The sequence below is a fragment of the Aureimonas sp. AU40 genome (genome assembly GCF_001463785.1).
Lineage (GTDB): Bacteria > Pseudomonadota > Alphaproteobacteria > Rhizobiales > Rhizobiaceae > Aureimonas.
In genome coordinates, this window is sequence record NZ_BBWL01000036.1 from 1 (window position 1) to 40,783 (window position 40,783).

The 40,783-nt window shown below is 68.0% G+C and carries 35 protein-coding genes and 1 pseudogene; 25 read left to right on the forward strand and 11 right to left on the reverse strand.

Going from position 1 to position 40,783, the window contains the following annotated elements:
• The 5 genes from odhB to AUL32_RS12310 all read left to right on the forward strand — a co-directional run.
• On the forward strand, nt 1-1,033 hold a 1,033-nt coding region (gene odhB / locus AUL32_RS12290; protein ID WP_062115357.1), incomplete at its 5' end, for a 2-oxoglutarate dehydrogenase complex dihydrolipoyllysine-residue succinyltransferase.
• A 93-nt stretch (nt 1,034-1,126) separates the two neighbouring features.
• The gene (locus AUL32_RS12295; protein ID WP_062115360.1) at nt 1,127-1,687 is read left to right on the forward strand and encodes a hypothetical protein; all 561 of its coding nucleotides are present in this window, start codon (nt 1,127-1,129) and stop codon (nt 1,685-1,687) included.
• 148 nt (nt 1,688-1,835) lie between these two features.
• Complete coding sequence (locus tag AUL32_RS12300) at nt 1,836-2,237, forward strand: MAPEG family protein (RefSeq protein ID WP_062115362.1); 402 nt, start codon at nt 1,836-1,838, stop codon at nt 2,235-2,237.
• A gap of 20 nt (nt 2,238-2,257) precedes the next feature.
• Nucleotides 2,258-3,676, forward strand: coding sequence for a dihydrolipoyl dehydrogenase (gene lpdA / locus AUL32_RS12305; RefSeq protein WP_062115364.1), 1,419 nt, complete (start codon nt 2,258-2,260; stop codon nt 3,674-3,676).
• A 490-nt stretch (nt 3,677-4,166) separates the two neighbouring features.
• Entirely contained in the window at nt 4,167-5,522 is a 1,356-nt protein-coding gene (locus AUL32_RS12310; protein WP_192847459.1) for a GGDEF domain-containing protein, read from the forward strand.
• Nucleotides 5,523-5,817: 295 nt separating this feature from the next.
• Here AUL32_RS12310 and AUL32_RS12315 read toward each other — a convergent pair whose 3' ends face one another.
• The 3 genes from AUL32_RS12315 to AUL32_RS12325 form a co-directional block, all read right to left on the reverse strand.
• Nucleotides 5,818-6,081, reverse strand: coding sequence for a hypothetical protein (locus AUL32_RS12315; protein WP_062115370.1), 264 nt, complete (start codon nt 6,079-6,081; stop codon nt 5,818-5,820).
• Nucleotides 6,082-6,345: 264 nt separating this feature from the next.
• Nucleotides 6,346-7,395, reverse strand: coding sequence for a TraB/GumN family protein (locus tag AUL32_RS12320; RefSeq protein WP_062115373.1), 1,050 nt, complete (start codon nt 7,393-7,395; stop codon nt 6,346-6,348).
• A 571-nt stretch (nt 7,396-7,966) separates the two neighbouring features.
• On the reverse strand, nt 7,967-8,923 hold the full coding sequence (locus AUL32_RS12325; protein WP_062115376.1) for a tyrosine recombinase XerC: 957 nt from the start codon (nt 8,921-8,923) through the stop codon (nt 7,967-7,969).
• 318 nt (nt 8,924-9,241) lie between these two features.
• Between AUL32_RS12325 and AUL32_RS12330 the strand changes: the two genes are divergently transcribed.
• A complete protein-coding gene (locus AUL32_RS12330) occupies nt 9,242-9,679 on the forward strand; it encodes an OsmC family protein (RefSeq protein ID WP_061977598.1) in 438 nt (145 codons plus the stop codon).
• 231 nt (nt 9,680-9,910) lie between these two features.
• Here the strand turns inward: AUL32_RS12330 and AUL32_RS12335 are convergent, their stop codons facing one another.
• Nucleotides 9,911-10,336 carry a Fur family transcriptional regulator gene (locus AUL32_RS12335; protein WP_061973317.1) on the reverse strand — a complete coding sequence of 142 codons (426 nt, stop codon included), beginning with the start codon at nt 10,334-10,336 and terminating at the stop codon, nt 9,911-9,913.
• 241 nt (nt 10,337-10,577) lie between these two features.
• On the opposite strand from AUL32_RS12335, the gene AUL32_RS12340 reads away from it, so the two are divergent.
• Nucleotides 10,578-11,960: an Nramp family divalent metal transporter gene (locus tag AUL32_RS12340; protein ID WP_061973318.1), complete on the forward strand. Its 1,383-nt coding sequence runs from the start codon at nt 10,578-10,580 to the stop codon at nt 11,958-11,960.
• Nucleotides 11,961-12,040: 80 nt separating this feature from the next.
• Here AUL32_RS12340 and AUL32_RS12345 read toward each other — a convergent pair whose 3' ends face one another.
• A complete protein-coding gene (locus AUL32_RS12345) occupies nt 12,041-13,075 on the reverse strand; it encodes an aspartate-semialdehyde dehydrogenase (RefSeq protein ID WP_061973319.1) in 1,035 nt (344 codons plus the stop codon).
• Between the two features lie 230 nt (nt 13,076-13,305).
• Between AUL32_RS12345 and AUL32_RS12350 the strand changes: the two genes are divergently transcribed.
• Nucleotides 13,306-14,538, forward strand: coding sequence for a GTP-binding protein (locus AUL32_RS12350; RefSeq protein ID WP_062115417.1), 1,233 nt, complete (start codon nt 13,306-13,308; stop codon nt 14,536-14,538).
• Between the two features lie 137 nt (nt 14,539-14,675).
• Here AUL32_RS12350 and AUL32_RS26270 read toward each other — a convergent pair whose 3' ends face one another.
• Entirely contained in the window at nt 14,676-14,801 is a 126-nt protein-coding gene (locus tag AUL32_RS26270) for a hypothetical protein (RefSeq protein ID WP_280137581.1), read from the reverse strand.
• 241 nt (nt 14,802-15,042) lie between these two features.
• Between AUL32_RS26270 and AUL32_RS12355 the strand changes: the two genes are divergently transcribed.
• Entirely contained in the window at nt 15,043-16,698 is a 1,656-nt protein-coding gene (locus AUL32_RS12355) for an MFS transporter (RefSeq protein ID WP_061973321.1), read from the forward strand.
• A gap of 88 nt (nt 16,699-16,786) precedes the next feature.
• Here the strand turns inward: AUL32_RS12355 and leuB are convergent, their stop codons facing one another.
• Nucleotides 16,787-17,902, reverse strand: coding sequence for a 3-isopropylmalate dehydrogenase (gene leuB / locus AUL32_RS12360; protein WP_062115379.1), 1,116 nt, complete (start codon nt 17,900-17,902; stop codon nt 16,787-16,789).
• Nucleotides 17,903-18,359: 457 nt separating this feature from the next.
• Between leuB and AUL32_RS12365 the strand changes: the two genes are divergently transcribed.
• Complete coding sequence (locus tag AUL32_RS12365) at nt 18,360-20,630, forward strand: HAMP domain-containing methyl-accepting chemotaxis protein (protein WP_062115382.1); 2,271 nt, start codon at nt 18,360-18,362, stop codon at nt 20,628-20,630.
• Between the two features lie 375 nt (nt 20,631-21,005).
• Here AUL32_RS12365 and AUL32_RS12370 read toward each other — a convergent pair whose 3' ends face one another.
• Both AUL32_RS12370 and leuD read right to left on the reverse strand, forming a co-directional pair.
• The gene (locus AUL32_RS12370; protein ID WP_062115385.1) at nt 21,006-21,395 is read right to left on the reverse strand and encodes a RidA family protein; all 390 of its coding nucleotides are present in this window, start codon (nt 21,393-21,395) and stop codon (nt 21,006-21,008) included.
• Nucleotides 21,392-21,997, reverse strand: coding sequence for a 3-isopropylmalate dehydratase small subunit (leuD, locus tag AUL32_RS12375; RefSeq protein ID WP_061977604.1), 606 nt, complete (start codon nt 21,995-21,997; stop codon nt 21,392-21,394). Before leuD ends, AUL32_RS12370 begins: the two co-directional genes overlap by 4 nt.
• 198 nt (nt 21,998-22,195) lie before the next feature.
• Between leuD and AUL32_RS12380 the strand changes: the two genes are divergently transcribed.
• The 7 genes from AUL32_RS12380 (at nt 22,196) to AUL32_RS12410 (ending at nt 26,473) form a co-directional block, all read left to right on the forward strand.
• Nucleotides 22,196-22,660 carry a MarR family winged helix-turn-helix transcriptional regulator gene (locus tag AUL32_RS12380; RefSeq protein ID WP_061973325.1) on the forward strand — a complete coding sequence of 155 codons (465 nt, stop codon included), beginning with the start codon at nt 22,196-22,198 and terminating at the stop codon, nt 22,658-22,660.
• Nucleotides 22,661-22,829: 169 nt separating this feature from the next.
• Nucleotides 22,830-23,258: an organic hydroperoxide resistance protein gene (locus tag AUL32_RS12385; protein WP_061973327.1), complete on the forward strand. Its 429-nt coding sequence runs from the start codon at nt 22,830-22,832 to the stop codon at nt 23,256-23,258.
• A 124-nt stretch (nt 23,259-23,382) separates the two neighbouring features.
• Nucleotides 23,383-24,267, forward strand: a complete 885-nt coding sequence (locus AUL32_RS12390; RefSeq protein WP_062115420.1) for an HpcH/HpaI aldolase/citrate lyase family protein — start codon at nt 23,383-23,385, stop codon at nt 24,265-24,267.
• Nucleotides 24,264-24,470: a DUF1737 domain-containing protein gene (locus AUL32_RS12395; protein WP_061973330.1), complete on the forward strand. Its 207-nt coding sequence runs from the start codon at nt 24,264-24,266 to the stop codon at nt 24,468-24,470. The genes AUL32_RS12390 and AUL32_RS12395 overlap by 4 nt, the downstream gene beginning before the upstream one ends.
• Nucleotides 24,467-24,736: a hypothetical protein gene (locus tag AUL32_RS12400; RefSeq protein ID WP_062115388.1), complete on the forward strand. Its 270-nt coding sequence runs from the start codon at nt 24,467-24,469 to the stop codon at nt 24,734-24,736. The genes AUL32_RS12395 and AUL32_RS12400 overlap by 4 nt, the downstream gene beginning before the upstream one ends.
• The gene (locus AUL32_RS12405; RefSeq protein ID WP_082659614.1) at nt 24,733-25,428 is read left to right on the forward strand and encodes a TIGR02117 family protein; all 696 of its coding nucleotides are present in this window, start codon (nt 24,733-24,735) and stop codon (nt 25,426-25,428) included. The genes AUL32_RS12400 and AUL32_RS12405 overlap by 4 nt, the downstream gene beginning before the upstream one ends.
• Before the next feature lie 196 nt (nt 25,429-25,624).
• The gene (locus tag AUL32_RS12410; protein ID WP_062115391.1) at nt 25,625-26,473 is read left to right on the forward strand and encodes a flagellin; all 849 of its coding nucleotides are present in this window, start codon (nt 25,625-25,627) and stop codon (nt 26,471-26,473) included.
• Nucleotides 26,474-26,602: 129 nt separating this feature from the next.
• On the opposite strand, the gene AUL32_RS12415 is transcribed toward AUL32_RS12410, so the two are convergent.
• Complete coding sequence (locus AUL32_RS12415) at nt 26,603-27,025, reverse strand: metallopeptidase family protein (RefSeq protein WP_062115395.1); 423 nt, start codon at nt 27,023-27,025, stop codon at nt 26,603-26,605.
• A gap of 487 nt (nt 27,026-27,512) precedes the next feature.
• Between AUL32_RS12415 and AUL32_RS12420 the strand changes: the two genes are divergently transcribed.
• Genes AUL32_RS12420 through AUL32_RS12430 form a run of 3 tightly spaced genes read left to right on the forward strand, consistent with a single transcriptional unit; the run spans nt 27,513 to nt 33,584 of the window.
• Nucleotides 27,513-28,496, forward strand: a complete 984-nt coding sequence (locus AUL32_RS12420) for an ImuA family protein (protein WP_156421451.1) — start codon at nt 27,513-27,515, stop codon at nt 28,494-28,496.
• The gene (locus AUL32_RS12425) at nt 28,441-30,063 is read left to right on the forward strand and encodes a Y-family DNA polymerase (RefSeq protein ID WP_244497851.1); all 1,623 of its coding nucleotides are present in this window, start codon (nt 28,441-28,443) and stop codon (nt 30,061-30,063) included. Before AUL32_RS12420 ends, AUL32_RS12425 begins: the two co-directional genes overlap by 56 nt.
• Nucleotides 30,060-33,584, forward strand: a complete 3,525-nt coding sequence (locus AUL32_RS12430) for an error-prone DNA polymerase (RefSeq protein WP_062115399.1) — start codon at nt 30,060-30,062, stop codon at nt 33,582-33,584. The genes AUL32_RS12425 and AUL32_RS12430 overlap by 4 nt, the downstream gene beginning before the upstream one ends.
• Before the next feature lie 18 nt (nt 33,585-33,602).
• On the opposite strand, the gene hisC is transcribed toward AUL32_RS12430, so the two are convergent.
• Nucleotides 33,603-34,661 (reverse strand): histidinol-phosphate transaminase, encoded by a 1,059-nt coding sequence (gene hisC / locus AUL32_RS12435; protein ID WP_062115402.1) that lies wholly within the window; start codon nt 34,659-34,661, stop codon nt 33,603-33,605.
• Between the two features lie 137 nt (nt 34,662-34,798).
• On the opposite strand from hisC, the gene AUL32_RS12440 reads away from it, so the two are divergent.
• The 5 genes and pseudogenes from AUL32_RS12440 to AUL32_RS12460 all read left to right on the forward strand — a co-directional run.
• Nucleotides 34,799-35,302, forward strand: coding sequence for a DUF2269 family protein (locus AUL32_RS12440; RefSeq protein WP_062115405.1), 504 nt, complete (start codon nt 34,799-34,801; stop codon nt 35,300-35,302).
• A gap of 4 nt (nt 35,303-35,306) precedes the next feature.
• Entirely contained in the window at nt 35,307-36,620 is a 1,314-nt protein-coding gene (locus AUL32_RS12445; RefSeq protein WP_062115409.1) for an SDR family oxidoreductase, read from the forward strand.
• Between the two features lie 207 nt (nt 36,621-36,827).
• Nucleotides 36,828-37,817: a cytochrome c oxidase subunit II gene (locus AUL32_RS12450; RefSeq protein WP_062115412.1), complete on the forward strand. Its 990-nt coding sequence runs from the start codon at nt 36,828-36,830 to the stop codon at nt 37,815-37,817.
• The gene (gene ctaD, locus AUL32_RS12455; protein WP_062115414.1) at nt 37,814-40,381 is read left to right on the forward strand and encodes a cytochrome c oxidase subunit I; all 2,568 of its coding nucleotides are present in this window, start codon (nt 37,814-37,816) and stop codon (nt 40,379-40,381) included. The genes AUL32_RS12450 and ctaD overlap by 4 nt, the downstream gene beginning before the upstream one ends.
• A gap of 202 nt (nt 40,382-40,583) precedes the next feature.
• Nucleotides 40,584-40,783, forward strand: a pseudogene (locus AUL32_RS12460) (hypothetical protein); the annotation flags it as partial.

Below are 40,783 nucleotides of genomic sequence, written 5' to 3' on the forward strand. Positions count from 1 at the left end.
GGCCCCCGCCGCCAAGCCCGCTGCCGCCGCTTCGGCCTCCACGCCGGCGACGCCCACTGCGGACGCCAAGGAAGGCTACGGCAACGCCGCGCCCGCCCCGAGCGGCTCCGACACGACGCTGCCGAACCCCTCGTCCTCCTCCACCATGCCGGCGGCGCCGTCGGCGCAGAAGCTCATGGCCGAGAAGGGCCTCCAGGGCTCCGACGTCGAGGGTTCGGGCAAGCGCGGCCAAGTGCTGAAGGGCGACGTGCTCGACGCCATCGCCAAGGGCACGACGGCGCCTGCCGCCTCCGCCCCGGCCGCGCCGCGCCCGGCTTCCGCTGCGGACGACGCCTCGCGCGAAGAGCGCGTGCGCATGACCAAGCTGCGCCAGACCATCGCGCGCCGCCTGAAGGACGCGCAGAACACGGCCGCCATGCTCACCACCTTCAACGAGGTGGACATGACGGCTGTGATGGAACTGCGCGCCCGCTACAAGGACCTGTTCGAGAAGAAGCACGGCGTGAAGCTCGGCTTCATGGGCTTCTTCACCAAGGCGATCACGCACGCCCTGAAGGAGATCCCGGCGGTGAACGCCGAGATCGACGGCACCGACCTCATCTACAAGAACTACTGCCATGTCGGCATGGCGGTCGGCACCGACAAGGGCCTTGTCGTGCCCGTGGTGCGCAATGCCGACCAGCTCTCCATCGCCGGCATCGAGAAAGAGCTCGGCCGCCTCGCCAAGGCAGCCCGCGACGGCTCGCTGACGATGAGCGACATGCAGGGCGGCACGTTCACCATCACCAATGGCGGCGTCTACGGCTCGCTCATGTCGACGCCGATCCTGAACGCGCCGCAGTCCGGTATCCTGGGCATGCACAAGATCCAGGAGCGCCCGATGGTGGTCGGCGGCAAGATCGAGATCCGCCCGATGATGTATCTGGCGCTGTCCTACGATCACCGCATCGTGGACGGCAAGGAAGCCGTGACCTTCCTCGTGCGCGTCAAGGATTCGCTGGAAGATCCCGAGCGTCTGGTGCTCGACCTCTAAGACGAAAGCCAGAGGCGGACCGGCTCTAACGCCGGCCCGCCCTTCAGCCAAACCCGAGGGACGCGAAGACACGAAATGGGCCGGCCTCAACGCATGATCGGGACGCGCAAGGTCGCGGCCGGTGCCCCCGGCGCGCCGTTTTCGCGCGGTGTGGCGCGGGGCGCGCTCGCGCTTTGCGCGCTTCTCGCCCTCAGTCCCGCCGCCCCCGCCGGGACGCAGACCCTGCCGGACTATCGCGACGATCGCTCGACGCCCGAGGCGGTGATCGAGAGCCTCTACAACGCGATCAACCGGCACGAATTCCTGCGCGCCTGGAGCTATTTCCGCGACGAGCCGGACCGGCCGGAGTTCGAGAGCTTCGCCAAGGGCTATGCCGACACGAGCCGAGTGCGCCTGAAACTCGGCATGGCTGAGGCTGAGGGCGCGGCGGGCTCGACCTATTACCGCGTGCCGGCGGTGGTGGAGGCGACGCGCGGCGGCACGGCGGCGGTGTTCTCCGGCTGCTACGAGTTGCGCCTTCTCCAGCCCGGCGCCCAGGCCGAGCCGCCTTTCCAGCCCATGGGCATCGTTCGCGGCAATCTGCGCCAGTCCAAGGCGAGTTTCGAGGAAGGGCAGGGCGACTGCTCCGTCCCCAACGCGCCGGCCAAGCCGTGACGCGAGGAGCTGGCCGACCGGGCGGAGCCGTGCCGGCCATCGGCGATCGGCCCGCGCGGGCGCGCCGCGCCATGCCCTTGGGCGCCGAACGCCCTAGCTCAGGGGCAAAGCGGCGCATGATGCGTCTCGCTGCGGAGCTCGCCCTCTCATGAACACATCCTTGCCGCTCGAACTCGTACTCCTCGGCTGGTCGGTCGTCCTCCTCCTCGTCCATATCGGCCTGCAGGGGCAGCTTGCCACGCGCGAGCGCGGCACCGACTGGAACGCCGGCCCGCGCGACGGCGATGCCAAGCCTCTCGGCCTCCATGCCGGGCGGGCCGAGCGGGCGCTGCGCAATTTTCTCGAGACCTATCCCGCCTTCATCGCGCTGGCCCTGGCGCTCGCCGTCTCGGGCCGCACGGGTGGTATCGGCGCGGTGGGCGCCGCCCTGTGGTTCGCCGCCCGGCTCGCCTACATTCCGCTCTATCTCTTCGGGGTGCCCTATATCCGCAGCCTCGCCTGGCTCGTTTCGCTGCTCGGGCTCCTCCTCATGCTCATCCGCTTCCTCTGACACTTTGAAAAGACGGCCCCATGTCCGACACTTCTGACAGCTTCGATCTCATCGTCATCGGTTCCGGCCCCGGCGGCTATGTCTGCGCCGTGAAGGCCGCCCAGCTCGGACTGAAGGTCGCCGTGGTCGAAAAGCGCGCGACCTATGGCGGAACCTGCCTGAACATCGGCTGCATTCCCTCCAAGGCGCTGCTGCACGCCTCCGAGATGTTCGCCGAGGCTTCGCACTCCTTCGCCGATCTCGGCATCAAGGTGGCGCCCGAGCTCGATCTCGGCACGATGCTGGCGCACAAGGACAAGACCGTGCGCGCCAACACGGACGGCGTCGCCTTCCTGTTCAAGAAGAACAAGATCACGGGCGTCATCGGCACGGGCCGCATCGTCAGGGCCGGCGAGGTCGAGGTGACCGCCGAGGACGGCGCCAAGCGCACGCTGAAGACCAAGTCGATCTGCATCGCCACAGGTTCGGCGGTCGCCGGCATTCCGGGCCTCGACGTCGCCTTCGATCGCGACACGATCGTCTCGTCCGACGACGCGATCGCGCTCCAGAAGGTGCCGGCCACGATGGTGGTCGTCGGCGGCGGCGTGATCGGCCTGGAGCTCGGCTCCGTCTGGTCGCGCCTCGGCGCGCGGGTTACGGTGGTCGAATATCTCGACAAGATTCTGGGCCCGATGGACGCAGACGTGTCGAGCCAGTTCCAGAAGCTCCTGGTCAAGCAGGGCTTCCACTTCAAGCTCGGCGCCAAGGTGACGGCCGTGACCAAGAGCGCGTCCGGCGCCAGCGTCACCTTCGAGCCCGCCAAGGGCGGCGCGGCCGAGACCGTGGAAGCCGAGGTCGTCCTGATTGCCACCGGCCGCAAGCCCTTCACCGCAGGCCTCGGCCTGGAAGAGGCGGGTGTCGCGCTGGATAAGGCGGGCCGGGTCGAAATCGACGCGCATTACCGCACCAATGTCGAGGGCATCTACGCCATCGGCGACGTGGTGAAGGGGCCGATGCTGGCACACAAGGCCGAGGACGAGGGCATCGCGCTCGCAGAGATCCTGGCCGGCCAGCGCGGCCACGTGAACTACGCCGTCATCCCTTCCGTGGTCTACACCTCGCCGGAAGTGGCCTCGGTCGGCCAGACCGAGGAAGAGCTGAAGGCGAACGGCACGGCCTACAAGGTCGGCAAGTTCCCCTTTTCCGCCAATGGCCGCGCCCGCGCGATGCTGCACACCGACGGTTTCGTGAAGATCCTGACGGATGCTGCGACCGACCGGGTGCTCGGTGCCCATATCCTTGGCTTCGGCGCCGGCGACATGATCGCGGAAGCGGCGGTTCTGATGGAGTTCGGCGGCTCGGCGGAAGACCTCGCCCGCACCTGCCACGCCCATCCCACCCTTTCGGAAGCGGTGCGCGAAGCGGCCTTCGCCGCCTTCGCCAAGCCGATTCATATGTAACACCAATGGACGTCGCGCCTGGGTCAGGCGCGACGGTTCGACAAATCCGGAGGGGAGGGGCGGCTCGGCTGCCCTTCCCCTTTTTGTTTTGAGGGAAGGGCCTGCCCTCGCTCAGGCGAGTTCGTTGGGGAAGAGGCTATCTGGAAACGGTTCTAAGGGCGTGGCGCAACCAGAGGTGTAATCTTCTCAGGCGATTTGGCTCCCCTCGGTGAGGACGGACGACATTCACACATTTGCAGTATCGCGATTTGCCGGCATCGTCGGATGCATCCGACTAAAGCGCCAAAACCCCGGCCGTCCGGGCACTTGAACACTCAGCGCAGGGACTTCTGTCAGGCTGATCAAGCGCGTCTCAAAAAGGTTAAGATCGTCGTCACCATGTTTCACGTGAAACACGCAGGGCGCCAAACCTTTAGAACTCGGAAAGATTTCGCGGGTCAAAGTCCCAACACGAGGTTGCATGGATGCAAGCCTCGACCGGATCGTTTCCATGAGTCTTGCAGCCGTCTATCTCCTTGGTGCCCAGCGGGCGCCGGGCTCGCAGGGGCCGGAATGCGATCCGCGCGTCGATGAATCGACGCTGGGCGATCCGCTGGAAGCGGTTCAGCGCGAACTCGCGCACACCGAAGTCTCCGCTGCGCCGTTCCAAGGCGAATTGGAAGTCCTGTATCAATCCGAGCGCGAGGCGCGCCGGCCAGCCTTTCTCAAGCCGTGGCTAAAACTCTGGAGCCTCGGCCAGTCCGCCGTCGCGTCCGGCCTGCTGCTCGCCGTTCAGGGTTCCGATCTCCCGTTCGGCGCGGCACCGGCCGTCCTTTGCCTGAGCCTCGGCGTTCTGGCGCTGCCGCTGTCCTGGATGAGTCAGCCCTCTCTGCTGCTCGGCGGCACGATGGTTCTCGTCGCCGCCGCCACGCTCTTACAATTAGCGATGCTCTTCCTCGTGGCCTGGGCAGACCAGACCGCGCCGCTTGCGATGATCGTCGCCCCGCTCGTAACCTTGGCGCTGCTGTGTGGCAGCCCGCTGCCGACACGATGGAGCCGGATCGGCGCCAGCAGTCTCGCGCTCGCCACGATCCTGGCCGATTTCGCGGCGCTATCCGGCCGCGATGCGTTGGTCGCCTCTGCCGGGGCGCTGACCTTGCGCCTTGTGGTGGGCCATGTGAGCAGGCGCTTGTCGCAGCTCAACCGCGAATCCTTCCTGCTGCGCCGGCAGGCCGAGCTCCAGCTGGAGCAGGGCCAGATCGAGCGCGGGGCGATGGAGCGGCTGGCGAAGATGGACGCGCTGACCGGCATCAGCAATCGCCGCGCCTTTGACGGCTGCTTGATCGAGCATCTCACGCGCGCGCGCCCAAACAGCCCGGTCTGCGTCGCGCTTCTCGACATCGACTATTTCAAGGCCCTCAACGATTCCGCAGGCCATCTGTCGGGCGACGAATGCTTGCGACGGGTCGCGGTGGAGCTGCGAAAGGCGGCGGGACCGGCGTTTGTCGCGAGGTATGGCGGCGAGGAGTTCGCTATCCTGTTCGAGCTTGCCGAGGGGGACGACCCATTGGAGCGGCTGGAGCGTCTGCGCGAAGCCGTGCTCGGCCTCGACATCGCCCATCCCGGGCGGCCGGGCGAACTCGTGACGATCAGCATCGGCGGGACGATGGCGGTGGAGGCCGAGAACAGCCGCGTCGTGCTCGACCGCGCGGACACGGCGCTCTACCGGGCCAAGACGCAAGGGCGAAACCGCGTCGAGATGGAAACGAAGCTGCCGCGCGTCGCCGACACGGCCAGCCTCAAGCGCCTGCTCGACGTCGCAAACCACGGACGAAACATCGCGTGGACCCAACGCGACAGCGCTTGAATTTCGGCAAAGCCTGCTGGGTCGGCGTCGCGCCTTGGGCGCTCATCCGTATCGCTAAGACGGCTTGTGCTATGCCAAAAGCAACCCTTGCGTGCCCGTTCTACGTGACGACGAAAACGCGAGTGCATATCCATGCCGATCATTTCACATCCGTAATATTCTCGGATGTTATTAATATTCGTGGGCTGACGTCCGAACGGACGTCACGCCGACAAATTCTGGATGGGCTGAAGTTTGAGGGAAATCGCCCCGCCAGCTGGAGCGCCCTGCCTAGGGCGCTAGAGGGTCCTGCTGCTCAGTTCAAACGCCCGCTGCGGCAGCGTGCATAGGCGCGCCGACCGGAATCCTCGGCCTGTTGCCGGGTGAGAAGCCGGGCGCCGAGTGAATCTTCGCTGTCGATCTGGTTTTCGTAGGTGTTGCGTGCCGTCTGGTCCGCATAGTTTTCGCAGCCGGGGCGCACGGGCGGGCGATAGGAGGCCGGCGCGAGGCCGATCTCGGGCGCGGCGGACACGCAGCCGACCATTGGCAGCGCGAGAAGCAGCAAAAGCACTCGGCGCATGGAAGCCTCCCCATCTGCCACTGAATGAAAGCACAAGCAGGGTCGCCGCAAATGGTTCCGACAGAAGAGGGCGCTGGGAAAGCCCCGCTTCCTCACCGTCAGGTTTGGAGCACCTGACAAGAACTGTAAGGCGTTAGCTTATCGGGTGTTTCTTACTCTCTGCGCTGTGAAGGCTCGGCCTTTCGCCCTCCATCACTTTCGCTTCGCCTTCAGCCTCCAAAACCTTTCCAACCCTCCTCCGCGAGACAGGTCTGCCCGGCGCCTTTAATCGGCGCGCGTCACCTGCCAGCCGGCGCGGCGCAGGCTTTCCACGAGGCCGGTCTCGCCGGGCAGATGCAGCGCGCCCACCGCGACGAAGAGCCCGCCGCGTGCCAGCAGAGGCTGAAGCCGCTCGCTCATCACGGCATTGCGGCGATGCACCACCGCCTCGTCGAAGCGTTGCGTCACCTCCAACGAGCGCGCCTCGTCGGTGCCGGAGGGGGCGAGCGCCGTGGTCGCGGGCTCGATCAGGGCGATGCGATCCGAAAGATAAAGCTCGGTCATGGTCTCGAAGAGGTCGGGCAGCGTGTCGATGAGATCGAGCGTCGCCACGAGATTGTCGACCTGAAGATCGAGCGGCATGGTGGCCAGCGCCTCCAGCTGCTCGGTCGCGCTTTCCAGACCTTGGACGGGCTTGCCGCCCTCCTTGGCACGGCTCGCCAAGGCGATGTCCAGCACCTTCGCTCCGCCCTTCATCCGCTCCGCCTCGCAGGGCGCGACGAGAAGCTGCGTCGCCACGAACCATGGCTGCAACGTGCGGATGGCGGCGAGCGGCATGGCGCGCCGTTCGAACTGCGGCGCGAGGCGCGTCATCTCCTGCGCCGGCACGATCGTCTCCAGAGTCTTGCCCGCCGGAAGGGTCGTGAGGTCCGGGCGCGATAGGAGCGCCGTCGCCATGACAGCGGGGTCGAGCGCGTCCGTGGTCTCGATCACGAGGCCGGACGCCTTCGTGAAGGCGGCGTCGGCCTGGGGGGGAAGGGTCAGGACGCGCGGGTCCGAGAGATGCATCGTGCCGTAGACGAAGGAGGGCGCGACGCCCTCGCGCTCGATCCGAAACAGCCGCCCTTCGCCATTGGGAACGAGAGCCGCCTCGCGCTCGGCTTCCGCCAGCTTGCCGCTGGCGGCGAGCGCGGGAAGCGCGCTCGTGCCGGCCCGGCAGGCCGTCGGCGCGGGCGTTTCGGCCAGAGCCGGCGCGCCGAGCAGCGCCAGGGCGAGACTGGGGAGAAGCAGGCGCCGCGAGGCGCGGGCGAGGCGGGACGACAGGCGAACGGGCATGAGGGTCCAGGCAGATAGGAGGGTCGGAGGATCAGATGCGGTTGGAACGTCGGCGAAGCGAGGGGCAGGGCGAACGCGAGCAGGATGGGGCCGCAGTCTCATGGCCATTCGAAGGCGCGCCGGGTCGCGATGGAGAGGAGTGGGCCGGCGGCGCCGGCCTTTCCTTTCCCGGCGCCCCGCGCCTCAGAGCCCGTCCGAAGAGTCCGCTGTGTCGGCTCAACGGCTCTTTTCACCGCCGACTTCGTTACCAATCCTCGCCGATGCCGCTGGCATCGACTGCGTTTGGAGCCTCGTGGAACGACAAAAATCCCTCGTTGATCCTTCGCAGGGGACTTTCCGGACGGGCTCATTGGAGCGGCTGACGAAACCTCTGCGCCGGGCATGGTTAGAGGATTTCTGCTGCAGACGAGCCCCTCGACTCTCGGAATGCCGGGGGGCGGTGCCAGGCCTTCGCGCCGACATCCTCGCCCAAAAGAACCGGCCCGCCGACCTCGCGAGGGTCTCTCCGGCGCTCTCGGGTCTGCCGCTCGGGCGCTCCTTCTGTCGCCGCCCGCTCTCGTGCTGCGGCTCGTCACGCCGCGCCGCGCCGGGCGCGGGGATGGGCGTCGTCGTAGATCTGCAGGAGGCGGTTGCCTTCAATCGCGGTATAGACCTGCGTCGAGGAAAGCGAGGCGTGGCCCAGGAGATCCTGGATCGCCCGCAGGTCCCCGCCCTTGGCCAGGAGATGGGTGGCGAAGGAATGGCGCAGCGCATGGGGCGTCGCGGAATCCGGCAGTCCTAGAAGCCCGCGCAGCCGCTGCATCTCGCGCTGGATGATGCCTGGCCCGAGCGGCCCGCCCCGCGCGCCGCGAAACAGCGGCTTGTCCGCCGAGAGCGCATAGGGGCAAAGGCGGCGATAGGTGCTGGCGGCCTCCAGAACGGCGGGCAGGAGCGGCACGAGACGCTGTTTGTTGCCCTTGCCCGTGATGGTCATGGAGCGGGCCTTGGGGTCGGCCAGCGCGTCTCCCGGCAGGTTCAGCGCCTCGGAAATGCGCAGGCCGCAGCCATAGAGCAACACCATCACCGCGGTGTTGCGCGCCGCGATCCAGGGCTCGGCGGCCATGGCGCCGACCTCTTCCGTCACCGCCAGCGCGTCGGGCACGCTCAAGGGGCGCGGCAGGGATTTCGGCCGCTTGGGCGCGCGCATCGAGGCCGCGCCCGCCCCCGAGGCCAGACCCTCGCGCTCGAGATGCCGCACGAAGGAGCGCACGCCCGACAGATGTCGCCCGAGCGAGCGAGCGCACGCGCCCTCGCGCCGGCGATCGGCCAGAAAGGCGCGAAACTCCGCCGGCTTGAGATCGGCGAGGTCGGCGGGCGCGACCGGGCGCCCCTGGTAGCCGGCGAAGAATTGAAGAAACTGCCGGAGGTCCCGCTCATAGGCTTCCACCGTCTGCGGCGAGGCTCGGCGCTCCACCTCTAGCCGGCGCAACCATTCCGCCTTCAGGGCCAGAAGCGGGGAGGTCGCCGAAATCAGAAGCGGGGCGTTCATGACGAGCTTTCTCTTCCAAGTCGACGGCGAGCGGGCCGGGCGGGCCGTTTTATCGCCGGGCGGCGCGGGTCTTCGGCGGGGCGCGAGGCGGCGCCGCGCCGCATCCGGCCTGCCCTTTAGCGGTCCGACGCCATCCTCCACTCTCACAGGTCTTTCGTAAATGAAGCGTTGCGGCGCTGGAAACCGCGACGCCGCGCCCCAAAACCCTGCCGGGATGTCCTGCGCGCGACCCGACGGGACGCGGCGCGGGGCCGAACAGGGGCATGGACCCCCGGGACGGCGGGCAGCGCCCTCCCGACCCATTCGAAGGAGACAATGATGAAGCGTCATGCAACCGCCATCTGGAACGGAGCGCTGGCAACCGGCAAGGGAAGTCTGACGACCCAGTCCGGCGCGCTCGACAACCACGGCTATTCCTTCAAGGCCCGCTTCGAGGACGAGACCGGCAAGTCCGGCACCAACCCCGAAGAGCTTCTGGCCGCCGCCCATTCCGGCTGCTTCGCCATGCAGCTCTCGCACTTCCTGGCCGAGAACGGCACGCCCGCCGACGAGCTGAAGGCGCGCGCCGTGGTCAGCGTCGAGCAGGCCGCCGCCGGCGGCTTCGAGGTGCGCTCCAGCGCCATCACGCTGGAAGCCAAGGTGCCCGGCATCGACGACGCCACGTTCCAGCAGCTCGCCACCAAGGCCAAGGAAGGCTGCCCGATCTCCAAGGCGCTCGGCGCCATCGAGGTCTCGCTCGACGCCAAGCTGGTCTGAGCGATTTTTCGAGGGGAGGCCCGCCACCGTGGCGGGCTTTCCTGTCTCTACGGTTTCGAAGCCTATTGGGAAATTCCGCCGGGTCGGTCCGACCGGGCGGTTTCCACCGTTGCCCATCCGCGAGAGCCGTTGCCCATCCGCGCAGGGGTCGCTGATGTCGCTTAAGTTTGGCGCCTCGTGATGCCCGGGAAATCCGCGCCGCACCTCCGCTGACGATGCCTCGACAGACGCTCAGCCGCCGCTCTTGCGCCCGTAGAGTTCGAGCCGGTGGAAGACGATTTCGTACCCCAGCTCGCGAGCAATCTCGTCCTGCAAGGCTTCGATCCGCTCGGAGCGAAATTCGATCACCGCGCCCGTGTCCATGTCGATCAGGTGATCGTGATGGGCGCTGTCGGCCTGCTCGAAGCGCGAGGGGCCGTTGGCAAAGGCATGGCGGTGGATCGCCCCCTTTTCCTCCAGAAGGCGCATGGTGCGATAGACCGTCGACAGCGAGATCGACGGGTCGATCGCCGAGGCGCGGCGAAAGATTTCGAGCGCGTCGGGATGGTCGCCCCCTTCGCTCAGGATGCGCAGGATCGTCTTTCGAGGCCGGGTGATCCGAACACCCGCCTCGCGCAACAGGGACTCGTAATCGAGCGCTTTGTTCGCCGTGGTCATTCCTGCTCTCTACAAGCAAACGCGGCGCGGCGCGAGACGCTTTGGCCGGACGTGGATCGACCTTTCGCCCGGCCCAAACACCTCCGATCGCCTCCCTTCGCCGAGCCGCGCCGACACCTGTCCTGCTTTAATTCTACAACCCTTCCACCTTTTCTTGCAAATCGTTCGCATTTGCATTGACGCCCAGCGGCTTTCTCCCTAGCTTCCCCGCTGCCCAGCCCCGCATGAGGACCGTTTCCGCATGGCACGCGTCGATGTCGAGACCAGCAATTCCACGCCCATTCCTCCGCCTCGCACCGACGGGTTCGCCCGCGCGCGGGCGGAGGGCTCGCTGCAGCAGTCCTATCGCAGCGTCGGGGTGGGGGAGGGCGGGACGATGCTGCGCCGCTTCCTCGCGTTTCTCGGCCCTGGCTATCTCGTGGCCGTCGGCTACATGGACCCCGGCAACTGGGCGACCTCGCTCGCCGGCGGGTCCGAGTTCGGCTACACGCTGCTCTTCGCGGTGCTCCTCTCCTCGCTGATGGCGATCGTCCTCCAGGCGCTCTGCGCGCGCCTTGCCATCGCGACGGGCCGCGACCTCGCCCAGGCCTGCCGCGACGCCTATCCTAGGCCCGTCTCCTTCGGTCTCTGGATCCTGGCGGAACTGGCCATCGTCGCGACTGACCTTGCCGAAGTCATCGGCACGGCGATCGCGCTGAAGCTCCTGTTCGGCCTGCCGCTGGAATGGGGCGTGCTCGTCACCGCGCTCGACGTGTTCGTGATCCTCTGGCTCCAGTCGCGCGGCTTCCGCTATGTCGAAGCTTTCGTCGCGACCATGATCCTGGTAATCGCGATCTGTTTCGTCGGCCAGCTGCTGCTCGCCCAGCCCTCGATCGCGGCGGTGGCCAGCGGCTTCCTGCCGGCCAGCTCGATCGTCACGGACGAGCGGCAGCTCTATCTCGCGCTCGGCATTCTCGGCGCCACCGTCATGCCGCACAATCTCTACCTTCACACCGGCATCGTGCAGACCCGCGCTTATCGCCAGGACGAGGCAGGCAAGCGCGAGGCGATCCGCTTCGCCACCGCCGACTCCACGCTCGCGCTCGGCTTCGCACTGCTGGTCAACGCGTCGATTCTGATCCTGGCGGCCGCCGCCTTCCACGCGACCGGCCAGGGCACCGTGGGCGATCTGGAAGAGGCCCATTCGTTGCTGGCGCCGCTCCTCGGCGCGGCGCTCGCCCCGATCCTCTTCGCAGTCGCGCTTCTCGCCTCGGGCCTGTCCTCCACGGTCACCGCGACGCTGGCCGGGCAGATCGTCATGGAGGGCTTTCTGCGCCTTCGCATCTCGCCGGTCCTGCGTCGGCTCATCACGCGCGGCCTCGCCATCCTCCCGGCGGCCGGCATCATCATCGCCTATGGCGAGGCGAGCGCCGGCGAGCTTCTGGTCTTCAGCCAGGTCATCCTGTCGATGCAGCTTCCCTTCGCCGTGGTGCCGCTCGTCATGATGTCGCGCGACCGCGCCAAGATGGGAGCATTTCGCGCCCCTGCCTGGCTGCTCGGCATCGCCATCCTGATCGCGGGCCTGATCGTGGCGCTCAATCTCAAGCTTGTCTTCGACTTTGCCCGAGTCGGCGCGGGCGGCTGATCCCTTCCGATACACCTGCGCCCAAACGAAAACGGCGCCCCATGGGGCGCCGCTCGGTCGTCTGGAGAAGCGGACGGGTCTCAGGCAGCCTTGCGCTTGGCGCCCAGCAGCTTGCGGTTGATCAGGAGTTCCGCGATCTGGATGGCGTTCAGCGCCGCGCCCTTGCGCAGATTGTCGGCGACGACCCAGAGGTTGAGGCCGTTCTCCAGCGTCTGATCCTCGCGGATGCGCGAGATATAGGTCGCGTCTTCGCCCGCCGTGTCGAGCGGCGTGACGTAGCCGCCGTCCTCGTGCTTGTCGATCACGAGGCAGCCCGGCGCCTCGCGCAGGATGGCGCGCGCCTCGTCGGCGGTGATCGGGTTCTCGAACTCGATGTTCACGGACTCGGAATGCCCGATGAAGACGGGAACGCGCACGGCGGTGCAGGTCACCTTGATCTTCGGGTCGAGCATCTTCTTGGTCTCGACCATGACCTTCCACTCTTCCTTGGTCGAGCCGTCTTCCATGAAGACGTCGATATGGGGAATGACATTGAAGGCGATGCGCTTGGTGAACTTCTTGGCGCTGACGGGATCGGCGACGAACACCGCGCGGCTCTGCTGGAACAGCTCGTCCATGCCTTCCTTGCCGGCGCCCGAAACGGACTGGTAGGTCGAGACCACGACGCGCTTGATCGTCGCCTTGTCGTGCAGCGGCTTGAGGGCCACGACGAGCTGGGCGGTGGAGCAGTTCGGATTGGCGATGATGTAGCGCTGCGTGAAGCCGGAAATGGCGTCGGCGTTCACTTCCGGAACGATCAGCGGCACGTCGGCATCGTAACGGAAGGCCGAGGAATTATCGATCACGACGCAGCCCTGCGCGCCGATCTTGGGCGCCCATTCCTTGGCGACCGAACCGCCGGCGGACATGAGGCAGATGTCGACGTCGGAGAAGTCGAAGAGCTCGAGCGCCTTGACCTTCAGGGTCTTGTCGCCGAACGAGACCTCTGTGCCCTGGCTGCGGCGCGAGGCGACCGCCACCACTTCGTCGGCGGGGAAGCCGCGCTCGTCGAGAATGTTGAGCATTTCGCGGCCGACATTGCCCGTCGCGCCGACCACTGCAACCTTGTAACCCATGGGTCTGACCTGTTCCTCGCCCCCCTCAAGAACTCGTCATGCGCTTCTAGCCCCGTTCCGGGGGCGAGCGGAACGAGGGTCAGGGCGTAATCGTGGTTTTGGTCGGAAGCGCGGACATGACGCCCCCTATGCTCTCGTTGCCCGCCCCTGTCAATCGCGCCGCCCACGGCTTGCATCCTCGATCCCAAGTCGATTATGTTATGATATAACATTACGGAATGGAGATCCCGATGGGCCGCTATCGCTGCGAGGAAACACCGAACGACACGCGCCTTCCCGTCACCGTCCTGTCCGGCTTTCTGGGCGCGGGCAAGACCACGCTGCTGAACCACGTCCTCAACAACCGCGAGGGTCGGCGCGTCGCGGTGATCGTCAACGACATGAGCGAGGTGAACATCGACGCCGACCTCGTGCGCGAAGGTGGGGCCGACCTGTCGCGCACCGACGAGACGCTGGTGGAGATGACCAATGGCTGCATCTGCTGCACGCTGCGCGGGGATCTCATGGAAGAGGTCAAGCGCCTGACCGAAAAGGGGCGCTACGACTATCTCCTGATCGAGGGCACTGGCATCGCCGAGCCGCTGCCGATCGCGGCCACCTTCTCGTTTCGGGACGAGAAGGGCGAGAGCCTGTCGGACCGCACACGGCTCGACACGATGGTGACGGTGGTGGACGCCGCCAGCCTTCTTCGCGACTACGGCTCGCACGTGCTCCTGGCCGAGCGCGGCGAGACGGCCGGGGAGGGCGACGAGCGGACGCTGGTGGACCTTCTGGTGGAGCAGATCGAGTTCGCCGACGTGGTGGTCATCAACAAGGCGTCCGAGGTGGACGCCCAGACCCTTGACGCGGTGCGGGCCGTGGTGACGGGGCTGAACCCGACGGCGCAGCTGGTCGAGACCGATTTCGGCCGCGTGCCGCTTGGGGCCGTGCTCGACACCGGCCTGTTCCACGAGGAAACCGCGCAGACCCATCCGCTCTGGTACAAGGCGCTCTACGAGCCGGAAACGCACACGCCCGAAACGCTGGAATACGGCGTGTCGAGCTTCGTCTACCGGGCGCGCCGACCCTTCGACCCCGTGCGCTTCGACGCGTTCGTGAAGGCGGTCTGGCCGGGCCTCATCCGCGCCAAGGGGCATTTCTGGCTGGCGACGCGGCCGGACTGGGTGGGCGAGTTCTCGCTCGCGGGCGCGGTGGCGCGCGTGTCCGGCCTCGGGCGCTGGTGGGCGGCGGTGCCGCGCGAGCGCTGGCCGGACGTGCCGGAATGGCGCGAGCTGCTCCAGCGCCACTGGACCGCCCCCTGGGGCGACCGGCGGCAGGAGCTCGTCTTCATCGGCGCCGGCATGGACGAGGCGGCGATCCGCGAAGCGCTGGACGACTGCCTCGTCGGCCCGGCGGATGTGTTCGAGGCGAGCCGATTCGGTGCTCTGGCCGATCCGTTCCCCCGTTGGGGTCAGGCAGCCTGAGGGACGGCCCCTTAATAAGGAAGGCCGGCGTCGCGGGGGTTGCGACGCCGGCCCAAGGGGAGGGGGAGAGAGGGGAGGCTTTGTCTCGTCAGTCTCGCCGTCGGTCGCGCCTCATGGGCATCGACCGCAAGCGGATTTTAAGCGCGGCGATCGGGATAGGGCGCGCCGGCGGGCTGCGGGGTGGCGGAGCGGCGCGCGCTGCGTTCCGCGATCTTCTTCGTGACCCAGCCGACGAAAAGCGCCTTGAGAATGCTGCGAATCATGTTGGTCGTCCCACGTTGTTCCGTTGGCTCTGAAATGTCGAATGCCGCCAAAGGGTTCCCCATCACGAAAACGCGACCACGCTGTCAATTGTGACCAAAGGGTGAAGAGCGACTTCCCTTTTCGTCAACTTTCGGTAGCCTTCCCCACAGCGCTGGGAGGTGCCGCCGCTTCACGCGGCCAGGGAGGGAACACGTGACAAGCTACCCAACGAACGCCGCTGCGGCGTCCGGACGACAGCCCATGACCAAGCGGGAGCGGAAGGTGATCATCGCCTCCTCGCTCGGCACGGTCTTCGAATGGTACGACTTCTATCTCTATGGAACGCTCGCCGCGATCATCGGGCGGCAGTTCTTCTCGCAGTTTCCGCCGGCCACGCAGGCCATCTTCGCGCTTCTGACCTTCGCCGCCGGCTTTCTCGTGCGCCCCTTCGGCGCGCTGGTCTTCGGGCGGCTGGGCGATCTGGTCGGGCGCAAATACACGTTCCTTCTGACGATCCTCATCATGGGCCTGTCGACCTTCGCGGTCGGCCTCCTGCCGAGCTACGACCAGATCGGCGTCGCCGCGCCCATCATCCTGGTCGCGCTTCGCATGGCGCAGGGCTTGGCGCTCGGCGGCGAGTATGGCGGCGCGGTGGTCTATGTCGCGGAGCATTCGCCGCGCACCCGGCGCGGCTTCTACACCGCCTGGATCCAGACCACGGCGACAATGGGCCTGCTTCTGTCGCTCTTCGTCATCGTGACGCTGCGCCTCAATCTGGGCGAGGACGCGTTCCAGACCTCGCAGCCGCTCTTCCTCGGGCTCACAGGCGGCTGGCGCATTCCGTTCCTTCTGTCGATCGTGCTCCTGATCGTCTCGATCTATATCCGCCTGCAGATGCATGAATCGCCGATCTTCCAGAAGATGAAGGAAGAGGGCACCCAGTCCAAGGCGCCGCTGTCGGAGGCCTTCGGCAACTGGCGCAACGGCAAGATCGTCCTGATCGCGCTGTTCGGCCTCGTGATCGGCCAGGCCGTGGTCTGGTACACCGGCCAGTTCTACGCGCTGTTCTTCCTGCAGACGGTGCTGAAGGTCGATCTTCTGACGGCCAACGTCCTGATCGCCTGGGCGCTGATCATCGCGACGCCCTTCTTCCTCGTGTTCGGCTCCCTGTCGGACCGCATCGGCCGCAAGCCGGTGATCCTGGCGGGCTGCCTTCTCGCGGCGGCGACCTATTTCCCGCTGTTCCAGGCGCTGACGGCGGCCGCCAACCCGACCTACAGCAACGCCATCGCCACGGTGCGGGCCGAGGTCGTGGCCGATCCCGCCACCTGCGGCTCGCTGTTCGACCCGGTCGGCATCCGCACCTTCACCAGCCCCTGCGACGTGATGCGCCGCACCCTGTCGCAGCAGGCCTTCCGCTACACGCAGGTCTCCGCCCCGGCGGGAAGCCCGACGCAGCTCGTGGTGAACGGCGGCACGCCGATCCCCTTCACCGACGCCAAGACCTTCACCGCCGCGCTCGGCCCGGCCATGGTCGCGGCGGGCTATCCGGCGGCCGACGACGCTGCGAAGGTCAAGGTCGACGGGTTCTTCTCCGCGCTCGGCTCTGCCCAGGCACTGAAGGTCATCGCGATCCTGACCGTGATGGTCATCTACGTCACCATCGTCTACGGGCCGATCGCCGCCGCGCTGGTGGAGTTCTTCCCCACGCGCATCCGCTACACCGCGATGTCGCTGCCCTATCATATCGGCAACGGCTGGTTCGGCGGGCTCCTGCCGGCGACCTCCTTCGCGATCGTCGCCTCGACGGGCGATATCTTCGCCGGGCTTTGGTATCCCGTCTTCTTCGCGCTGCTGACGGTGGTGATCGGCCTTCTCTTCGTTCGCGAAAAGAAGGGCGTCGATCTGGCGGACTGATCCGCTCTCTCGGCCTTCAAGCCTGAAAACGAAAACCGCCGCCCCGGGAGACGGGGGCGGCGGTTTTGTTTCCGAGAGATGGATGGGCTCAGGCCGCGAGCTTGCGGCGGAAGGCGGCCGCGACCGCGTCGCCCATCTCGGTCGTGCCGACTTCGCGGCAGCCCGGCGCCATGATGTCGCCGGTGCGGGTGCCCGATTCCAGCACCTCGGCGATGGCGGCCTCCAGCTTGTCGGCCTCCTCCACCAGGGCGAAGGAGTAGCGCAGCATCATCGCGAAGGAGGCGATCATGGCGATCGGGTTGGCGATGCCCCGGCCCGCGATGTCAGGCGCCGAACCGTGGACCGGCTCGTACATGGCGCGGCGCTGGCCGCTCGCCTCGTCCGGGCTCCCGAGCGAGGCGGAGGGCAGCATGCCGAGCGAGCCCGTCAGCATGGCGGCGATGTCGGAGAGCATGTCGCCGAAGAGATTGTCGGTCACGATCACGTCGAACTGCTTGGGCGCGCGCACGAGCTGCATGCCGCCGGCATCGGCCAGCATGTGGTCGAGCGTTACATCAGTGAAGCCCTTGGCATGAGTCTCGGTCACGACCTGGTTCCACAGGACGCCCGATTTCATGACGTTGCGCTTTTCCATGGAGGTGACCTTGCCGCGCCGCGTGCGGGCCAGTTCGAAGGCCACTTTCGCGATGCGCTCGATCTCGTAGGTGTCGTAGACCTGCGTGTCGATGCCGCGCTTCTGGCCGTTGCCGAGATCCACGATCTCCTTCGGCTCGCCGAAATAGACGCCGCCCGTCAGCTCGCGCACGATCAGGATGTCGAGCCCGTCCACCAGCTCGCGCTTCAGCGAGGAGGCCTCGGCCAGCGCTGGATAGCAGATGGCGGGGCGCAGGTTGGCGAACAGCGCCATGTCCTTGCGCAGCCGCAGAAGGCCCGCCTCGGGGCGCTTCTCGTAAGGTACGCTGTCCCATTTCGGGCCGCCGACGGCGCCGAAGAGCACCGCGTCCGCCGCCATGGCGCGCGCCATGTCGCTGTCGGAGATCGCCTCGCCATGGGCGTCGTAGGCCGAACCGCCGACAAGGCCCCGCTCGATCTCGAAGCCGGCGCCACGCTCGGCGTTGAGCAGAGCCACGAGCTTCTCGACCTCGGTCATGGCCTCCGGCCCGATGCCGTCGCCGGGAAGAAGAAGAAGCTTGCGCGTGGTCATGCGGATGTCCCCATTGCTCAAACGCGCCGACGTCGCGGCGGATCAGCCGGGGTCGTAGCGGCAGCGCCCGCCGACCGCAAGCGTGGCGCGCCCATCCCCTCCTCCTGGCGCGGTGAGACGGGGGGCTCGAGGTCCGCGATCCACTGGGAGCACGCGGCAGAACTCCTGGGGTCGGCTGGGCGGCTCTCATTGCCGGGGCGCCGCCGCGAAGGCTTGGCCCTGCGCTCCGCATCCATCGGGCTTCGCTTCTCGCGCCCGAACCTCAGTTTCCCGACGGCCGTCCGCCTGGAGGTTCTGTTCGGTGCTCTTAGTATTTTCTTGACTTAGATCGCAAAGCCTTCTCCCGGAGTCGGGCTCCGTCAACCTGTTTGCAACCCGCCGGGGCGAACCATCCCGTCCCATGGCATCGGACGGGCGACGCGGAAACGGCGCCTTCACGCGATCGGGGGGCAGTGCGTTGAAACTGAGCATCAAGACCAAGCTGGCGGCCGGTTTCGCGGCCGTTCTCGTCATGCTGGCCGCCACGGGCGCGATCGGGCTGCAGGAGCTCGGCCGGTCCAACCAGCAGACGGAGGCCTTCACGGACGGCCCGTTCCGGCAGGTGCAGCGCCTGGGCGAGCTCTACGCCCTGCAGGGCACCGCGCGAAGCGACTTCCAGGGCATGATCCTCAGCCAGAAGCCGGACGAGATCCAGGCGATCGGCGCGCGCTTCGACAGCAAGATCCAGTCGATGCAGACCGTCCTCACCGACTATATCGCCGCGCTGCCCGAAGCCAGCCGCCCGGCGGCGGCCGACATGGTGACGCTGCTGGACGAGCTGAAGGCGGCCTTCGTCGAGGCGCGGCCGCTCGCCTCCACCACCTTCCGCTACGACGCGATCAAGGCCATGGCGAAAGCCGACCCGGTCGGCGTCGAGATTTCCAACGTCCTTCTCCAGCTGCAGAGCGCCTTCCGCACCGGGCAGCAGACGCCGCTGATGACGATCTCGCAGAACACGCTGTCGGACATGCGCGCGCGCTTTCCCGAAATGCGCATGACGGCCAATCAGGTGCTGGTGGAAACCGACGACGCCAAGCTGAAGGCGCTGTCGCAGCTTCTCACCTCCCGTCAGGCGCAGTTCGGCGCCTTCATCAAGCAGCTGAAGTCGGCGGCGGACCCGTCCTACCAGGCGCGCCTGAACTCGCTCGACAAGCGCTGGGAGCAGTTCAAGGACGCGATGAACGGCTGGGTGGCCGGCGCCGTGGCCAACGACAACGGTCGCGCCCGCACGCTGCTCAACACCAAGATCATCCCGCTGGCCGAGAAGTTCGAGGGCCGGCTCGAAGCGCAGAAGAAGGTCGAGTCCGACATCGCCGCCGGCTTCGTGCAGCGCGCCGACACGGCTTTCACGGAAACGCGCCTGTTCCTGATCGCTCTGATCGGCGGCGCCGTCCTGATCGGTCTCGCGGTGGCGACATGGCTTGGCCTGTCGATCTCTCGCGGTCTGAAGCGCTCGGTGGACCTCGCCCGCCAGATCGGCTCGGGGGATCTCACCCACACGATCCGGGCCAAGGGCTCGGACGAGATCGCCGAACTCCAGCGCGCCATGGGCGACATGACCACCAAGCTGTCCGAGATCGTCTCGGGCGTGCGCGCCTCCTCCTCGCTGGTGGCCGCCGGCTCGGCCCGCTCGGCCGAGACTGCCGACCGCCTGTCGTCGGGCTCGACGGAACAGGCCGCCGCCTCCGAGCAAGCCTCGGCCGCGATCGAGGAGATGACCGCCAACATCCGCCAGAACGCCGACAACGCCTCCACCACCGAGAAGATCGCGGCCCAGGCCGCCGAGCATGCCGGCACCACGGGCGCGGCGGTGGCGCAATCCACCGAGGCGATGCGCGCCATTGCCGAGAAGATCGCCGTGGTGCAGGAGATCGCCCGTCAGACCGACCTTCTCGCGCTGAACGCCGCGATCGAAGCCGCCCGCGCCGGCCAGCACGGCAAGGGTTTTGCGGTGGTCGCCTCGGAAGTGCGCAAGCTCGCCGAGCGCTCCCAGGCGGCGGCGGCCGAGATCGGCGACCTCTCCTCGCGCACGCTGGTCGTTGCGGAGGATGCCGGGGCGCGTCTGGAGCGGTTGGTTCCGGACATCCGCAAGACGGCGGAACTGGTGTCGGAGATTTCGGCGGCGTGCCGGGAGCAGTCGATCGGCATCGAGCAGATCAACCAGGCGATCGGGCAGCTGGATCAGGTGACGCAGTCCAACGCCGGGGCGGCGAACGAGATGGCGGCGACCGCCGACCAGCTGTCCACCGAAGCGGGCCGGCTGGAGGAACGGGCGGGCTACTTCCGCATGACCGACGCCGAGCGCGAGCGGTTGCTGCAGGACGAGGCGGTGGAGATCGAGGCGACGAACCGGCAGGCGGAGCGGCAGAAGACGCGCGGCGAGGGCGGCGCGGCCAAGCCAGCCTCGACCTCGGCCCCGGCAGCCGGCAAGGCGGCTCCGAAGTCTGCCCCCACGTCTGCCAAGTCGAACGCGCCCAAGACCACGCGGGTGTTGGGCAAGACCCCGGTGGCGGTGAGCGCGGAAACGGACCAGGACCTGTTCGAGACCGGAGGGGGCGAGAACCCCGTTCACAGCTTGCAGGCGCAGGCGGCCAGCGCTCTGGCGCGGCCGGCGCCAGCGGGTGCGGGCAAAGGCGGCTTCTCGCTGGATCTCGGCGGCGACGAGGGCTTCGAGCGCATGAGCCGCTGAGCCGAGCACGCTTCGAATCTATCGACAGGAAAAAGCCCGGCGTGAGACATCTCTCGCGCCGGGCTTTTCGCGACGGGGGCCCAACAGGCCGAGGCTCCGGCCACTGGGGCGATGCTTCCCTAAGAGGCTGTTTGGAAGCTCGGCGGCGGAGGGCCGGCGAGGGATTTTTGGGTGTCGCGAGACGCCAAACTTGAGTGATGCGAGGGCGCGTCGGCAAGGGTTGGCAACGAAGCGACGGCGAAAAGCACCGTCGGGCCGACTCGACCGAGTTTCCAAACAGGCTCTAAGCCCTCACAAGCAAAAGCCCGGCCTGGAATGCGATCCCAGGTCGGGCTTTCGGTTTTAAGACTAGGCTTGCAAGCGGAAGGGCGGTGGTCAGCTGGCGCGCAGGGCGCTCGCCTCGATCTCCACCTTCATTTCCGGGCGGATCAGCCCGGCGACGATCATCGTGGCGGCGGGCCTGATCTCGCCGAACCAGCGGCCGGTGACCGCGAACACCGCGTCGGCATAGGCGGCGTCGGTCACGATATAGCGCACGCGAACCACGTCGCTCATCGCGAAGCCCGCGTCCTTCAGCGCCTTCTCGATCGTCGCCAGCGCGTTTTCGGTCTGCGCGCCGACGTCTTCAGGCATGGTCATGCTGGCGTAGTCGTAGCCCGTGGTGCCCGCCACTTCGCAGACGGGGCCCTGCGCCACGGCGCGGCTGTAGCCGGCCTGCCGCTCGAAGGGCGAGCCGGTGGAAACGCGCTGGCGCGCCGCGCTCATGCCCAGGGCCGCTCGGCGCCGACGCGCTGTTCGAAGCCGGTGATCGAGGCTTCGCGCTCCAGCGTCAGGCCGATATCGTCGAGCCCGTTGATGAGGCAGTGCTTGCGGAACGGGTCCATCTCGAAATGCACCGTGCCGCCGTCCGGGCGGCGGATTTCCTGCGCTTCGAGATCCACGCTGAGCGTGGCGTTGGAGCCCTTCTCGGCGTCCGACATCAGCGCGTCGAGCTCGGCCTGGGTGACGCGGATCGGCAGGATGCCGTTCTTGAAGCAGTTGTTGTAGAAAATGTCGGCGAAGGACGTGGCGATCACGCAGCGGATGCCGAAGTCCAGAAGCGCCCAAGGCGCGTGCTCGCGCGAGGAGCCGCAGCCGAAATTGTCGCCCGCCACCAGGATCTCGGCCTTGCGATAGGCCGGGCGGTTCAGGACGAAGCTCTCGTCCTCCGACCCGTCCTCCTTGTAGCGCAGGTTGGCGAAGAGGCCGACGCCCAGGCCCGTGCGCTTGATGGTCTTCAGATAGTCCTTGGGGATGATCATGTCGGTGTCGACATTGAGGATCGGAAGCGGCGCGGCGACGCCCGTCAACTGGTCGAACTTCTGCATGGCTTCGATCCTTTCCCGATCCGATGGCGCCCCCTCGCGGCGCCGCATGTCTGGTCTCGCGGCTTCGTTACACCCGCCACTGCCTCCGAACCAAGCCTTTTTGCAAAAGTGTGGCCGGCTTATAATATCCCGATAAAAAAACGCGTTGCATTGTTTATCGAGATAACATAAAAGCAGGGCAACGAAAGGAACGAGATCATGGCGCGTTTACGCCAGCCCCTGACCTTGGACGAAAAGCTCTGTTTCTCGCTCTACGGCGCCTCCATGGCCGTGGGGCGCACCTACAAGCCGATCCTCGATCGGTTGGGGCTCACCTATCCGCAATATCTCGTGCTCTCGGTTCTGTGGGAGCGGGACGGCATGGGCATCGGCGCCATCGCCGAACGGCTCGATCTGGAGCCGAGCACGGTGACGCCGTTGGTCAAGCGCTTGGAAGCCTCCGGCTTCGTCACGCGCCGCCGCAACCCGGCCGACGAGCGGCAGGTGACGGCGACGCTTACCGAGAGCGGCCGCGCCATGAGCGAGGAAAGTGCCTGTCTCGGCACGGCCCTCGTGTCCGGCTCGGGCCTGACGATGGACCAGTTGACCGCCTTGAACCGCGAGATCCGCGCCTTTCGCGCCGCCCTGGCGCAGTCCATGGCGGAGATGGCGCAGGACGGTTAGCCCGCCTCTGCCCTGAAGGCGGCTCGCCGGGCGCGCGCCTTCGCCTGCCCGGTCTTTGCCTCCTTGGTCTTCGCTTCTTCGTCCCCGCGAAGCCTTCCCTCGTTCCCTTCCTCCCGTCCCTCGGGCCGATCCCGGCCCGTTTCCTTTCCACTTCCCAAGGAGATTTCCCATGCCTGTCGACGTGATCTACAAGACCAAGGCCACGGCCAATGGCGGCGGCCGTGACGGCGCCGCTCGCTCCGAGGACGGCTCGGTCGACGTCAAGCTCGTGGTTCCCAAGGAAATGGGCGGCCCCGGCGGCGACGGTGCCAACCCCGAGAAGCTTTTTGCCGCCGGCTATTCCGCCTGCTTCCTCGGCGCCATGCGCGCCATCTCGTCCAAGGTCGGTGTCAAGGTTCCCGCCGAGGCGACCGTGACGGCGGAAGTCGGCTTCGGCCCGCGCTCGGAAGGCGGCTACGGCATCACCGCCGATCTCACGATCGACCTGCCGGGCGTCGATCCCGCCGAGGGCGAGAAGCTGATCGCCGCCGCGCACGAGATCTGCCCCTATTCCAACGCCACGCGCGGCAATCTGGACGTGGGCCTGACCCTCGCCTGATCGCCCTTCGCCATCGGGCGCTCGCGCCCGCTGCTGGAATCGCAAGGCCGGGACGGTTCGCCGCCCCGGCCTTTTCGCGTGCCGCTCGCTTGAATGCGCTCGCGCGATGGGGCAGACCTCGGGCATGACCGAACCCGAGCCGCTTCTGCGTTCCGTTCTGTTCGTGCCCGCGGCCAATGGCCGGGCGCTGGAAAAGTCGCGGACCCTTGCCGCCGACGCTGTGATCTTCGATCTGGAGGACTCTGCTGCCGAAGCGGAGAAGCATGAGGCGCGCGAGCGCCTGCGCGCCCATCTTCTGGAGCGCCCGCCGGGCGGCGCCCTTCGTGTCGTGCGCATCAATCCGCTGGACACACGCGAGGGCACGGAAGACCTCCTGATGGCGCGCGCCGCCAAGGTGGACGCCGTGCTCCTGCCCAAGGTCGAGACGCCGCGCCGGCTAAGCGAGGCCGACGACGCGCTAGCCGAGATGGACGCGCCCCCGGCGCTTCGCCTCTGGGCCATGGTGGAAACGCCCAAGGGCGTGCGCCACGCCGCCGACATCGCCGAGACGCGCCTGCGCCATCGCCTCGGCGCGCTGGTGGTCGGCCCGAACGATCTGGTGGCCGCCGCCGATCTCCAGCTTTCGCCGGGCCGACCGGAGCTTCTGCCCTGGCTTGGCCCCGTGCTCGTCGCCGGCAAGGCGGCGGGCGTGCCGGTGCTGGATGGCGTCTGGTCGGACCTCGGCGACACGGCGGGCTTCGAGGCCGAGTGCCGTCAGGCGCGCCGCTTCGGCTTTGCCGGCAAGACGCTGATCCACCCTGCGCAGATCGCGGCGGCCGAAGCTGCCTTCTCCCCGGACGCGGAGGAGATCGCGCGCGCCGAACGTCTCGTCGCCGCCTTCGCCGACCCCGCCCATGCCGGGCGCGGCGTCATCCGCCACGAGGGGCGGATGGTGGAGCGCCTTCATCTTCACGCGGCCGAGCACCTCCTCGCCCGCGCCGCCCGCATTCGCGAAAGGACCCATCCATGAAGCTCTACCGCCTGTTGACCGGCGTCGACGACGCCGCCTTCTGCCACAAGGTCTCGCTCGCCCTGTCCAAGGGCTGGGAACTGGCGGGCAGCCCGGCCTATGCGTTCGACGCGGCCGAGGGCGTCATGAAATGCGCCCAGCCCGTCACCAAACTCGTCGAGGGCAAGGACTACGATCCCTCCATGAAGCTCGGCGAACAATGACCACGCGTGACCCGTTGCGCGAAGCGTTTCTGGCCGGCCTCGAAGGGCTGAGGCGGGGCGCGGAGGCGCTTCCGCTCGGCGCGGACGGTTTGCGGCGTGGCGCCGAGGGTCTTCGGCAGGGCCTGGATGGGCTGGAGCGGGGCACTGAGAGTCTTCGCGAGGGCGCGGAGGGTCTGCGCCGTGGCGTCGAGGGCCTGCGCCGGGGTCAGGAGGCTTTGCGCCGCGCCGAGGAGGCCATGCGGCGCCGGGGGCCGAAGGGCTCTTGAAGCGCTGGCTCGGCGCCGGCCTCGCTCTGCTTCTCGCCCTTGCGGCTGTCTTTTCGGGGCTGGCGCTTCTGGCGCTTGTCGTCCCCCGCGCGCCCAGCGTCGGCTTCGCGCCGCCGGGGCCGGGCGAGGCGAGCGTCGTGGTGGTGCTTGCCGCCAATCCCATCCACACCGACATTCTCCTGCCCGCGACCCCCGCGCTTCTCACCCGCTTCGGCTTCCTGGCGCGGGACGGCCTGCCCCTGGACGACCCGCGCGTCGGCGCCATCGCGGTGGGCTGGGGCGGGCGCGCCTTCTATACGCAGACGCCGGAATGGCGCGACCTCTCGCTGGACGCGCTTTGGCGCTCCTTCACCTATGACCGCTCGGTGCTCCACCTCTCGCTCGCCCCCGCGCTCGCCGGCACGGAGCCGGGCCTTCGCCCTGTCACCTTGAGCGAGCCGGCCTATGAAGCGCTCCTACGCTTCGTGGAGGCGAGCTTCGAGCCCGACCCCACCACCGGCGGCCCCTGGCTCCTGCCGGGCTTCGCCTACAGCCCCTATGACCGCTTCTACGAGGCGCGCGGCGGCTTCAACCTCCTGTTCGGCTGCAACACCTGGACAGCCGAGGCCCTGCGCCACGCGGGCCTGCGAACCAGCCTCTGGTCCCCCCTCCCGCCGCTCCTGCTCTGGGGGTTGGATTTGCACGCCGCGTAGAGACGAAAGCGCCGATCCCGGACAGGTTCGTTCGAATTGGAATCGACCAATCAACCGATCAAAATCCCTAATAAATTTTCGAGGAATTCAAAATTCGGATATATAAAATTGCGCGAATCCAAGTATAAAATCCTTGGATGCTGCGGGTCTATTTCTGTTCTCGAAGGCAACAACGCCTTGAACGGGGAAAACGAAAATGGTCAGCATCAACAACACCGCAGTCAATAGCGCAGTTCTCGCCAGCCTCCGTCAGACGAACGCCGATCTGGCAACGTCGCAGAACCGGATCGCCAGCGGTTTGAAGATCGCTTCCGCCAAGGACAACGCCTCGGTCTGGACGACTTCGCAGAACATCCGCAAGGATCTGGCGGCTCAGGACACGATCGACGGCAATCTGGCGATCGCCAAGGGGCAAGCCGACGTTGCCTATTCGGCCCTGTCGTCCATCTCTGATATCCTAGATAAGATGAACACGGCGGCGAGCCAGCTCGGGAACGTTGGTGCTGCGCAGAATGCGCAGCTTGGTAGCGATCTGAAGAATTACCAGGAACAGCTCCTGGCGGTCGCCAAGACGGCGTCGATGAGTGGTGTCAATTTGTTGACCAGCCTGCCTGCAGCCGTCGTGACGACCGCTATCGCACAGGACCAGGGATCTCCGATCAACCTGACCTTCACGCCGACGCAGATTTTGGCGGCCGATGGCTCGAGCGGAACTTTGGCTACCATTTATGCTACGGCGCAGATTGATGCATCAACGTCAACTTCAGCTATCACCACCTACAAGGGTCTCTTCGCCGCTGCCTCGACCGCCGTCACTAGCTACATGACCAGCGTTGGGAACTATTCCAAGAGCGTTGTCGCCCAGCAGGACTTCAGCGCGAAGGTGAAAGACATCCGCACCAATGCTCTGAGCGCGCTGGTGGATGCCAATATGGAAGAAGAATCGGCTCGGGTTCAGTCCCTGCAGGTGAAGCAGCAGCTGGCGTTCCAGGCGCTTTCCATCGGCAATTCCTCCGCCCAGAACATCCTTCGCCTCTTCCAGTAAGCCGAAGGCGGCGCCTCGCGCCCCCCGTCGCGATACCTCGTCTCGCGGCTTACAAGATGACCCTCCGGTGCTCCCCGTGCCGGAGGGTTTTTGCGTCCGCAACTCTGCGGATGTCCAGCTGAAGCCGGCTTAGTCCGCCTGCGCCTCCAGCGCTTCCATGTCGTCGTCCGACAGGCCGAAATGGTGGCCGATCTCGTGGATCAGGACGTGGGCGACCAGCGTGCCCAGCGATTCCTCGTGCTCGGCCCAATAGTCGAGGATCGGGCGGCGGTAGAGGAGGATGCGGTTCGGCATCTCGCCGGTGGAACTCACCGCCATCGCGGCCACCGGCCGGCCTTCGAACAGGCCGAGAATGTCGAACGGGCTTTCGAGGTTCATCGCCTCCACCACCTCGTCGTCGGGAAAATCGGCGACATGGAAGCGGATTTCGCCGGACAGGGCGCGAAACTCCGGCGGCAGCGACGCATAGGCGTCCAGCGCCAGCGATTCGATCTCCTCCAGGCTCGGCGCCATGCGCCGGCCCCAAGCCTTGGCCTGATCGAGCTGAGCCATCCCCGTCCTTCCCTGATCTCCGCCCGGCCTCGCCGATGCGGCGGTCCGTGCCCTCCCGCTCTTCGTGACATATCGCACCGTCGCCCGCGAGCCTGCCGCGCTTCACGAAGGCGCGGGGCCGCGCCCTGTCCACATCCCAGCCCTGCAAACGCCTTTTGAGCCCCTTGGTTTTCCACAGGCGGCCGTCAGGAGGGTGGAAGGAAAATAATCCAGACCCCGGTGCGATTGACTCGCGGGAAGGCCTCTGGAATCCATAGGAACATAAAGTGAACAGATGCCGTTTCGGACGGTGCCGCTCGGCGGCGAGACAGGCTGTCCGAAGGAGAAGACCATGCTGGCGGCGAAACCGGAAACCGCGTCCCCCGATACGCCGGAGCCCATCCGTTCCTTCCAGAAAAGCTCGACACAATCAAGACTTGGCCCCTGCGGCGCGTTATCCGACGAGCTGCCGAACGAGGGGGAAAACGAGGGGGAAGCACCGGCGCCGATGCCGCGCCTCGGTGATCTGCGCGCGGTGATTCGGCGAATCGAGGATCGCGCGCCGCCACGCTGGAGCGAGCGGGGGACGGGCGATGCGGGGGCCGAACAGGGAGGGGAGGGGGAGGAATTTTGTCCTGCCGTGCCCGTGTGCCCGCTCGGTTTTGCCGAGATCGACGATCGGCTCGGCGGCGGCTTTCCCGAGGCCGGCTTGTCGGAGCTGCGGGTGGAGGGGGTGCGCGATGCCGGCGCGGGCCTCGGCTTCGCGTTGGCGCTGGCCGTGCTGCTCGGCGCCACGGCGCGCCGACCGTTGGTCTGGATCGCGCCGGCCGCGACGCTCACCGATGCCGGCTATCCCTACCGGCCCGGGCTGGCCGGCTTCGGGCTCGACCCCGCCGCGCTCGTGATGGTGCGCGCCCGCCGGCTGGAGGAGGCGCTCTGGGCGGCGGAGGAGGCGGCGCGCTCCGGCGCCCCGGCGCTGACGCTGCTCGAAGTGCAGAACAACCCGGCGCAGCTTTCGCTGGAGGGCTCGCGCCGCCTCCATTGGCGCTCGCGCGCCGCCGGGCGGCCGGTGGTGGTGCTGCGCCAGGGCGGTTTTGCCGAATCCACCGCCGCGCCGCTGCGCCTGCGCCTCGCGGCCGGTCCCGCCGCTGACACCCCCCGCAGCGGGGCCGGGCTGGAGGCGCAGCGCCTCGTCGGCGCGCCCGCCTTCACCGTCTCGATCGAGAAATCCCGCGATGGCCGCCTTGGCCAAGTCTGTCTGGAGTGGAACCCCCATGAGCGTCGATTCGAAACGATCCGTCCCGCCGCGCTTTCTCGGCCTGTTCTTTCCACGCCTCCCGACGGACCGGCTGCGCCGGCAGCGGTTCGGCCGCTCATGGCGCCTGGAGAAGGAGGGGCGCCTGGAGAAGGAGGGGCGCCTGGAGCAGGAGGGGCGCGTGGAGAAGGAAGCGTGCGGGACGGCGCCCGCGAGCCGCGCCGCCGCGCATCCTGACGCGGGTTTTCCCCAGCCGCTGCTGACGCCGCGCCTGGGGGCGGGCAACGGCCACCGCCCGCCCGCCGCGCTGCCGCTGGCCACCCTGCGCCCCTCGCAGCGCGACGTTGTGGAAGGCGCGGAAGGAGAACTCGCCCCGCTCGCGCTGTTCGAGCGCCAGGGCGGCGCGGACCGACTGGCAGCCTTGTGCGAACTGGCCACCGGCCTCGGGCTGCGGCCGGGCCTCGGCCTTGCCGAAGCGCGGGCGCGCTTTCCCGAACTGGAACTTTGCGACATGAACCGAGGGGCCGACCGCCAGCTTCTGGAAGCGCTGGCCGACGCGGCCGAGCGCTACACGCCGCTGGTCGCGCGCGACGGGCGGCAGGGCCTCGTGCTCGACATTTCGGGCTGCGCGCATCTTTTCGGCGGCGAGGCGGCCTTGTGCCGCGAAGTGGCGCTGCGCTTCGGGGCGCAGGGCTTCGCGCTCGGCTGGGGCCTTGCCTCGCAGCCCGCGCTCGCTGGCGCCCTGGCGCGCCACCGGCCCGGCGTCAGCGTGGCGGCGGGGGAGGAGGCGCCGGCGGTCTCCGCCCTGCCCATCCAGGCCCTGCGGATCGATGCCGAGGAGCGCGCCCGGCTCGGGCGCCTTGGCCTCGCGACGGTGGGCGATCTCCTGGCCCTGCCGCGCGCCTCGCTGGCGCGCCGCTTCGGCGAGGCGCTGCTCGCCCGGCTCGACGCGCTCACCGGCCGGCATCGGCGCCCGATCGAGCCGCGCCGCTACGTCGCCCCGCTCGGGCGCGAACGCCTCCTGTTCGAGCCCGTCAGCCTCGCCGACGACATCCTGCGCCTCGTGCGCCATCTCGCCGGGCATCTCAGGCCCGATCTGGAGGCGCGGGGCGAGGGCGCGCGGCGGCTGGAACTCGCGCTGTTCCGTGTCGACGGGCGGGTGGAGCGGCTGGAGGTTCGCAGCGCCCGGCCCCTGCGCGCGCCCGAGCGCATCGAGCGCCTGTTCGCCGAACGGCTGAAATCGATCAGCGACGATCTCGACGCCGGCTTCGGCTACGATCTCCTGCGCCTGTCGGTGATGGAAACCGAGGCGATGGACGACCGGCAGACGAGCCTGACGGAAGAGGACGGGCAGGGCGGCGGCGAGGCGCTGGCCGATCTTCTCGACCGCCTGTCCACCCGGCTGGGCGAGGCGGCGATCTTCTCGCTGGAGCCCGACGAGAGCCACCGGCCGGAGCGCGCGCAGCACCGCGTCCAATGGCTGAGCGCATCGGGCGCGATAGAAGGCGAAGTGCCGCTGTCGCCCCGGCCCTTGCGCCTTCTCGTGCCGCCCGAGCCGGTCAGCGCCACGGCCGAGGTGCCGGATGGGCCGATCCGCCAGTTCCTCTGGCGCCGCGCGCATTACCGCGTCGGGCGGATCGAGGGGCCGGAGCGCATCGCGCCCGAATGGTGGCGCGCCGACGCCGTGCCGGAGCGCGACTATTACCGCATCGAGGACGAGGGCGGCCGGCGCTACTGGATGTTCCGCGAAGGCGGGCGTCCGGACGGCGCCTCCGGCTGGTTCCTGCACGGCCTCTTCGCGTGAGCGGCAAGGGGCTCCTTGCGCCCGGCCCGGGCTTTTGCGAGATCGGCGCGGCCTCGACCTTTTCGTTTCTGCGCGGCGTGTCGCAGCCGGGCGAGATGGTGGTGGCGGCCAAGACCCTGGCGCTGGGCGGCCTGGGGCTGGCCGACCGCAACACGCTGGCCGGCGTGGTGCGGGCCTATGGGCAGGCGGAACTGGCCGAGATGCCCTTTCGCCCCGGCGCGCGGCTGGTGTTTCGCGACGAGACGCCCGACCTCTTCGCCTATCCCCGCGACCGCGCCGCCTGGGGCCGGCTTTGCCGGCTGTTGACGGTCGGAAACCTGCGCGCGCCCAAGGGCGAGTGCCATCTCGATCTGGCCGATCTCCTCGAATGGGGCGAGGGGCTGAACCTGGCGCTTCTCGCCCCAGACGCTTTGGGCGGCGACGAGGCGGCGGGCGGCGAGGCCGAGCGGCGCCTGCGCGCGGCGCTGAACCCGCTGGCGCACGCCTTTCCCGGCGCGCTGCGCCTGGCCCTCGCGCCCCGGCTCGACGGCGGCGACCGGCGCCGCCTCGCTCGCGCGCAAATCCTGGCCAAGGCCTGCCGCGCGCCGCTTCTGGCCACCAACGACGCGTTCTATCACGGCGAGGACCGGCGGCCCTTGAGCGATGTCGTCACCGGCATTCGCGAGCATGTGCCGCTGGCGCAGGCCGGCTTTCGTCTGGCCCGCAATGGCGAGCGGCGGCTGAAGCACGAGGGCGAGATGCTGCGCCTGTTTCGCGGCTTCGAGGGGGCGATCGGCGAGGCCCGGCGCTTTTTCGAGGAACTCGACTTCGATCTCGCCAGCCTGAAATACGACTATCCCGACGAGGCGCTGGGTCTTTCCGTTTCGCCCGCCGAGGAGCTTCGGCGTCTGGCGCGCGAGGGGGCGGTGCGCCGCTACCATCCCAAGCCCGTGCCGGACAGCATCTGGAGCCGGATCGAGACCGAGATGGCGCTGATCGAGAAGAAGAAATACGAGCCCTATTTCCTCACCGTCCACCGCATCGTCGACGCCGCGCGGGAGATGAAGATCCTCTGCCAGGGGCGCGGCTCGGCGGCCAATTCCGTGGTCTGCTACTGCCTCGGCGTGACGGAGGTGCATCCCGACAAGGCCGGCCTCCTGTTCGACCGCTTCATCTCGGCCGACCGGGACGAGCCGCCCGACATCGACATCGACTTCGAGCACGAGCGGCGCGACGATGTGATCCGCTGGATCTACGATTTCTACGGCCGGGATTCGGCCGCCATCGCCGCCACCGTCATCACCTATCGCGCCCGCTCGGCGGCGCGCGAGGTCGGTCAGTGCTTCGGCCTGTCGGAGGATGCGCTGAGCGCCCTGTCCGGCTCGGTCTGGGGCTATTCCGCCAGCGATCTCGGCGCGCGAGAGGCCGAGGCGGCGGGGCTATCGGCAGAGGACCGCACGACGCGGCACGTGCTTGACTTCGCACGCCAGCTCGCCGGCTTCCCCCGCCACTTGTCGCAGCATGTCGGCGGCTTCGTGCTGACGCGCGGCCGGGTAGACGAGACCGTGCCGGTGCTCAACACCGGCTCCAAGGGCCGCATCATCGTGGAGTGGGACAAGGACGATCTCGACACGCTCGGCATCCTGAAGATCGACATCCTGGCGCTCGGCATGCTCTCGTGCCTGCGCCGCGCCTTCGACATGCTGAACAAGCTTTACCCCGGCGAGGCGACGGGCGACGGGCGGCCGGCCACGCTAGACACGCTGCCGGTGGAGCCGAAGAACGGCCCTGTCTGGAAGATGACGCACCGAGCCGACACGCTCGGCACGTTCCAGATCGAATCCCGGGCGCAGATGTCCATGCTGCCCAAGCTGAAGCCCAACGAGTTCTACGATCTTGTGATCCAGGTCGCCATCGTGCGCCCCGGCCCAATTCAAGGCGACATGGTACATCCCTATCTCCGGCGGCGCATGAAGCTTGAGGATGTGACCTATCCCAAGGAGGAACTACGGCAGATCCTCTGGCGAACAGAAGGCGTGCCGCTGTTTCAGGAGCAGGCCATGCGCATCGCCATGGTGGCGGCCGGCTTCACGGGCGCCGAGGCCGACAAGCTGCGCCGTGCCATGGCGACCTTCAAGCGCACGGGGCAGGTCACGCATTTCAAGGAGCGGATGATCTCCGGCATGGTGGCCAAGGGCTACGAGCCCGACTTCGCCGCCCGCTGCTTCAGCCAGATCGAGGGCTTCGGCGAATACGGCTTTCCCGAAAGCCACGCCGCCTCCTTCGCGCTCTTGGTCTATGCTTCGGCCTTCATCAAGTGCCACTATCCCGATGTCTTCGCCGCCAGCCTTCTCAACTCCCAGCCCATGGGCTTCTACGCCCCGTCGCAGATCGTGCGCGACGCGCAGGAGCATGGGGTGGAGGTGCGCGCCGTCTGCGTCAACCGCTCGTCATGGGACATGACCATGGAGCCTGCCCGCTTCGACCCGCGCCGCATCCACCCCCGCCACCGCGAGATGGCACGCGATATCCGCTCGCGCCACGCCATCCGGCTCGGCTTTCGGCAGGTGAAGGGCCTTGGCGAAGGCGAGATGCGCCGGCTCGGCTGGGTGCGCGATTCCACCGGCCCGTTCCGCTCGCTGCACGATCTGCGCCAGCGCGCCGGCCTTTCGCGCCGTACGCTGGAGCGGCTGGCGGACGCCGACGCCTTCACCGATCTGGGTCTCACGCGCCGCGAAGCGCTCTGGGCGGTGCAGGGGCTGGACGAGCCGGTGGAGGATCTGCCGCTCTTTGCCGCCTCGCGCGGGGCCGACCTGCGGCCCGAGGCGCCCGCCGCCCTGCCGGACATGCCGGAGGGCGAGGAGGTGGTGAACGACTACCGCTTCCTGTCGCTGTCCTTGAAGGCGCATCCCGTGTCCTTCCTGCGCGGCCATCTCGCCGATCTCGGCATCGCGCAGACGGTGGCCCTGGAGGGGGTGCGGCCCGGCCGGCGGGTGGACGTGGCGGGGCTGGTGCTTATTCGTCAGCGCCCCGGCTCGGCCAAGGGCGTCGTCTTCATCACGGTGGAGGACGAGACGGGCGTCGCCAATATCGTGGTCTGGAAGCATGTGTTCGAGCGCTTTCGGTCCGTGGTGCTGGGCGCGCGCTTCATCCGCATTTCAGGCCGGCTCCAGCGCGACCATGGCGTCCAGCATCTGGTGGCGGATCGGCTGGAGGACCTCTCGCCGCTGCTCGCACATCTTTCCCGGAGCGGCTTGGCGAAGACCAATACGCTGCAGCCCGCCGACCATGTACGCAAGCCCCTGCGCTATCACGGCAACGAGCGCGCCCTGCAGCGCCCGATCTCGCCCGAGGTGGTGGAGGCGGCAAGCGCGCTCGGCGCGGTTCTCTCGCGCGCCGACGAGTTCCGCCATCCCCAGCCCGAAGGCCGCGTCAACCTCCACCGCACCCCGCGCGAAGGCCGCCTCCTGCCGAGCGCGCCGGACGGGCAGGACATCCGCGAGGCCCATTCCGTGCTGCCCAAGGGGCGGAACTTCCATTGAGCCGGGCGGTGTTCGCGCTCAGTCCAGAACCGCCCGCAGCACCGCGAGCAGCCGGTCGCATTCGGGGTCGGTGCCGACCGTGATGCGCAGGAAATCGGCGATGCGCGGCCGGGCGAAATGGCGAACCAGCACGCCGCGCTCGCGCAGGGCGCGGGCGAGGTCCGCACCGGCGTGGCCGGGATGGCGCGCGAAGAGGAAGTTCGCCTGCGACGGCAGGACCTCGAAGCCGAGCGCCGCCAGCGCCCCGGCCAGCCGCTGGCGCGAGGCGACGACCAGCGCCCGGTGCCGCTCGAACCAGTCGCGATCCTCGAAGGCGGCGAGCGCCCCGGCCTGCGCCAGCCGGTCCAGCGGATAGGAGTTGAAACTGTCCTTCACCCGCTCCAGCGCCTGGATCAGCGGCCGCTGGCCGAGGGCGAAGCCGACGCGCAGCCCCGCCAGCGAGCGCGACTTGGAAAAGGTCTGCACCACGAGAAGATTGGGATAGGCGCGCACCAAACCCGCCGCGCTCTCCGTGCCGAAGTCGACATAGGCCTCGTCGATCACCACGGGCTGTTCGGGATACGCGCCCAGAAGCCGGCGAAGGGCGGTGAGCGGCAGCGCGATCCCGGTCGGCGCGTTCGGGTTCCGCAGGATGATCGCGCCGCAAGGCCGATCATAGGCCTCCACCTCGATCTCGAAGCGCTCGTTCAGCGTGACCTGTTCGAAGCGGATGCCGTAGAGCCGGCAATAGGTGGGGTAGAAGGCGTAGGACAGGTCGGGAAAGAGCAGCGGGCGCTCGTGGTTCAACAGCGCCTGGAAGACATGGGCCAGCACCTCGTCCGAGCCGTTGCCGACGAAGACCTCCTCCGCCCGCAGGCCGAACCCCGTGGCGATTCCTTCCCGCAGCGCCGAGGCCGACGGATCGGGATAAAGGCGGAGCCGATCGCCAGCCGCCGCCGCGATCGCCGCCAGGGCGCGGGGCGAGGGGCCGTAGGGATTCTCGTTGGTGTTCAGCTTGAGGAGATCGGCGACACTCGGTTGCTCGCCCGGCACATAGGGCTCCAGCGCGTGGACGATCGGGCTCCAGAAACGGCTCATGGCGATCCTGCCGAGAGGAGGGGAAAGGGGTGGCTGACGGAGGAAATAGACCCGCACCGCGGCACCTGTCCAACACGCCCCCCGGCTCAACCCTCGCCCGGCTTCGTTCTTTACGGCTTCGTCAGGTCCTTCGGGCCATGGTCGGGTCTGTCGCCGCGTCGGAGGGGCCCGTCTTGCTCTATCTCGCCCTCAAATATCTCCATGTGCTCGGGGCCATCGTGATCCTGGGAACGGGAACCGGCATCGCCTTCTTCATGCTCATGGCTCATCGCACGCGCGAGGCCGGTTTCGTGGCGCGCACGGCCGGCGTGGTGGTGACGGCCGATCTTCTCTTCACCGCCTCGGCCGTGGTTCTGCAGCCCATCACCGGTTACTGGCTGGCCCGCGAAGCCGGCTATCCCCTCACCGAGCCCTGGATTCTCGCCTCGCTGGCGCTCTACGCCCTGGCCGGCCTGTTCTGGCTGCCGGTGGTCTGGATTCAGGTGCGCATGCGCGATCTGGCGCGGGCGGCGGCCGCGCGGGACGAGCCGCTGCCGGCGCGCTATCACCAGCTGTTCCGCGTCTGGTTCGTGTTCGGCTTTCCCGGCTTCGGCGCGGTCGCCGCCATCCTGTGGCTGATGATCGCCAAGCCGGGGCTCTGACGCGATGACTGCTCCTCCCACGATCGCCATCTTCGGCGCCTCCGGCTTGATCGGCGAGGCCACGGCGCGCCAACTCCAGGCCGAGGGCTTTCGCGTCCTGGCGCTGGCCCGCCGCTTTTCCCCCGCGCAGCGCGCGGCCTTCCCCAACGCCGTGGAAGCCCCGCTGCTCGCCCTCTCGGCGGGGGATCTCGACCAGATCCTCTCCGCCCACGGCGCCGAGATCGTAGTGAACTGCATCGGCGTCCTGCAAAGCAGCCCGCAGAAGGGCAGCGCCGAAGACGTGCATTGCGGCTTCGCCGCCCGGCTCGTGGAGGCGACGCAGGCGCGGCTTCTCGTGCAGATCTCGATTCCCGGCAGCGAGGCGGAGGATCGCACACCCTTCAGCGCCACCAAGCGGGCGGCCGAGCGGTTGATACACGCCCGCAGCCCCGCCTTCGCCATTTTGCGCCCCGGCTTCGTCTGGGCGCCGTCGGCCTATGGCGGCAGCGCCCTGATGCGCGCCCTCGCGCTGTTGCCGGCCGATCTGCCGGCGCGCGAGGCGGCAAGCCCCTTCGCCGCCACCGAGGCGGGCGACATCGCCCGTACGATCGGCTTTCTCGCCCGGCGTTGGGCCGGCGGCGAGCGCGACTGGCGCGTGAGCTGGGACGTGATGGAGCGCGGGGGCGAAAGCGTCGGCGGCGTCGTCTCGCGCCTCCGCCGGCACATGGGCGGACCCAAGCCTTGGCTGCGCCTGCCCGCCGCGCTGATGCGGCTCGGCGCACTGGCCGGAGACGCCGCCGCCCGGCTCGGCTGGTCCCCGCCGATCCGCACCACGGCGCTCCGCGAGATGAGGCGCGGCGTCCAGGGCGACCCCGGCCCCTGGATCGCGGCAACGAGCATCGAGTCCCGCGCCTTCGCGGACGCCTTGGCGCACACGCCCGCCAGCGTGCAGGAGCGCTGGTTCGCCAAGCTCTATCTCGCCAAGGCGTTGGTGATCGGCACGCTCGCCGCCTTCTGGCTCGTGTCGGGCCTCCTCGCCCTGACGCTCGCCTTCGATGCGGCGGCGGCGATCTTGATCCAGGCCGGCACTCCCCCGCTTCTGGCCAAGGCGGCCACCGCCGCCACCAGCCTCCTCGACATCGCCATCAGCGGCCTCATTGCCACAAGGCGCACCTGCCGCCTCGGCCTCCTGGCCGGCATGGCCGTCACCCTCGCCTATCTCCTCGGCTCCGTTCCCATCGCGCCCCATCTCTGGCTCGATCCGATTGGCGCCATGGTCAAGACCGTCCCCGCCCTCGTCCTGATGCTGGTGGCCCTGCTGATCCTGGACGAGCGCTAGGACCAGTCCGTTCGCCTTATCACGCGAGCGTGATGGCGGCCCGGCGAACCCTCCTCATCCCAAAGCTTCGCGCCGCCTTAGTTCGCTTCCTAAGGAATTGCGCGTCCGGCCTGGGGGATCTGGTGGGGCGTCGCGGGGCAGGGCGCTTTGGCGCCGGGGGATCAGACGCTGAAACGGGGTATTCCGAAACTTCCGGGGCGGGGCGGAGTGGGGCGAAGGGCTGCGGGGCTTCTGCCGCTCGTGCTGCTGGCCGCCTGCCAGGGGCCGCAATCCACCTTCGCGCCAGCCGGGCTCGAGGCCGAGCGGGTGCTCGGCCTGTTCTGGGTCATGCTGGCCGGGGCGGTCGCCATCTGGCTCTTCGTCATGGCCGTGTCGATTTACGCGACGCGGGCCAACTCGACGACCTTCAGCGACAAGGCCGGCAACCGCTTCATCCTCTGGGGCGGCGTCGCCTTTCCCGTGGTGGTACTGACCGCGCTTCTGGTCTTCGGCCTGCGCCTCATGCCGGATTTTCGCGCGCCTGCCGACGGGCCGCGCATCGCCGTGTCGGGCGAGCGCTTCTGGTGGCGCGTTCATTACAACGCGCCCGACACGCCGGGCGTCGCCAAGGCGCTGTCGGGCGAGGGCGTGCCCTCGGCCAACGAGATCTGGCTGCCGGTGAACCGGCGCTCCGAACTGCTGCTCGGCTCGCCCGACGTCATCCATTCCTTCTGGGTGCCCAATATCGCGGGCAAGACCGACACGATCCCCGGCCGCGTCAACCGGCTGGTGGTGGAGCCGACGCGGCTCGGCACGTTCAACGGCATCTGCGCCGAGTTCTGCGGCACGGCCCATGCCCAGATGCTGTTTCGCGTGCGCGTCGTTACGCAAGAGGAGTTCGACGCCAGGGTCGCGGCGGAGGCCGCCCCCGCGACGCTGCTCGATCACCCCGGCCGGCTCGTTTTCGAGCGCAGCGGCTGCGGCGCCTGCCATGCCGTGCGCGGCACGCAGTCGACGGGCGAGGTCGGACCGGACCTCACCCATCTCGCCGCCCGCCTGACGCTCGGCGCCGGCATTCTGGAGATGAACCCGGACAATATCGCGCGCTTCGTCGCGCTCACCGAACATGAGAAGCCGGGCGTCGAGATGCCAGCCTTCTCCATGCTGCCGCCGGAGGACATCCGGCAGATCGCCGATTGGCTGGGGAATCTTCGATGAGCATGGCGGCCGAACTCAACGCGCTCCGCCGCCCTGAGGACCCGGACCAGGAGGACGAGGCGGTGCGCCGTGCCCAGGCCGAGCGGCTGATCGCCGTCTGGGACAGCCCCAAGGGCTGGCGCTACTGGTCCGACGTCAACAACACGACGGTCGGCGTCTGGTACACCGCCACCGCCTTCGCCTTCATGCTGTTTGCCGGCGTGCTCGGCCTGATGATCCGCGTGCAGCTGGCCGTGCCGGGCAACGACTTCCTGTCGGCCACGCTGTACAATCAGGTCTACACGCTGCACGGCACGGTGATGATGTTCCTCTTCGCCGTGCCGATCTTCGAGGCGGTGGCGGTCATCCTCCTGCCGCAGATGCTGGGCGCGCGCGACCTACCCTTTCCCCGCCTCTCGGCCTTCGGATACTGGTGCTTCCTGATCGGCGGCATCTTCGTCTGCGGCTCGATCTTCTTCGGCCAGGCGCCCAATTCCGGCTGGTTCATGTACCCGCCGCTGACCACGCAGGCGCGCTTCACCCCCGGCTACGGCGCCGACATCTGGCTGCTCGGCCTGTCCTTCATCGAGGTCGCCTCGATCGCCGCGGCGGTGGAGCTGATCGTCGGCGCGCTGAAGTGCCGGCCCCCCGGCATGAAGCTGAACCTTATGCCGCTCTACGCCTGGTACGTGCTGGTCGTGGCGGCGATGATCCTCTTCGCCTTTCCGCCGCTGATCGCCGGCGACATCCTGTTCGAGATGGAGCGCCTGTTCGACTGGCCCTTCTTCGATCCGACGCGCGGCGGCGACCCGATGCTTTGGCAGCATCTGTTCTGGATCTTCGGCCACCCCGAGGTCTACATCATCTTCCTGCCGACCATCGCGCTCTTCGCGATGATCATCCCGACCTTCGCGCGGCGCCCGCTGATCGGCTATTCCTGGATCGTGCTGGCGGCGGTTGGCACGGGCTTCCTGAGCTTCGGCCTGTGGGTCCACCACATGTTCACGACGGGTCTGCCGGCCATGTCGCTCGGCTTCTTCTCCGCCGCCTCGGAGGCGGTGGCGATCCCGACCGGCGTGCAGATTTTCGTGTTTCTCGCCACCTGCCTTGCCGGCCGCGTCGTGTTCGCCGTGCCCATGCTCTTCGTCGCCGGCTCGCTCGGGATCTTCGTGCTGGGCGGCCTCACCGGCGTCATGGTGGCGCTCGCGCCCTTCGACTGGCAGGTCCACGACACCTATTTCGTGGTGGCCCATCTCCACTACGTCATCCTCGGCGGCGTGCTCTTCCCGATCGTCGCCGGCCTCTACTACTACTGGCCGATCGTCTCCTCGCGCAAACTCTCGGACCGCTGGGGCAAGGTCGCCTTCTGGCTGATGTTCGTCGGCTTCAATGTCGGCTTCTTCCCCATGCACTATTCCGGCATGATCGGCATGCCGCGCCGCATCTACACCTATCCCGCCCTGATGGGGCTGGAACTGCCGAACCTCATCTCCACGGTCGGCGCCTTCGTCTTCGCGGCCGGCTTCCTGATCGTGGTGGCCGACATGCTGCGGCCGCGCAAGGACGCCTACGCTGAGCGCAATGTCTGGAACGCCGGCACGCTGGAATGGGCGGGCGAGGTGCCGGACCAGCCCTGGGGCGTGCGCTCCGTGCCGATCATCCGCTCGCGCTATCCGATCTGGGACCAGCCGGGCTTCGTCGACGACATCGACAAGGGCCGGTTCTACATGCCGGACGCCGAGGAGGGAAAGCGCGAGACCATGGTGACCACCGTGCTCGACGCCGAGCCGGTGCAGTGCCTGCGCGTGCCCGGCCCCTCCTTCGTGCCGATGTTCGCCGCGATCTTCCTCGGCGCCTGCTTCATCGCCGCGACCTTCCACTATTGGACGCTGACCATCGCTTCGCTGGCCGTCGCGGTCTTCGTGATCCTGTTCTGGCTCTGGAAGGCGACCGCCGTCATTCCGGAGAAGGACGAGAAATATGTCGGGCTCGGCCTGACCCTGCCGACCTATGTCTCGGGGCCGCATTCGGTCTCCTGGTGGGCCATGTTCATCACCATGATCGGCGATGCCACGGCCTTTCTGAGCCTCGTCTTCGGCTATTACTTCTTCTTCACCATCCACGAGAACTTCCCGCCCGCCGGGGTGAGCGGTCCCGGTCAGTTCTGGCCGAGCGTCTCGCTGGCATTCTTCGCGCTCGGCTGGGGCGCGACGCTGCTGGCCCATCGCACCCTGAAGCGGGAGAGCGTCGGCGGGGCACGCCTGCTGCTCCTCGTCGGGCTGGTGGCGCATCTTGCGGCCGGCGCGGCGCTGCTCTGGGGGCCGCATGCGACGGGGCTCCAGCCCTCGACCCATGTCTATCCCGCCACCGTCTGGATCCTCTGCATCTGGACGGCGATCCATGCCGGCGTCGGCGCCCTGATGCTGGCTTACTGCCTCGCCCGCTCTCTCGCCGGCAAGCTGACGCCGCGCTACGACATCGACCTCGCCAATGTCGCGCTCTATGCCCATTTCGCGGTGGCCACCGGCCTCGTCACGGTTCTGACGGTCGGCTGGTTCCCTCTAGTCGCGGGAGGCTTAGAGTGACTTTCGAAACCTCCCGGGGTCGGCTGGCGGAGGCTTTTGGCCGCCGGGCATCGTTGCCGATCCTCGCCGATGCCGCCGGCATCGACTGCGTTCGGCGCCTTGCCGACGACCAAAATCCTTCCACCATCCTCCGCCCGGAGGCCTCGAAAGTCACTCTCCCATGTTCGGTCTTCGCCGCGGTACAAGCGACAGCTTGATCACCATGATCGCGACGCCCACGGTGTGGGCGCTGCATTTCCTGTTCTCCTATGTCTGGGTGGCGAGCGCCTGCGCGCCCAACGAGGACGTGTTCAAGTCCATCGCCCCGGCGCGGATCGGCGTGGCGGTGGCGACGCTTCTCGGCCTCCTCTTCTGCTTCTTCGCCGGCCTTCGCGCTTGGCGGGAATGGCGGGCGGAGGGCGG

What these genes read in the sequence shown, in the direction of transcription:
- ctaD (WP_062115414.1), top strand. Translation starts at nt 37,814, where the DNA reads ATGAGCATGGCGGCCGAACTCAACGCGCTCCGCCGCCCTGAGGACCCG.
- AUL32_RS12420 (WP_156421451.1), top strand. Translation starts at nt 27,513, where the DNA reads ATGCCGCGCCTCGGTGATCTGCGCGCGGTGATTCGGCGAATCGAGGAT.
- AUL32_RS12355 (WP_061973321.1), top strand. Translation starts at nt 15,043, where the DNA reads ATGACCAAGCGGGAGCGGAAGGTGATCATCGCCTCCTCGCTCGGCACG.
- AUL32_RS26270 (WP_280137581.1), bottom strand. Translation starts at nt 14,801, where the DNA reads ATGATTCGCAGCATTCTCAAGGCGCTTTTCGTCGGCTGGGTCACGAAG.
- AUL32_RS12390 (WP_062115420.1), top strand. Translation starts at nt 23,383, where the DNA reads ATGACCGAACCCGAGCCGCTTCTGCGTTCCGTTCTGTTCGTGCCCGCG.
- AUL32_RS12320 (WP_062115373.1), bottom strand. Translation starts at nt 7,395, where the DNA reads ATGCCCGTTCGCCTGTCGTCCCGCCTCGCCCGCGCCTCGCGGCGCCTG.
- AUL32_RS12300 (WP_062115362.1), top strand. Translation starts at nt 1,836, where the DNA reads ATGAACACATCCTTGCCGCTCGAACTCGTACTCCTCGGCTGGTCGGTC.
- AUL32_RS12340 (WP_061973318.1), top strand. Translation starts at nt 10,578, where the DNA reads ATGGCACGCGTCGATGTCGAGACCAGCAATTCCACGCCCATTCCTCCG.
- AUL32_RS12380 (WP_061973325.1), top strand. Translation starts at nt 22,196, where the DNA reads ATGGCGCGTTTACGCCAGCCCCTGACCTTGGACGAAAAGCTCTGTTTC.
- AUL32_RS12400 (WP_062115388.1), top strand. Translation starts at nt 24,467, where the DNA reads ATGACCACGCGTGACCCGTTGCGCGAAGCGTTTCTGGCCGGCCTCGAA.
- AUL32_RS12445 (WP_062115409.1), top strand. Translation starts at nt 35,307, where the DNA reads ATGACTGCTCCTCCCACGATCGCCATCTTCGGCGCCTCCGGCTTGATC.
- AUL32_RS12310 (WP_192847459.1), top strand. Translation starts at nt 4,167, where the DNA reads ATGAGTCTTGCAGCCGTCTATCTCCTTGGTGCCCAGCGGGCGCCGGGC.
- AUL32_RS12370 (WP_062115385.1), bottom strand. Translation starts at nt 21,395, where the DNA reads ATGAGCGCGGCGCGCCAGCGCGTTTCCACCGGCTCGCCCTTCGAGCGG.
- AUL32_RS12295 (WP_062115360.1), top strand. Translation starts at nt 1,127, where the DNA reads ATGATCGGGACGCGCAAGGTCGCGGCCGGTGCCCCCGGCGCGCCGTTT.
- hisC (WP_062115402.1), bottom strand. Translation starts at nt 34,661, where the DNA reads ATGAGCCGTTTCTGGAGCCCGATCGTCCACGCGCTGGAGCCCTATGTG.
- AUL32_RS12315 (WP_062115370.1), bottom strand. Translation starts at nt 6,081, where the DNA reads ATGCGCCGAGTGCTTTTGCTGCTTCTCGCGCTGCCAATGGTCGGCTGC.
- leuB (WP_062115379.1), bottom strand. Translation starts at nt 17,902, where the DNA reads ATGACCACGCGCAAGCTTCTTCTTCTTCCCGGCGACGGCATCGGGCCG.
- leuD (WP_061977604.1), bottom strand. Translation starts at nt 21,997, where the DNA reads ATGCAGAAGTTCGACCAGTTGACGGGCGTCGCCGCGCCGCTTCCGATC.
- AUL32_RS12395 (WP_061973330.1), top strand. Translation starts at nt 24,264, where the DNA reads ATGAAGCTCTACCGCCTGTTGACCGGCGTCGACGACGCCGCCTTCTGC.
- AUL32_RS12440 (WP_062115405.1), top strand. Translation starts at nt 34,799, where the DNA reads ATGGTCGGGTCTGTCGCCGCGTCGGAGGGGCCCGTCTTGCTCTATCTC.
- lpdA (WP_062115364.1), top strand. Translation starts at nt 2,258, where the DNA reads ATGTCCGACACTTCTGACAGCTTCGATCTCATCGTCATCGGTTCCGGC.
- AUL32_RS12335 (WP_061973317.1), bottom strand. Translation starts at nt 10,336, where the DNA reads ATGACCACGGCGAACAAAGCGCTCGATTACGAGTCCCTGTTGCGCGAG.
- AUL32_RS12330 (WP_061977598.1), top strand. Translation starts at nt 9,242, where the DNA reads ATGAAGCGTCATGCAACCGCCATCTGGAACGGAGCGCTGGCAACCGGC.
- AUL32_RS12415 (WP_062115395.1), bottom strand. Translation starts at nt 27,025, where the DNA reads ATGGCTCAGCTCGATCAGGCCAAGGCTTGGGGCCGGCGCATGGCGCCG.
- AUL32_RS12350 (WP_062115417.1), top strand. Translation starts at nt 13,306, where the DNA reads ATGGGCCGCTATCGCTGCGAGGAAACACCGAACGACACGCGCCTTCCC.
- AUL32_RS12410 (WP_062115391.1), top strand. Translation starts at nt 25,625, where the DNA reads ATGGTCAGCATCAACAACACCGCAGTCAATAGCGCAGTTCTCGCCAGC.
- AUL32_RS12385 (WP_061973327.1), top strand. Translation starts at nt 22,830, where the DNA reads ATGCCTGTCGACGTGATCTACAAGACCAAGGCCACGGCCAATGGCGGC.
- AUL32_RS12325 (WP_062115376.1), bottom strand. Translation starts at nt 8,923, where the DNA reads ATGAACGCCCCGCTTCTGATTTCGGCGACCTCCCCGCTTCTGGCCCTG.
- AUL32_RS12345 (WP_061973319.1), bottom strand. Translation starts at nt 13,075, where the DNA reads ATGGGTTACAAGGTTGCAGTGGTCGGCGCGACGGGCAATGTCGGCCGC.